This window comes from Alteromonas sp. 1_MG-2023, assembly GCF_030547075.1.
GTDB lineage: Bacteria > Pseudomonadota > Gammaproteobacteria > Enterobacterales > Alteromonadaceae > Alteromonas.
Genome location: NZ_JAUOQH010000015.1, coordinates 57,672 through 110,092 on the forward strand (window position 1 = coordinate 57,672; position 52,421 = coordinate 110,092).

General features: G+C 42.7%; 42 protein-coding genes (1 of these 42 only partly in view). 14 read left to right on the plus strand and 28 right to left on the minus strand.

The window, feature by feature from the left end; all coding sequences use genetic code 11:
• The 7 genes from pseG to pseC form a co-directional block, all read left to right on the plus strand.
• Nucleotides 1-785: the 3' portion of a UDP-2,4-diacetamido-2,4,6-trideoxy-beta-L-altropyranose hydrolase gene (pseG, locus tag Q4561_RS15335; protein WP_303461750.1), read on the plus strand. 295 nt of this gene lie to the left of the window's left edge; the window shows 785 of its 1,080 coding nt (coding positions 296-1,080); the start codon falls outside the window, past its left edge; it ends in the stop codon at nucleotides 783-785.
• Nucleotides 782-1,831, plus strand: a complete 1,050-nt coding sequence (gene pseI / locus Q4561_RS15340) for a pseudaminic acid synthase (RefSeq protein WP_303461751.1) — start codon at nucleotides 782-784, stop codon at nucleotides 1,829-1,831. The genes pseG and pseI overlap by 4 nt, the downstream gene beginning before the upstream one ends.
• A 1-nt stretch (nucleotide 1,832) precedes the next feature.
• Nucleotides 1,833-2,759: a LicD family protein gene (locus tag Q4561_RS15345; RefSeq protein WP_303461752.1), complete on the plus strand. Its 927-nt coding sequence runs from the start codon at nucleotides 1,833-1,835 to the stop codon at nucleotides 2,757-2,759.
• On the plus strand, nucleotides 2,756-3,685 hold the full coding sequence (locus tag Q4561_RS15350) for an ATP-grasp domain-containing protein (protein ID WP_303461753.1): 930 nt from the start codon (nucleotides 2,756-2,758) through the stop codon (nucleotides 3,683-3,685). Before Q4561_RS15345 ends, Q4561_RS15350 begins: the two co-directional genes overlap by 4 nt.
• A gap of 9 nt (nucleotides 3,686-3,694) precedes the next feature.
• Entirely contained in the window at nucleotides 3,695-4,351 is a 657-nt protein-coding gene (locus Q4561_RS15355) for an HAD family hydrolase (RefSeq protein ID WP_303461754.1), read from the plus strand.
• A gap of 173 nt (nucleotides 4,352-4,524) precedes the next feature.
• Entirely contained in the window at nucleotides 4,525-5,526 is a 1,002-nt protein-coding gene (pseB, locus tag Q4561_RS15360; protein ID WP_303461755.1) for a UDP-N-acetylglucosamine 4,6-dehydratase (inverting), read from the plus strand.
• Nucleotides 5,523-6,692, plus strand: a complete 1,170-nt coding sequence (gene pseC, locus Q4561_RS15365) for a UDP-4-amino-4,6-dideoxy-N-acetyl-beta-L-altrosamine transaminase (protein WP_303461756.1) — start codon at nucleotides 5,523-5,525, stop codon at nucleotides 6,690-6,692. Before pseB ends, pseC begins: the two co-directional genes overlap by 4 nt.
• 195 nt (nucleotides 6,693-6,887) lie before the next feature.
• Here pseC and Q4561_RS15370 read toward each other — a convergent pair whose 3' ends face one another.
• From Q4561_RS15370 to Q4561_RS15480, 23 genes are all read right to left on the minus strand, one after another.
• Nucleotides 6,888-7,916: a glycosyltransferase family 2 protein gene (locus tag Q4561_RS15370; protein ID WP_303461757.1), complete on the minus strand. Its 1,029-nt coding sequence runs from the start codon at nucleotides 7,914-7,916 to the stop codon at nucleotides 6,888-6,890.
• 30 nt (nucleotides 7,917-7,946) lie between these two features.
• Nucleotides 7,947-8,969, minus strand: a complete 1,023-nt coding sequence (locus Q4561_RS15375; protein WP_303461758.1) for a glycosyltransferase — start codon at nucleotides 8,967-8,969, stop codon at nucleotides 7,947-7,949.
• Nucleotides 8,970-8,977: 8 nt separating this feature from the next.
• Complete coding sequence (locus Q4561_RS15380) at nucleotides 8,978-12,355, minus strand: 6-hydroxymethylpterin diphosphokinase MptE-like protein (RefSeq protein WP_303461759.1); 3,378 nt, start codon at nucleotides 12,353-12,355, stop codon at nucleotides 8,978-8,980.
• 2 nt (nucleotides 12,356-12,357) lie between these two features.
• Complete coding sequence (locus tag Q4561_RS15385; protein ID WP_303461761.1) at nucleotides 12,358-12,672, minus strand: hypothetical protein; 315 nt, start codon at nucleotides 12,670-12,672, stop codon at nucleotides 12,358-12,360.
• Nucleotides 12,669-13,097 carry a flagellar export chaperone FliS gene (fliS, locus tag Q4561_RS15390; protein WP_303461763.1) on the minus strand — a complete coding sequence of 143 codons (429 nt, stop codon included), beginning with the start codon at nucleotides 13,095-13,097 and terminating at the stop codon, nucleotides 12,669-12,671. The genes Q4561_RS15385 and fliS overlap by 4 nt, the downstream gene beginning before the upstream one ends.
• Before the next feature lie 18 nt (nucleotides 13,098-13,115).
• Entirely contained in the window at nucleotides 13,116-14,549 is a 1,434-nt protein-coding gene (fliD, locus tag Q4561_RS15395; RefSeq protein WP_303461764.1) for a flagellar filament capping protein FliD, read from the minus strand.
• An 11-nt stretch (nucleotides 14,550-14,560) separates the two neighbouring features.
• Nucleotides 14,561-15,043 carry a flagellar protein FlaG gene (locus Q4561_RS15400; protein ID WP_303461766.1) on the minus strand — a complete coding sequence of 161 codons (483 nt, stop codon included), beginning with the start codon at nucleotides 15,041-15,043 and terminating at the stop codon, nucleotides 14,561-14,563.
• Between the two features lie 103 nt (nucleotides 15,044-15,146).
• Complete coding sequence (locus Q4561_RS15405) at nucleotides 15,147-15,986, minus strand: flagellin (protein WP_303461768.1); 840 nt, start codon at nucleotides 15,984-15,986, stop codon at nucleotides 15,147-15,149.
• A 755-nt stretch (nucleotides 15,987-16,741) separates the two neighbouring features.
• Complete coding sequence (locus Q4561_RS15410; protein ID WP_303461769.1) at nucleotides 16,742-17,587, minus strand: flagellin; 846 nt, start codon at nucleotides 17,585-17,587, stop codon at nucleotides 16,742-16,744.
• A 670-nt stretch (nucleotides 17,588-18,257) separates the two neighbouring features.
• Nucleotides 18,258-19,109, minus strand: coding sequence for a flagellin (locus Q4561_RS15415; protein WP_303461771.1), 852 nt, complete (start codon nucleotides 19,107-19,109; stop codon nucleotides 18,258-18,260).
• Between the two features lie 504 nt (nucleotides 19,110-19,613).
• Nucleotides 19,614-20,837 carry a flagellar hook-associated protein FlgL gene (flgL, locus tag Q4561_RS15420; RefSeq protein ID WP_303461773.1) on the minus strand — a complete coding sequence of 408 codons (1,224 nt, stop codon included), beginning with the start codon at nucleotides 20,835-20,837 and terminating at the stop codon, nucleotides 19,614-19,616.
• A gap of 6 nt (nucleotides 20,838-20,843) precedes the next feature.
• Nucleotides 20,844-22,973, minus strand: a complete 2,130-nt coding sequence (flgK, locus tag Q4561_RS15425) for a flagellar hook-associated protein FlgK (RefSeq protein WP_303461775.1) — start codon at nucleotides 22,971-22,973, stop codon at nucleotides 20,844-20,846.
• Nucleotides 22,974-22,992: 19 nt separating this feature from the next.
• Nucleotides 22,993-23,943: a flagellar assembly peptidoglycan hydrolase FlgJ gene (gene flgJ, locus Q4561_RS15430; RefSeq protein WP_303461777.1), complete on the minus strand. Its 951-nt coding sequence runs from the start codon at nucleotides 23,941-23,943 to the stop codon at nucleotides 22,993-22,995.
• Nucleotides 23,943-25,055, minus strand: a complete 1,113-nt coding sequence (locus Q4561_RS15435; RefSeq protein WP_303461778.1) for a flagellar basal body P-ring protein FlgI — start codon at nucleotides 25,053-25,055, stop codon at nucleotides 23,943-23,945. The genes flgJ and Q4561_RS15435 overlap by 1 nt, the downstream gene beginning before the upstream one ends.
• A 20-nt stretch (nucleotides 25,056-25,075) precedes the next feature.
• Nucleotides 25,076-25,756: a flagellar basal body L-ring protein FlgH gene (gene flgH / locus Q4561_RS15440; RefSeq protein ID WP_303461780.1), complete on the minus strand. Its 681-nt coding sequence runs from the start codon at nucleotides 25,754-25,756 to the stop codon at nucleotides 25,076-25,078.
• An 11-nt stretch (nucleotides 25,757-25,767) separates the two neighbouring features.
• Nucleotides 25,768-26,556 carry a flagellar basal-body rod protein FlgG gene (flgG, locus tag Q4561_RS15445; RefSeq protein WP_303461782.1) on the minus strand — a complete coding sequence of 263 codons (789 nt, stop codon included), beginning with the start codon at nucleotides 26,554-26,556 and terminating at the stop codon, nucleotides 25,768-25,770.
• Between the two features lie 48 nt (nucleotides 26,557-26,604).
• Nucleotides 26,605-27,348 (minus strand): flagellar basal body rod protein FlgF, encoded by a 744-nt coding sequence (locus tag Q4561_RS15450; RefSeq protein WP_303461784.1) that lies wholly within the window; start codon nucleotides 27,346-27,348, stop codon nucleotides 26,605-26,607.
• A gap of 125 nt (nucleotides 27,349-27,473) precedes the next feature.
• Nucleotides 27,474-28,850: a flagellar hook protein FlgE gene (gene flgE, locus Q4561_RS15455; protein WP_303461785.1), complete on the minus strand. Its 1,377-nt coding sequence runs from the start codon at nucleotides 28,848-28,850 to the stop codon at nucleotides 27,474-27,476.
• Between the two features lie 14 nt (nucleotides 28,851-28,864).
• Complete coding sequence (flgD, locus tag Q4561_RS15460; RefSeq protein ID WP_303461786.1) at nucleotides 28,865-29,554, minus strand: flagellar hook assembly protein FlgD; 690 nt, start codon at nucleotides 29,552-29,554, stop codon at nucleotides 28,865-28,867.
• A gap of 31 nt (nucleotides 29,555-29,585) precedes the next feature.
• Nucleotides 29,586-30,008 (minus strand): flagellar basal body rod protein FlgC, encoded by a 423-nt coding sequence (flgC, locus tag Q4561_RS15465; protein WP_303461788.1) that lies wholly within the window; start codon nucleotides 30,006-30,008, stop codon nucleotides 29,586-29,588.
• Between the two features lie 2 nt (nucleotides 30,009-30,010).
• Nucleotides 30,011-30,442, minus strand: a complete 432-nt coding sequence (flgB, locus tag Q4561_RS15470) for a flagellar basal body rod protein FlgB (RefSeq protein WP_303461790.1) — start codon at nucleotides 30,440-30,442, stop codon at nucleotides 30,011-30,013.
• 187 nt (nucleotides 30,443-30,629) lie between these two features.
• The gene (locus Q4561_RS15475) at nucleotides 30,630-31,460 is read right to left on the minus strand and encodes a protein-glutamate O-methyltransferase CheR (RefSeq protein ID WP_303461792.1); all 831 of its coding nucleotides are present in this window, start codon (nucleotides 31,458-31,460) and stop codon (nucleotides 30,630-30,632) included.
• Nucleotides 31,461-31,474: 14 nt separating this feature from the next.
• Entirely contained in the window at nucleotides 31,475-32,404 is a 930-nt protein-coding gene (locus Q4561_RS15480; RefSeq protein WP_303461794.1) for a chemotaxis protein CheV, read from the minus strand.
• A gap of 206 nt (nucleotides 32,405-32,610) precedes the next feature.
• Between Q4561_RS15480 and flgA the strand changes: the two genes are divergently transcribed.
• The 3 genes from flgA to flgN all read left to right on the plus strand — a co-directional run bounded on the left by flgA (nucleotide 32,611) and on the right by flgN (nucleotide 34,205).
• Complete coding sequence (flgA, locus tag Q4561_RS15485; protein WP_303461795.1) at nucleotides 32,611-33,330, plus strand: flagellar basal body P-ring formation chaperone FlgA; 720 nt, start codon at nucleotides 32,611-32,613, stop codon at nucleotides 33,328-33,330.
• Nucleotides 33,331-33,433: 103 nt separating this feature from the next.
• Nucleotides 33,434-33,766 carry a flagellar biosynthesis anti-sigma factor FlgM gene (gene flgM, locus Q4561_RS15490; protein ID WP_303461797.1) on the plus strand — a complete coding sequence of 111 codons (333 nt, stop codon included), beginning with the start codon at nucleotides 33,434-33,436 and terminating at the stop codon, nucleotides 33,764-33,766.
• A 10-nt stretch (nucleotides 33,767-33,776) separates the two neighbouring features.
• Nucleotides 33,777-34,205: a flagellar export chaperone FlgN gene (gene flgN / locus Q4561_RS15495; RefSeq protein WP_303461798.1), complete on the plus strand. Its 429-nt coding sequence runs from the start codon at nucleotides 33,777-33,779 to the stop codon at nucleotides 34,203-34,205.
• 236 nt (nucleotides 34,206-34,441) lie between these two features.
• Here flgN and Q4561_RS15500 read toward each other — a convergent pair whose 3' ends face one another.
• Nucleotides 34,442-34,933, minus strand: coding sequence for an LPP20 family lipoprotein (locus tag Q4561_RS15500; RefSeq protein ID WP_303461799.1), 492 nt, complete (start codon nucleotides 34,931-34,933; stop codon nucleotides 34,442-34,444).
• A gap of 237 nt (nucleotides 34,934-35,170) precedes the next feature.
• Here Q4561_RS15500 and Q4561_RS15505 point away from each other — a divergent pair, with 237 nt between their 5' ends.
• The 3 genes from Q4561_RS15505 (at nucleotide 35,171) to Q4561_RS15515 (ending at nucleotide 39,097) form a co-directional block, all read left to right on the plus strand.
• Nucleotides 35,171-36,328 carry a flagellar assembly protein T N-terminal domain-containing protein gene (locus Q4561_RS15505; RefSeq protein ID WP_303461801.1) on the plus strand — a complete coding sequence of 386 codons (1,158 nt, stop codon included), beginning with the start codon at nucleotides 35,171-35,173 and terminating at the stop codon, nucleotides 36,326-36,328.
• Nucleotides 36,329-36,537: 209 nt separating this feature from the next.
• The gene (locus Q4561_RS15510; RefSeq protein WP_303461803.1) at nucleotides 36,538-37,152 is read left to right on the plus strand and encodes a transglutaminase-like cysteine peptidase; all 615 of its coding nucleotides are present in this window, start codon (nucleotides 36,538-36,540) and stop codon (nucleotides 37,150-37,152) included.
• A 7-nt stretch (nucleotides 37,153-37,159) separates the two neighbouring features.
• Nucleotides 37,160-39,097 (plus strand): LapD/MoxY N-terminal periplasmic domain-containing protein, encoded by a 1,938-nt coding sequence (locus Q4561_RS15515; RefSeq protein ID WP_303461805.1) that lies wholly within the window; start codon nucleotides 37,160-37,162, stop codon nucleotides 39,095-39,097.
• Here Q4561_RS15515 and Q4561_RS15520 read toward each other — a convergent pair.
• Genes Q4561_RS15520 through Q4561_RS15535 form a run of 4 tightly spaced genes read right to left on the minus strand, consistent with a single transcriptional unit; the run spans nucleotide 39,072 to nucleotide 45,156 of the window.
• Entirely contained in the window at nucleotides 39,072-39,671 is a 600-nt protein-coding gene (locus Q4561_RS15520) for a helix-turn-helix transcriptional regulator (protein WP_303461808.1), read from the minus strand. The genes Q4561_RS15515 and Q4561_RS15520 overlap by 26 nt on opposite strands.
• Nucleotides 39,672-41,036, minus strand: coding sequence for an HlyD family type I secretion periplasmic adaptor subunit (locus tag Q4561_RS15525; RefSeq protein WP_303461810.1), 1,365 nt, complete (start codon nucleotides 41,034-41,036; stop codon nucleotides 39,672-39,674).
• Entirely contained in the window at nucleotides 41,033-43,195 is a 2,163-nt protein-coding gene (locus Q4561_RS15530) for a type I secretion system permease/ATPase (RefSeq protein WP_303461812.1), read from the minus strand. The genes Q4561_RS15525 and Q4561_RS15530 overlap by 4 nt, the downstream gene beginning before the upstream one ends.
• 23 nt (nucleotides 43,196-43,218) lie before the next feature.
• A complete protein-coding gene (locus Q4561_RS15535) occupies nucleotides 43,219-45,156 on the minus strand; it encodes a TolC family outer membrane protein (RefSeq protein WP_303461814.1) in 1,938 nt (645 codons plus the stop codon).
• Nucleotides 45,157-45,407: 251 nt separating this feature from the next.
• Between Q4561_RS15535 and Q4561_RS15540 the strand changes: the two genes are divergently transcribed.
• Nucleotides 45,408-52,421, plus strand: a 7,014-nt coding sequence (locus Q4561_RS15540) for an Ig-like domain-containing protein (RefSeq protein WP_303461816.1), incomplete at its 3' end; no start/stop codon positions are given.

A 52,421-nucleotide genomic window follows, 5' to 3' on the forward strand; every position in this document is an offset into this window, starting at 1 on the left:
TATTCGTCGACCATTATCAGTTATCAGCCCCCTTTAGCGATACAATGCGTTCGAAAGCAGAACAGATTGTCGTAATAGATGATTTGGCCAATCGCGTTCACGACTGCGACATACTTGTTGATACCAACTTCTATCACGATTATAAGACACGTTATAACGGATTAGTTCCAGCTCATTGCCAAACTCTACTTGGGCCAACATATGCTTTTTTACGCGGCGAATTTTTCTGCATAGACAATAAAATGCGCGCGAACAATCACTTTTTAGTCTGTTTTGGGGGAAGCGACCCTACTAATTTAACCGAGCGAGTGGTCGATATTTTAACAGCATTAAAGTCATCAACCTTCACTGCCGATATCATAGTAGGCCCTGGATATCAGTATATCCATAGTCTATTACCAAAGATTCAAGGCCTCAGTGGCTTAAACCTTCACCAAAATTGTACGTACATGGGTTCGTTAATGCAGGGCGCAAGTTTTATGATTGGTGCTGGTGGCAGTATGCATTGGGAAAGAGCAAAATCGGGTGTAGCTGGGCTTATAATAACCCTTGCTGAAAATCAGAAAGAAACGACTCGCGCATTACATGACCAATTGTGTTGTGTGTGGCTTGGCAACGAGAATGATATAGCAGATGAACAAATACAAAAAGCTATCAGCAACGCGCTACAGTCGCCTGACCAAATGCGCTATTTAGCATCCAACGCTGCTAAACTAGTTGAACAAAATCAATCTCCATCCTTTGTGATGGATACAATATCAGACATAGTTAAGAGGAATTCATGAAGCCAATCTCTATCGGTGACTTTCAAATAGGTCGAGGGCTAGCGCCTTTTATCATTGCGGAAATGTCGGGTAACCATGGACAATCTCTTGAAAAAGCTTATAAGTTAATAGACGCTGCCGCTGAAGCTGGCGCACACGCTATAAAATTTCAAACCTACACGCCAGACACCATCACACTAGACTGCCACGAAGGTGAGTTTTTCATCGAAGATCCTAATAGTTTATGGAAGGGAAATTCGCTATATAATCTATATAAAGAAGCTATGACACCGTGGGAATGGCATAAAGAGCTTTTTGACTATGCCAAAGAAAAAGGGTTGATGGCATTTAGTACTCCCTTCGATTTAACGGCCGTGGATTTTCTCGAAACATTAAATCCACCTTGCTATAAGGTAGCGTCGTTTGAAAATACTGACCATGCTATTTTGGCTGCTGTAGCAAAAACTGGTAAGCCCGTAATAGTTTCCACGGGTATGGCTAGCCAAGCAGAAATTGCTGAATCGGTAGATGTACTCAAAAATAATGGGTGTCGCGACCTCATACTACTTAAATGCACAAGTAACTACCCAGCCAACCCCGTTGACGCAAATCTTAAAACCATTCCCCACCTAAGTGAGCTTTTTGACTGCCAAGTTGGACTATCCGACCACACTCCTGGTGTTGGAGTTGCAGTTGCAGCAGTCGCACTCGGGGCTACTGTAGTTGAAAAGCACTTCGTTTTAGACCGAGCTGGAGGCGAAGTAGATGCCGAGTTTTCTTTAGAACCCCATGAATTAAAGCTTTTAGTAGACGAAACTGCTCGCGCTGCCGTGGCAATAGGAATGGTAAGTTATGGCGCAACAGAAAGAGAAAAAGCATCCTTGGTACATAGACGCTCTCTATACATAGCCGAAGATTTAAAATCAGGTGATACGCTAAACGAAGATAATCTTCGCTCTGTACGCCCTGGACTTGGCTTACCCCCAAAATACTTACCTTTATTATTAGGCAAAAAAATTAACCAAGATGCTGTAAAAGGTACACCAATGAGTTGGGAGCTTATTTAGCATGAAGGTTATTTTATTTGGCGCAGGAAAAGGTGGTGAAAACTTCATCTCACAGCATCCTGAAATGAATATTGTAGCCATCGCTGATAACGACGAAAGTAAGCATGGAAAAACCGTATTAGACATTCCGGTTATATCTCCTGCAGAAGTCAAAAATGAAAACGTTGAAAGTATTATTATAACTAGCCAATGGGTTGACCAAGTTCACCTACAACTCACTAAAGATTTGGGTTTAGATGAGTCTCTTATTACCATTCCAAACAAACAAGCAGTAAAGGCGGAACTTCCTTTTCAAGACAAACCGACTAAAGTGTTTGCCCAAAATTTACTGACGTTTATTAACCAATATTGCAGAGAAAAAGGGGCCCAAGTTTGTTTAGACTCGGGAACCCTATTAGGCGCAATGAGAGATGGTGACTTAATTTCTTGGGATGATGATATTGACCTTGCTATAGACCCCACTAGCTTCAATTCGCTAATCAATACTCTGCCTGAACTGGTTGAACAATTGAGCGACAAATTTGAGGTTGAATGGAAGGTGGTTGTCATTACCGTGAATGGAAAACAATCATGTATTAACGTAGAATTTTTAAATCGTGAGTGTACTGCATTCATCCCTTTCGATTTGAGCATTCAGTTACGAGAATCAATTAACGGCTCTTCTGAACTAGTTTCATCTGGTGGATTATTTTTCGCCCCAGCCCGTCATTTTGATAACCTTGATACTATTCACTTTCTTAACGAAAATTTCTTCGTTCCCCACGATCCGTCGTCATTTCTAACATTTATGTATGGAGACTGGCAGACACCTAAAAGAACGACTCAAATCACTGAGTATGAAAATAGACGCGCGTCTTTACCTAGCCCAAAAGGTGGTATTAAGGTAGAAAAACACACCTTTAGTCTGAATAGCGAACAACACCAGTGAATGTTTTGATAAGCAGCGCAAATAACAAAGTCCCTTTACTAAAGGCTTTGCAAGACGCTGTTAAACGAATTTCACCTGATGGCAAAGTTACAGCGGGAGATAGTAACGCAAAAGTTTTAACGCGTTATTTTAGTGATGCGTTTTGGCATATGCCAAATACCACTGATAGTAATGAATCTCTCATTATCTCTGAACTCATACGCTTAAACATTACCCATGTACTACCTACTCGTGATGGTGAGTTGTTATTTTGGGCCAAATTAAAGCCAGCACTTAGAACCTTAAATATCCTAGTTCTGGTATCGGACCCTAGCGTGGTCGAAATTTGTTTAGACAAACTAGCCTTTGGCCAACTCCCTATATCGTCAGTTATTCCCACTTACGATAAGCTACCAAAAGGCAACGACTCACAATGGGTTGTTAAAGAGCGATATGGTGCTGGTAGTCAAAGCCTGGGAATAAGGCTATCTTCCGACAATGCATTGGCCCACGCCAACGAATTAAATAATCCAGTTTTTCAGCCTTATTGTGAAGGGCAGGAAATAAGTGTTGATGGGTGGCTCACCCAAGACAGTAAGGTAAAAGCATTAGTGTGTCGTGTTCGAGACGTTGTGATCAATGGTGAGTCTCAGGTGACTTACACCCTACCCGACTGCCCATTTCAAGAATTATTTACTGAAATATTAGAAGCATTAAAGCTATCTGGCCCGGTAGTACTTCAAGCAATTATCAGTGAAAACACAGCTTGGATCATTGAATGTAACTCTCGATTTGGTGGAGCATCTACCTTAGGAATTCAGGCTGGAGTAGATAGCTTGTACTGGAGCCTATGTGAATCTTCTGGAATAAATATTAGAGATATTCAAGTTGAAATGTCTACCCAAAGCATCAGGCAAGTGAGAACTGCCGTAGATTATTATTATTGAATAAACTTTATGATTTATATTTTTGATTTGGATGACACCTTATACGACGAACGCCAATATGTAGAGTCTGGGCTTCGTGCTGTGGCAGCTTATGTCGAAGATAATTGGCAAGTCGATAAGGTATTGGGTTTAAAGCAACTTATCCGTTTGCTAGATAAAAATGGTAGAGGCCGTGTATTCAACGATTACTTAGCCTATAACAACATTCCTGTGACTAAAAAAAATGTAAAGAGATGCGTTGCAGCCTACCGTCTTCATAAACCTGTTTTATCCATGGAGAAGCAACACCTTCAATTGTTGCACGAACTTCCCAAGCCGCTTTATCTGGTTACTGATGGAAATAAAGTGGTGCAAGCGAATAAAGTTGAAGCCTTAAATATTAGTCACCTTTTCAAGCGTGTTTTTATTACTCATCGGTTTGGTGTAAAACATGCAAAACCTTCAACCTATTGTTTTGAAAAGATTAGGCATGCCGAGGGCTGTGATTGGAATGATATGGTTTATGTGGGGGATAATCCTGCGAAAGATTTCGTAAATCTAAATCGCTTAGGGATGCGAACGGTAAGAGTGCTCACTGGCGTGCATAAAAGCACCGTGGCAAAATCCCTTTTCGATGCACAGTTTACCATTAAACACATCAACGACCTCAAATCGCTAGAGCTCTAACAAATAGAACCTCAGTTAGATAAACTATCGCCTCAAATATCTACGATTTTGGCTGTGATATAGAACTTTAGACGGTTTATTACTCGTATAAGTCTATACTTCCTAATGCTTTATGGCATTCGTGCCGACAAGTGATATATTGTATTTATAACCATAAAAACAGCGAGCAAGCCATGTTCGACGGAAAATCGATTCTCATTACAGGTGGAACGGGTTCATTCGGCCATAAGTACACTGAAACCTTGTTAGCGAGACACAAACCAAAACGCCTAATCATATATTCTCGAGATGAATTAAAACAATTCGAGATGCAGCAAAAATTTAATGCACCATGTATGCGTTACTTTATCGGCGATGTGCGTGATAGAGAGCGACTTAACCGTGCGATGCAAGGTGTGGATTTTGTTATTCATGCTGCAGCCATGAAACAAGTTCCCGCTGCTGAATATAACCCAACCGAATGTATCCGTACCAATATTGATGGTGCTGAAAACGTTATAAACGCGGCTATTGATAATAACGTTGGCAAAGTCATTGCTCTGTCTACGGATAAAGCAGCTAACCCTGTTAACCTATACGGCGCAACAAAACTCGCATCAGACAAACTTTTTGTTGCCGCTAATAACATAGTGGGCGAAGGCTCTTCGCGGTTCTCAGTCGTTAGATACGGCAACGTAGTTGGTTCAAGAGGCTCGGTAGTACCGTTTTTCGACAAACTCATTGCAGAAGGTAGCGACCATATCCCTGTGACACACAAAGATATGACACGATTTTGGATAACTCTGCAACAAGGCGTCGATTTTGTACTTAAAAACTTTGAGCGAATGTTAGGAGGAGAAATCTTTGTTCCTAAAATTCCTTCTATTCGAATTGTTGATCTCGCTAAAGCGATGGCACCAGATACGCCGATAAAGTATGTTGGTATTCGCCCAGGGGAGAAACTTCACGAAATGATGTGCCCTGGAGATATGTCACTTCATACATTCGAGTTCAATGATCACTACGTTATCGCTCCAGCTATCAAGTTTTTCCATAGAAGTAACAACTTCACTAGTAACGCCCTAGATGAACAAGGAAAGCAGGTAGATTCGGGTTTTGAGTACGTTTCAGATACCAATCAACACTTTCTTAGTCTTGAAGAAGTAGCCCAATTCAATGAGGAAGCTAAGCTGTGATACCTTATGGCCGTCAGCATCTTGATGACGATGATATCAACGCAGTTTTAGATACACTTAAGTCTGATTGGCTAACACAAGGCCCTGCAATACCACGATTCGAAGAGGCGCTTGCACAATACTGTGGCGCTAGCTTTGGTATCGCTGTGAATAGCGCAACATCGGCACTGCATATTGCGTGTTTATCTCTTGGCGTTGGCGAAGGGGATATTGTTTGGACGTCCCCAAATTCGTTTGTTGCGTCATCCAACTGTGCACTTTATTGCGGCGCCAGTATCGACTTTGTCGACATTGACCTTGAAACAGGCAATATGAGTGTTAGCGCTTTAAAGGTAAAGCTCAAACAAGCAAAAATTGATGGTGCCGTTCCAAAAGTCCTCATTCCTGTGCATTTTGCGGGTCAGCCATGCGATATGGAACAAATTCATGCCCTATCTGAATCTTATGGCTTTCATATTATTGAAGACGCCTCACATGCTGTGGGAGCGAAATACAAAGATGATTATGTCGGGTGCGGCAAATATGCTGATATATGTGTATTTAGCTTTCATCCGGTAAAAATTATTACTACGATGGAAGGCGGAATGGCAATGACCAATAACGCCGAACTCGCTGAAAAAATGCGTATGTTACGCAGCCATGGCGTAACGAATGACCCAACTATGATGACTGAGGAAAGTCACGGCCCTTGGTATTACCAACAAGTGGACTTGGGCTTCAATTATCGTATGACCGATGTAGAAGCTGCGTTGGGGCTAAGTCAGTTGAAAAAGCTGCCTAGCTTTTTAGAAAAACGCAACACATTAGCGCAGCAATACGATGAACTTTTTTCTGCCCATGACAATATTGTGCCTTTATCGCAGCGCAGTGATGTTTACAGTAGTTATCATCTCTATGTGGTCCAAGTACTAGGCATCGACAATAATAAACATGCACAACTCGTATCTCAACTAAGGGCGAAAGGCGTTTTTGCACACGTGCATTATATTCCTATTCATTTGCAGCCCTATTATAAGACTCTCGGCTTTAGCGCTGGAGATTTTCCCAATGCAGAACGTTATTACGAGCAAGCTATCACGCTTCCATTGTTTCCTGATTTAACTTTCCAGCAAATTGACTACATAGTAACAACGCTTCACTTATGCATAAATAATTTGCAACAGTAGAATTAACAAACCATCTTTCAAATTTCCTTAACCGCATAAAAACATCACTAATGTTTTTATTTGAAAAGCCGAAATATGAGCTTTTCAGTTATGGTTTCGACAGATGGCGTAGGAAGTGCTACCGATAAAGATCGAGGTATCAAGAACCATCTTGACCTGTGATACCTATTACCAAGACTTTCTTTTTTACAGCCATTACATTTCTCTCCAACTTATCACATTCGTTCCTTTTAGCCTTTCTTTCAGCATTAAAGTAATACGTTCTTCATGCTCTCCTTCAACACCGTTAATAATAATATCTAACTGCACATCGCAGGCCTCTTTAATAGATTTCACAGGTACACCTGCGACTTCAGTTGCATCATTTCGAGCGGATTGAAGAAAGCAAACAATAATAACGTTCTGTTGAGTAAGCGCATTTGCAATAGTTAGTGACAATTGCCTTGTGCCGAAAATTCCTACTTTCATCCCCCTGTATTCTGCGAATGGATGGTCTGTATTAAGGACTTTGTTCAGTAATATTTTTAAATCTATAACGTTCTTATCAAGTTGTGCCTCTTGGCTCGTTGCTGTTTCACCAAGTAATTGAGCGACAGCTTCAGCTTCTCTTTTTAAAATTAACCGACTCGTATTCGCAGAACTTGCACCACCTTGACGAAAGTTAGCAGAAATAAGGTCAATATTAACGCCTTTAAAATTCGCAATTGCCGTTTTCATGAAAAAACTATCTGCGTACAATTTAAAGCACTCACTGAATGGCCCTATCCTCTTAAACAGCGAAGCCTTACAAAAAAAACCTTGATGACATGTATTTGATGCTATTGAATCACTCGTATTGACTAGCCATGCTTCATTTGTCTCTTCATCGAAGCACCTAACTTTTGTTAGCACATAGTCCGAATCATTGTTATCGAAAAATTTTAATATATTTTCGATAACATCATTATTATAAAGCGAGTCGTCGGCACCTAAAAAGTAAACAATATCACCAGAGGACATTGCTAAGCCACGGTTGAATGCGTGATATATTCCTCGATCAGGAGCTGAAAATACTTTTTTAACATGAGGGAACTTACAGATCGCGGAAAGCGTTTCATCGGTAGAGCCACCATCAACAATTATGTGCTCTATGTGCTCCATCACGCTCTGTTCTGCAACACTTTCTAAGCACTTTTTCAATAGATCAGCGCAATTATACGTGGCTGTTATTATTGATATTTTCATTTTATCCCACATTTTTATCGGATATGAACATTAAGCAAGAATAAAGAAATCTCGATTTTTTTGTAGCATCTTCCCTTCGAGAATTTCAATTAATTCTTCCCTTACGGGTTGCGCCGCGATAACGAGTACTGAATGAGAAAGCGCCAGGTAGTCTTCTAGCGAAATAATAGGGGCTATTATGCCGTCGCTGTTTAATACTTTTTTAGTGGTTGTCTTCTCAACGAACCCTTCTATGCCAATCTTTCGTTCAGTTATTAAACGTGCGAATGCTCTCGCGATTTGGCCAGTGCCAAAAATATAAAGGCTTTTATTGCTTAGGCATTGTGAGAGTCTGTTCCATTTTTCGTCGACGACAAAAGACAAACCTTGTTCTAAATCCCACTTACTTAAAGAAGCCGTCACAGAAAAGTCACTAATCCGCATATTTACTAATGGTTTCTCAACACAGCCAAAATTATATCCAGCGTTCAGTAAACGTAAAAAAAGTACATAATCTTCAAACATTCTCAAATGCGGATAACCAACTCGTTGCAGAGGTTCCGTTTTAGCAAAGTAAGTAGTATGAGGAAAACACGGCCAATCCAAAAGCGTTCGAGCAATATCATTGGGCTGAGATACGCTATTGATCAGCCTTTCCTTATGGCTTTTGAATTGTTTAAAACGAGCAGAGCTTTGTACGCATTCATCGTCGGCAAAGTAAGACAGAAAACACTTCACAATATCGAAGTCATGTTCTCGTAAGTAATTCAATTGTTCTTCAAAACGACAGGGGAGACTTATATCATCTGCATCCACTTTGGCTATATAAGGGGTATTTATGAGAGATAAAGCCTGGTCTAAACAGACGCCTACTCCTTTATTTCCACTATTAGATATTAGCCTTATACGTTTATCATTGAAGCTATTAATAATTTGTGTTGTTCGGTCATTAGAGCCATCGTCTATAATCAATAACTCAAAATCAATAAAGGTTTGAGACAGTATTGATGCTATAGATACTTCTACCCACCTAGACGCATTATAGGTAGTCATCAACGCAGTTATAGTCGCCATTAATCAACTCAATCTTTCTCACAGTGTAAATTACTAAATACTGTACCTTTTCGCTCTTTATATTCTTCATCACCAATAAATTCTCTGCGCATATCTATCGCTTTTAAACGTGGCATAAAAACTAGGCGGTCACCACTGTTTAGAACCAACTGCTCATTTGACAATGGCACGTCACTTATAACTAAGAAGTCTGGCCCTCCATAACAGTATCGGTCTTTCCCTAATTCTATGAACTGTTGGAAGAATCCAACATCCATGACTGGGTGCTGAGTATATTTTTGCAAAAAAATGACATTTTCAAGCTCAGAAACTAATGCAATTAAGGATAAATCAACGCGAGAAAGATCATTAGCCTGCATGGGGTGAAGACAGTTTTCATAGTCCCCCGGAGACACGACCGTAAGTCCCTTTATAGGTTCTCCCTTATTGATGTTGATTTGCTTAGAAATGTTACACGTAAAACTTCCAGAAAGTGGAAGTTCAGATTCACCTAACCAATTTATTGAGACCTCGTGATAGTTATTAATATTTATCGGCTGTTCAATTAAATTCATCAGGGGGGTTACAAACGACTTTTGAGCAGAAGAAAACCTTACGATCAATGGAGCATCTTTCCAACGGGACCCAAGTACTTTTTGTCGTCGCAAACCAGACAATGAAGAAACAGCGTCGAATCCGTTCCTATCATGGGTAATGACGCTCAGTATATCGTTCACATACTGTCCCCATATTTTGACCATTGCGTTTGCACTATCTACTCCAAATTGCTCATCAGTAATATTGAGCAATTTGCTGAACATACTGTTTATATAATTGAACGTGCCGTTTAGATAATAAAAAGCCAGAGATTTTTTACGTAATAAAGAGGAAACAATAAAGTCTCTCTGTTTTGCAATGAATTCATCAATATCTTCAAATGACTCAAACGAGGTATCTACTAAGTCAATTAGCGCATTTAGTTCTTCAATCAAACTGTCAGTACTATATTTAGTCGCAAACCCTTGCAAAAACCATTCATTGTGCTTTGATGTGAATGCGTGAGTTTCTAAAACGTCTTTAGCGTGTTCTTTCATTTCAGGAGTAGATATGAGTAAAACATTTTCCTGCTTTAATGGGTTGGCACCAAGTATTCTAGCTCCATCATTTAGGTTATATACTTCGCTACTATTTTTCGCAAACACCTGTTCTAGAACACTTTTCGAAACCTTAAATTCGTATTTAGTTTTCACCCAAGGCTTAAAGTTTCCTGGAATAGCGAGTGACATCGAATGATTAGCCCCGTAATCGTAAACCTCTTTACCTTTGCCATCATAATATCCCGATGACTTAGAGTGGTGGTAAGTATCACTCACGAATCCCATATCAGTTCCAAAGAGGTAGACCTGACTAAAACCTATTACATTTACGATGTCAGCAACAAAATTGGTAACGGTAGGATAAGAAAAATTTAATGTCGCGAAAGCGTGATCTTTTTTAAGTTCAGTAAACGCCACGGTAGAAGCTTCACCTTGTTTAAAAGCCAATAGCGTTTGACCAAATAAAGAGGCAGCATCGGGGTGAATTCCGTTGCAGCTTAATAGCGTTATTTGCCTAAGATAATCGTCATCATCTACTCTCGATAGCCAGTCAAATGTCGAACGATTAGTTTCAATCTCTGCATGGTAATCGGGGCAAATTCCATGTCTGTGTAAAGCTTGAATTGCCGTACCACATGAAATTACAATAGCTTTATTGCTTTCCTCTTTTAGGGTATCCATCAAATTATCTAACGAAGGCCCATTTCCTACGATAAAAACAGGCACGTCTAATACATCTATTGGTAAGGTGTTTTTTACACTCTTCTTTAAAAAAGGGACCTTGTCATTTAACGCCCATAATGTGTGAGATATACCATACTTAGCATTATCAAAATAATCGCCCATTGCGATAATTACCAATAACTGCTCTCTAAGCTGAGCAACTGCGTCAGTAAGCTTTCCATTCACATAGGCTTGGTAGAAAAAGGTATTTGCTAATACGTAGGGGCCTACCGATTGAAATTGCACTAATAAGTCGTTAGTAAGGTTAGAACCATCATCTCCAATATTTAAATAAAGACGCTTTTTACCTTCATCAAACGTTTCGATAATTTGGGACCAATCGATAGCATAGAGAGATGCATAGAAAAAGTCTTTGTTGGGTTCACATATGAAAAGCATCTCGACGTCATGAGCATCCATAAGCGCTTCAATACCATAACCGCTTGCAACACCGAACATGATTAGTGACTTAACTTTTTCAGGCAAAGTACTTTGCACTTCGTTAATGCCTTTTATAACCGACTCACACTCTTCTACCAATTGATAATGCAAGTAAGATTTAAGCTTTTTACCCGTGTAACTAAGTAATAAGCCATCTTTATTCGGCTTGTTTTTAAAAGCAGAAAAGCTTGTAATGGCCTCTTGTTTAGGAGAAATTGAAAACAAGGCTTCTGTGTTTTTATGATAAACACTTACCTCTCCTTTTTCGTCGGCGACGGGAACCCAAATTTTAGGCGTATAATCTGAATACTCTTCAAAAAGGTTAGGAAAATAGTGCTGTAAGGTCTTTAAGTTTTTTTCTTTTTTTTGTTCGTCTAAATAACCTGACTGCAATAAACTTTTATTTCTTAAAGGGGCCCATATAGGTAAGTAACTTTCATTCAGTGACTGCTTTTTTCGCCTAGGAACCCAATCACTCATATCTTTCCAGTTAGAAGAAAATAGTTTTTCTTCTAATTCATTGAAAACAGGTATATGAAAGTGTTTATAAAAAGATAATCGAGTTATACCAACATTGGCGATAAGTTCGTTCATATCACTAACAAAACTGGCTCCATCAGAGCCAATTTGTAAATATAGGGCTACATCATTTTGCTTAGCTATTTTAAGCAATTTTTGCCAATTGATGCTTGAAAGAGAGCAGACAAAATAGTCAACGTTAGGTTCGTATACCACTACGTGTTTATACTCTCCTGCAAGAACAATTTGCTCTAAGTGGTAACCTAAGCCCAAACCAAAATTAACAATCACAGAAGATGGATCAGCCACCTCATTGGTAAAATTTAGCGTTGAGGGTTTCGATAGATAGTCGTTGAAGTGTTCGATTATTTCGCGTTCAGGGTGCATTCCATAGAGCACCTGACCACTGTTGTAGTTCACTATATTCAGCTCACCAGATTTATTACATAAAAGTGTAGAAATCTTTGATTCATTTTCTCGAACAAGCTTTGTAAGACTTGGAATATAGCGATCTAATGCGCCGATACTCAAACGATAATTTTCTTTAATAGTAAAAGCTAGATCTTGCTCAACTTTTTGCTGTTTAGCCTCGTCTTTGTGAATGTGATATTGAATTTGCTGTAACATGATTATTTATATTTCTTCACTGCTGCGCGGCCTCTAGAGAATTTAAATGCCTCTTCCTTAGCATTATCAAGCAAACCTTGCGCCAGCTCTTCGAGCTTTTGATTTATAATCATTTCTTTTTGAGCAAAGACTTTTCTTTCAGCGTCATTTAAGCGTTTAAGTTCACGTATTACGACTTTATGGCGCAGAGCAATTAGGGATTGAAAATCGGAGGTCGAAAAATCACTGTTTTCGAGTAACAAGCAAGCAGACAACTTGGCATTGACTGCTTGAAGAAAAAGAGGTGTATTTGTATGGCTAAGTATCGAATTCTTCACACAGCTTGTCGTTTTTGACGCTGAGCTTCATAGGCTTCCTGTTTGGCCTCTTCAGGAATTTGCACCCAAGCGTCCCGAATGGGAGTTAATAGGCTAGACACTTCATCGAGTAACTTCAAGTCATTATTAACGTGTGCATCGTTTAACCTTTGCACCATGTAATCGTACAAAGCAAACATGTTTTCTGCAACTTCACCCCCAACCTCTAAATCTAAGGTATCTCTCAGGTGCATCAAAATGGCACTCGACTTAGAAATAAAGTCAGCTTTAGTAACAAGATCTTTTCGTTCCATTGCACCTTTGGCGTAGGCAATACGATCTAGTGCGCCTTGAAGTAGCATGAGCGTAAGCTTATGCGGATCTGCAGACGCTATGTCTTGCTTTAGATTACCTTTACGGTACGCGTTAATGCCTTTAAGTGCCATAATATCTCCAAAAACTTCTTAGCCTAGTGAAGCAAGTAATGCTGAACTAGTCTGGTTGAGCTGAGCCACGGTTTGGTCTAAGTTTAAATACTTATCACGTAATATTTCTTCGTAGTTAAGCATTCTTAATTCCAGCGTTTCTCGCTCGTCGTACAAATCATCTCTATCTTCTTTTGCTGCGGTCTCGCGCAAAGTAATCAAACCACTGTATGAAGTATACTGATTAGCAAATTCATACAGCCTTACGGCAATACCTTCTTCACTGTCGGTAAATAACGATGCAATTTCATCAAAATTATCTTCTAGGGCATCTTCTAAGCGGTCTTCACCTGAGCCTAAGCCGTAGTCATTTGTACCTATCTCTAGCTTACCATCATCATCGAATTCAATACCCAGCTGAAATAACCCGCCAAGAGCAGATGAGCTCACGCTGTCACCAACAATACTGGCTAAACCCGACTGAATTCCGCGAAGTAAAGAATCGCCAGCTAATGCGCCATCTTCTTCTAATTCTGATTCACCGTAACTAGTCAGCAAACCTATTTCATCAATAAGACTGTTGTAGTTGTCAACGAAATCACGAATCTTTTTATCTAGCCCTTCTTTGTCGTAACCAATATCAAGTGACGTAGCTAAAAATTCTCCTGCTGCGTCTTTAGGAGAAATTTCATTTACTTCAAAAGACACATTTTGAATTGTATTCTCAAACTCGTTTGATTCACTCTCGACACGAATACCATCAATGTACGCTATCGCGTTTCGCGCCGATTCTATATTGGCAGTATCAATGCTAGTTGTGCCTCCGGCTGTTGATAATCTATCTAACTCAGCATTTCCGGTATCGTTAGTTATTACTAAATCGTTTCCGTTGCCCGTTTCACTTGAACTAAACACTAAGCGCGGGCCGGCGGATGTACCTGTATCTATGATATTCGCGGTTACACCAAAGTTATCATCGGCGGCGTTTATTTGCTCTCGTAACGCAGTTAATGATGTTCCAGCTGTAATATCAATAGTAAAGCTATTCGTGCCACCAACATCAAAGGTTAACGACCCAGTACCTGATGTTAAAACTGCATCCGAGCTAGATGTAAAAGCGCCTTCATCGGTAGTAATTCGACTACCGGACGCGAGCTCTTCTACAACAATTTCGTATGAACCACGAAGGGCTGAGTTCGAAGCTTCGGCAGAAAGCACGTCGTCATCTTCTGTCGGATTATTTATCGTTGGTTCACGGCCGTTAATATCAACGTCGCTGCGTAAGTCATCAACCGTATCTTTAAAATCTGAGAACTTTGACTTTATCTGACCTAAACCAGAAATCTCCGCTTCAATTTGCTCTTCTTTTTCGTTCAAACGCTCTTCTTTGGGCGCTCGCTCAGCTTCAAGAAGTTGTTGTACGAGGTCATCCAGGGCTAACCCTGAACCTACACCTAGAGATTGAATTGTCATACGTTACCTCATTAGATACGATTGTTTACGAACAAACCGATACTATCACCAACATCTTGCTGCAAATCTTGAATACGCTCGGCAATTGCTAACACTTCTTCGGAAGGAATTTGCCGTATAACGTCACCTGATTGCGAATCTTTTACCGTAACCACAGAACGTTCTGTTTCTTCATCAATAGAAAAAGCTAAATTTCTATTTTGTACTTGCAAAAACGACTCTACTTCACTTAACGCTTCCGCTAATTGTCTTTGATCCGGCGAACTAGTATCAGTATCGGCCGCCGAATCAGTTTCTTGAGATATTATTTGTCCAGCCTGGTTCTGTTGAAGCGGCGTATTACTATTACTACCTTGGGTATTATCATTTGTATGATTCGCTACGATGCCTTCAGCATTATTAACGCTTACGGGTGACGGTTTACTTTCAGGCGTAGTAGATAAATAAGCTTGAGATGCAAAAGCTTGACCAACTTGATTATTTGCAATTTCCACGACGTTATTCTCCTTTTGAAACGACAAAACGGGCCCTTGCACAAAAAGCAAGCACCCGTTACATTCCAACTAAGGTATAGTTATTATAGTATAGCTTTAGAGCCTACCCAAGCAACGAAAGCGCGGTTTGAGGGCGCTGATTTGCTTGGCTTAGCACGGAAACAGATGCTTGCTGTAATATTTGATTACGAGTCAATTCGGCTGTTTCTGATGCAAAATCAGTATCACGAATTTGCGAGCGAGCAGAAGACAAGTTTTCACTAATATTACTCAAGTTTCTAATCGTAGACTGGAAACGGTTTTGAAGCGCACCTAGGTCGGCACGAACCGCACCGATACCTGAAATCGCTGCATCAATATCAGTTAGTAGAGCAGATGCTCCCGACGCTGTAGCAACACTATTCTCAGTGATCCCCAACCCGGTAGCGCTGAAGCCACTGATTGAACCTAGGTTTGTCGATGACAGATTAACAGAAATAGTCTGACCTGCATTTGCCCCAACGAGGAAAGATGCCGAAAAGCTACCGTTTAGAAGTGTTACATTACCGAATTGCGTATCGGTCGCGATTCGAGAAATCTCCGTTCTAAGCGCAGACACTTCTTTTTGAAGCGCCAATCTATCGGCTGATGAATTAATACCGTTTTGAGATTGAATCGAAAGAGTACGAATACGCTGTAAGCTGGTTGTTACCTCGCTTAATGCGCCTTCGGCAGTTTGCGATAATGAAATTGCATCATTTGCATTTCGCACCGCTTGGTTCAAGCCTTCAACTTGAGACGTTAGACGGTCTGAAATTTGAAGACCTGCCGCATCATCTGCAGCACTATTAATTCGAAAACCTGAAGACAATCTTTCATAAGATGTACTCAAGTTATTACCCACGTCAAAAAGCTGACGTTGAGCATTTAAAGAAGACACATTGGTGTTTACAAATAAAGACATTAGATAACCTCCTGCGGAATTAATGACAGCTGTGCTAACATCAATTCCTTCCAGTTCAAATTAGCTGGGTCACTACTCCCTGCTAATTTCCTCATATAAAGTAAATTACATTACCCCTCAACAATAGGTATCGGCCAAGTCTTTAGCTTCTTTAGTTTTTTTTGTGTTTATTTTTATTTCCATTCACCATCCGACAAAATATAAATCTAAATAACTGAAATAAAACAACTTTTAATAGGTGGCTTTATTTACAATGATTTGCAAGTTTTACCCAGATGTACGCGAAAAAAGGCATTCGTGAATAGGAAAATGGATCTCCACTTATAAATGGAACTTACAAATAGGATTGATTACTTGAAACGAAGAATAGAGATTAATTTAGTAATGCTGAGATATGGATTTCGATAATAGACTTTAGGTTTAGATACTTGGCATGAAAGGTGCTTTTATTAAATTGAACTATTGATGTTGCTCAAGTTAATAGTCTGAAATTTGGCGGGATGTGTCGGCATAAAATAAAAAAGGCCGAGACATTAAATCTCGGCCAATTTGCCCACGTTAGGAGATGAGCAAATTCAGTTCTAGTCGGCTGGCAGGGTTTTAGTAGAATAAACTGGCCTCTCAACCAACCCTTCTACACTCTCAGTCCTGTTAGTCGGCGCTTTCTCAAAGGGGGCGGCCTTTTTACAAGGCCGCCATTCCTTCTCTTCGGGGATGGCCTCTCAATTCCTTCCCAAATTAAACGCTTTTATAACTTACTGTAGTAATGATAATGCAGCTTGCGGACGCTGGTTAGCCTGGGCAAGTACGGTAGTGCTTGCTTGTTGTAAAATTTGATTCCGGCTTAGTTCTGCCGTTTCGGTGGCAAAATCTGTATCTTTGATTTGCGATCTTGCCGCTGATACATTTTCAGAAATGTTACTTAAATTTCTGATAGTAGATTGAAAGCGGTTTTGAAGCGCACCTAAATCTGCACGAAGACCACCCATTGCTGATATAGCAGTATCAACAGCAGTTAGAAGCCCTGAAGCTCCCTCAGGTGTTAATACATTATCATCTAAAATATTTAGACCTGTAGCGCTAAACCCATCAATTCCGGCTCTAGCTAACGCTGGCGTAGATAAGTTAACTGAAATAGTTTGTCCCGCGTTCGCACCCACCAAAAACTTGGCTGAGAAATCACCTGAAAGTACTTCAACACCAGCAAACTGCGTTGTAGTAGCAATACGAGAAATTTCGGCTCTTAATGCAGATACTTCTTTCTGCAACGCTAAACGGTCTGCAGAAGAGTTAATTCCGTTTTGAGATTGGATAGCAAGGGTTCGAATTCGCTGTAAAGCAGTAGTCGTTTCTTGCATAGCACCTTCTGCTGTTTGAGCAAGAGAAATACCGTCGTTTGCGTTTCGCACTGCTTGGTTCAAACCTTGAATTTGAGACGTCATACGGTCAGTAATCTGCAAGCCAGCTGCATCATCAGCTGCACTATTAATTCTAAAACCTGACGATAAACGTTCAAAAGCTGTGTTTAGGTTGTTACCTGTGTTGAACAGTTGACGCTGTGCGTTCAACGATGAAATATTTGTATTTACGAATAGACTCATGAGAGGTCTCCTAACTAGTTTAAGTTTGCGCTATTGCTTTTCTTATTTGCGCGAGTTAATTAATATTTTGGCATAGCTTGTGCTTCTTTAAATCGTTAGAGTGAAAACTCTGACGCTTTAACGGGTCACTCCCGATGAAGCATGTAATACACAGAGAAGGTATCTTCTCTTTTGCTGACTGACGGGTTTGATGTTCCAGACCTCAAACCTCTCACTACCTCCTGGCTTCATTCTCGCCAGTCAGCAGCTTTAAACACTCATTCAGCAAACTTAACTCTTTATCGACTTACCCCACCATTTCCTTTAGAACTTTTTGAAATGATTTTTAAAGCTTCAACTCACTGATTAAAATCAAATAAACTAAAACTGGCAAACAAATAAAACATCTTATCGAGCACATAAAACAACTTTCAACTGCAACTTTTAGGTGCTTAAGGAAAGGAATTAACATTTACCTCCCCTTTGTTATAGTTATCGTACGTGCCATTCATTTCCTTTAGCTTTATTTGCTATTAATTTGTATTTTATTTGTCAGTTGTACTCTCGAAAACAACAAAAAAAAGGCCGATTAAATAATCGGCCTTTTTATATATTGTTTTACAACACTTTTTTAAGACTTGAGGTTCACTACCCCCTAGCTTCAATCTCGCGTAAATAGCTTATTAAACTATTACCCTAGTAACTGAAGTGCAGCCTGTGGACGCTGGTTCGCTTGCGAAAGTACAGTAGTACTTGCTTGTTGTAAGATTTGATTACGCGTTAATTCAGCTGTTTCCGTAGCGAAATCTGTATCTTTGATTTGCGAACGTGCAGCTGCTACGTTTTCAGAAATGTTACTCAAGTTTCTAATAGTAGACTGGAAGCGGTTTTGAAGTGCACCTAAGTCGGCACGCAAACCACCCACAGCAGATATTGCAGTATCGATACTCGCCAACATGCTAGATGCATTCTCGCTAGTTAATACATTATTATCTGCACCAGTAATGTTTAAACCAGTCGCACTGAAACCATTAACACCCGCATTGCTTAACGGCGTAGTTGAAAGGTTCACTGAAATCGTCTGGCCAGCGTTAGCACCTACTAAGAATTTAGCAGAGAAATCGCCCGATAAAATCTCAACACCAGCAAATTCTGTCGTTGTTGCGATTCTCGAAATTTCAGTTCGAAGTGCTGAAACTTCTTTTTGAAGTGCCACACGGTCAGCTGAGCTGTTGATACCGTTTTGTGATTGTATTGCTAGTGTACGGATACGTTGAAGTGCAGTTGTTGTCTCAGACAACGCGCCTTCAGCGGTTTGCGACAGTGAAATCGCATCGTTTGCATTTCGAACAGCTTGGTTAAGACCTTGTACTTGTGAAGTCATTCGGTCAGTAATTTGTAGACCTGCCGCATCATCAGCTGCGCTGTTGATACGAAAACCGGAAGACAAACGTTCAAATGATGTGCTTAGCGCATTACCCGAATCGAATAATTGACGTTGGGCATTCAATGAGGAAACATTGGTATTGACGAACATAGACATAAAGTCTCTCCTACACTCTCAGTCCAGCGTGAGCTGGCTGCCGGGGATCCGGCTATTGCATTTTAATAGACACCAATACCTGAGGGGTAATTGATGAACTGGCTCTCTCAGTGCTTGTATCGACTAAACAGCATATGTCTTTAGAGAAAAATACAAAATTTGCCGTCACGCGGTATAAAGTTGCCGTTTAGCGGCGTGTAAGGATCAGTTTTTTATGAAGTATTTGGATTGAACAAAAAATTAGAAAATAAATACAACGCTGCGCATAACCGTAATAAAACGTTTATATCTTGGCTGTTTTAACTAGTAAGTACTTTCGATGCGGTATCCATGTTATATCTTGCGTAGAAACACCGAAAAATCGTATTGTAAATTTTTTAGGGAGAATGACTATTTCATTGCTGGAGTAGATTGGGGTGGGAATAACCTATCGACACAGGTTTGGTATTTATAGACAACCAAACCCGCGTTTACCTAGCGACTATTTCAGGAATGACTAATTTATTAAATAAAATTAAACAACGATAAATTAGAAACTTGGGGAAACGTAGTTAATGCAGCATTCAATGCTGTTTCTTGTTTAGCAAATTCAGCCGAGGCTTCCGCGTAATCTACATCTTGTATAGAAGACCGAGACGCTTTTGCGGCAATTTCCATATCTAAATTTGTTTCATAAGTAGATTCAGCAATATTCAAACGGCTACCGATTGAAGCTCTTTCCAATGAAATGATTTCTAATCCATTGTCTAGCCCCACCAAGGTATCAGAAATTGATTCTTGTAACGCGGTATTATCAATGGTGCTGTCCATGAGTATGGTTTGAATTTCATGAATAGATTGCGCCATACTTTTTTTCTCAGGTGCATCTAAACTAAAATTAATGGTATCGCCTACTGCGGCTTCGGCTTCAAACCTCATTCCCTTGATTGTAAAAGGGCTACCAGAAGTGAAATCGACGGTATCTACTACCGCGCCGGTACCAGTATTGGTGAGTTGCGCCTCACCTGAAGCTAAAAACTCTATCTGATAATCGTTATTTGCACTGGTTACTGGATCATAGTTTTTATCAAAAAAAGTATCGAACGTTCCTTGCTCACTAATAGTGGCGTGCTCTAAATCGGTAACGGAGCTTCCACTTACCGAAAAATTATATCGAGCGAGTACATTTTCAAATACTTCGTAACCATTGCTGGTAGATTGAATTTTCGAACTATTCGACAGTGAAATAAAACTAACGCCCGCATCACCAGAGAAACTAATCGCATTTCCCACTGCAGCAGGGTTGTAGGTATACGCTTGGTTTGCCGACTGATAACCTGCATAAATGAAGTTGCCGTTGGCGTCTTGCGTGTTCATCAAATCTACAAGCTCTAACTTTATTTGCTCTAACTCTGCGCCTATCGCTCTTTTATCAGGGTCGTCAAGAATCCCCGAACCCGCTTGAATCACGAGGGTACGTGCCCTATTAATGGAGTTCGTAATATTAGTCAGTACCGCTTCTTGCTGTTCTAACGACCCTGTAACTAAATCATTATTGCGCTGAAATTGGGTAAGACCATCAATTTCTTCCGTTAAGCGCAACACCTGTGCAGCACCCACGGGATCATCTTTTGGCGTAAGAATGCGTTTTCCGGTAGCAAGTTGCTCCTGAGTAGTCACTAAGCCATCTTGGTTTTCCATGATAGAGCGAATACTTTGATCGTAAACTTGACTGGTTGATATACGCATAATCTATTACCTCGCAGCACTTAATATGGTGTCGAACAACTCTTGTGCGGTAGTTAATATTCTCGCCGCAGCAGAATAAGATTGTTGAAATTTAATTAAATTAGACGCTTCTTCATCCAAACTTACACCCGAGATAGACTCGAACCAGTTTTCTGACTGTGCTTTCATTGCTTCAGCAGAAGCTAGCGAGATATCTGCCAGTGCAGCTTCTTCGCCCACACGTCCTACCATAGAGGCGTAAGCATCTTGAAACGTACGTGGTGCATTAGTAGATTCACTACTCACTTGTACTAAAGCTTCACTTTGCAATTCGGTCATCGACAGCGCATTGCTGTTGTCATTAAAGCCATCTGTGTTGAAGCTTATAGAGAAGCTATCGCCTGCTTTTGGTACGCCATCTAAACTCATGTCATAACCTGGATAATCGTCTAAAGCAGAAAACTCCGCAGGCCATGCTGGGCCCGTTCCATTTGTTTTTGCTTGCGCAAGCAAGTTACTTAAATCGGTTACACCGCTCACTGTAGTGATAACGTTAGGTGGCGACTCACCATCAAGCACCTCATAACTATCCGTAGCGGTAAACACTATTTGTGCTGGCGCGCCAAATGATGTACTTGGTGAACTTGCCAAATCATGTATTCCACCGGCACCATCAAAAGCAGATTGTTCAGCGCCACCACCCACCTCTGTATTGGATATAGTTACGCCGCTGACATTTGCACTGCCTAGATTGGTGGAGTCTGCTTGCGCCCTTACTGGTGCGGCAAATGCCAAATCTTCTGGTCTATTTGTCGCAAGCTCTATTGAAGAAGCAATCGTTTTTGTTGGCTGAATTAAGAATTCATTGCCTACTGTATAGGTAGACGTGCCGGAAAACTCTACTTCAATGCCGCCGGGTAGCTCATTAAAACCACTTGTTACCGCGTAATTCTCAATAACAAGATCATCGCCAGCACCGTCTTTTTTGATGCTGCCATCAGGGTTCAAAAAGCTTATCGTTATTTCACTGGGAACGCCGGCAGATACTGCAGTGACTTCAATTTTATAATCGGCATCGCTTAGTTCAGACCCTTTGCCCTCTATAAGCTGTCCTGTTATTTTATAATCGCCATCGGTACCTTCGTAAGCAAACCCTTGGAATTCTGGTATTTCGAAAATATTACCACCAAGTTGGCCATCTAAATCCATACCTAGCTTATTCTGAGAATTTACCGCATCGGCAAAAGCCACAGATATTTGCCCAACGTCGCGCATGGCAGGGCCAAGTACTTCATCTCTATACCGGAATAGACCACCTAAACTGCCGCCAATATCGCTTTCTATAACACGTAAAGAAGTATCTTGTTTGGTCGATGAACCAAAATCAGTTTCAAGGGTAATAACCTTGGTTGAAAAATCAGCTTCACTGTTAACTTCAAACAAGTTAAAGGCGCCATTTTCTAAAATAAGTGATTCACCGGACGTTAAATTTACGGTAACGGCACCGTTTTGGGTTTTACTGTCTTTAACATCAATGCTCATAATAGAAGCGAGTTCTTCAATCGCGTTATCACGCTCATTTAACAACGCACTCGGTTCATCACTCGTGCCATTACCTTTGGCAACAATAATACTTTTATTTAAATCGCCAATAGCGCCAATCAAGCTATTCGCTCTTTCCACCATTGAGGTAAATTCTAAATTTAGCTCTTCTTCTCTATCTAACATGTAATCAGATAATGTCTGCATGCGATGATAAAGCGACTCTGACTTACTTAAGACCTGCTCTCGAGAGGCTAAATTTGTTGGATCGTCGGCGGCGGTATGTAATGCAGCAAAATATTCACTAATACCTTGAGATAACGAATTCGATTCACTGGCTAAGATATTATCAATTGCAGAAGTTTTATTAGAGAACGTCGACAGTTCGCCAACTGAAGTTATATCTCTGCGCAATTGATTTTGAGCAAACACATCAATAACACGCTCGGTATTACCAATCTCTACGCCATAAACATCATTGTTGAGAATTTCGGTACGTTGTCTTACGTACCCTTCGGTATTCACATTCGCAATGTTGTTACTGGTGGTTTGCAGTAATTTGCTACTGGCGTTAACACCGCTAGTGGCAAGGGAGAATAAGTCTACTGTGCTCATAATTAATATTCCCTTTGCATTACGGCATTAAGCCGTTAAGCCTATCGCTGTTATACACCGCCATTATCTTACTGGCGTAATTTGGATCTGTTGCATACCCAGCACTTTGTAGCTCACGGGCATAACTATGGGCATCAGAGGCTTGTTCCACCGCTTGCTGATAGCGCGGCTGGGTTACAATAAAGCGACCATAATCATCCACCGCTTCTTCTAATGAACCATAGGCGCGGAATGCGGCTTTTTGCTTTTGTGGAATACCACCATTAAATTCGAGTGTATCGACAACCGCTTGTTCGCCCTTCCACTGTGAATTCGCTTTAATACCAAAAAGATTATGCGAACTTTCACCGTCGGCGTTGTGAATAACAAACTTACCCCAGCCGGTTTCAACTGCGGCTTGCGCAATAATGGCTTTTGCGTCCATCCCGTACTTTGCGGCCACTTGTTCAGCGTAAGGACGTAGGGTTTCAACAAAGTCTTCAGGGCTATCGAACATGCTATCTTTCGTGGCCGATTGAACCCCTTTAGATTCAGACGCGAGTACGGTTTCTTGGGCTTGCTCTGTGGCGATAACTCGGTCGCGGTTTAACGAACTTAAATTACCATCACTACGAATAACGCTGGCAGGTAAATAGCTGTCTTCAGATTGCCCCATTTGTTTAACGATAATATCGGCCAAGCCCATACCGCCACCTGAAGTTAAATCGGTAGCGAGTTGTTGGTCGTGCATGTCACGATAAAACTTAACTTGCTGGGAATTAAACGGGCTATCTTCATCGGCTAGCGCATCTTGTGCTTTACGCATCGACTTCAACATCATCTGCACGAATATGGCTTCAAATTGCTCTGCCGCTTCTTGCAGTACATCTTCATCGCCAGACGCTATGGCTTCGCGCATTTTATTAATGCTGCCAAGATCGTGGACGTTACGCGCCATATCGAGCTGATTTTTTGAGCTGAAAGCTTCCATTAGATGATCACCAATTCACCATGAAGCGCACCGGCTTGTCTTAAGGCCTCTAAGATAGCCATTAAATCGCCAGGGGCTGCCCCGACTTCATTCACCGCACGTACTAGCTGATCGAGTGTCACCCCAGGTTCAAATGAAAACATGCGACTGTCGGCTAAGTCCACATCCACAATAGATTGGGTGGTAACCACAGTTTCGCCATCTGCAAATGCATTGGGCTGAGTAACTTGTTGGTTTTCAGAAATAGTTACCGTTAAACCACCATGGGTAATAGCAGCCGGCAGTAAACGTACGTCTCGACCTATAACAATAGTGCCTGTGCGGCTATTAATGACTACCCGTGCTGGCGCATCTGCTGGAGTAAATTCAAAATTTTCCAGTGTGGCCAAAAAGCCCACTCGCTGACCAATATCTCTTGGCGCCGATACTCGCACTGATGCAGCATCGATAGGTGTGGCAATGGAGTAGCCTTTTTCTGGCTGTGCACCTAATCGCTCATTTATCACATCGGCTAACGCTTTTGCTGTGGAAAAATCAGGATAGTGCAGATTCAGTGTTAATGAGTCGCCGTTAGCAAAGCCGCTTGGTACGGCTTGCTCTACCATAGCGCCATTAGGAATACGGCCAACCGTTGGGGTATTCACCACAATACGAGAACCGTCGCCACCTTGTGCGCCGAAACCGCTCACAACTAAACTGCCTTGTGCCACCGCATAAACTTTGCCATCTACACCGCGAAGGAAGGTTTGCAAAAGAGTACCGCCTTGTAAGCTGCTCGCTTCGCCTACTGACGACACAGTAATATCGATGGTTTGGCCTGGCTTGGTAAAAGCGGGCAATTCTGCGTGAACCGCTACCGCGGCTACGTTTTTAATTTTGGGTTTGGTGTTAGAGTCTAAGCTAATGCCGAAGTTACTTAACATGGTACGGAAGCTTTGTTCGGTAAACGGACTTTGCTCACCTGTGCCTGGTAAGCCAACCACTAAACCGTAACCTACCAATTGGTTGCTTCTCACCCCTTGGATACTGGCCAAGTCTTTAATGCGCTGTGCATTAGTATTGCCAGACAACACTAATGATAATGCGATAAGTACCACTGAAAACAAACGCATAAATATTCTCCTAGCCCCGCTTAAAGCGGCCACCATGATGATGTGAAAAACTTGGTTAGCCAGCCTTTTTCTTGCGCGCTGGCAAAAGAGCCCGTGCCGCTATATTGAATTCGGGCGTTAGCTATTTTTGTAGAAAGCACTTCATTTTCGGGGCTAATGTCAGATAAACGAATGATGCCGGTTAAACGAATATATTCGTCGCCATGATTCAGCGTAAGCCATTTTTCACCGCGAATAACAAGATTGTCATTAGGCAAAACTTCCACCACAGTCACCGATATATTTCCCGATAAGCTGTTGCTTTGATTGGATTCCGCATCCCCTTCAAATTCGTTTGAAGAGCTCACACCGAGTTGAACAGATTGCCCACCGATATTCAGCGCCTGCCCACCTAGCCCAGTGATGGTGTCTAAATCTACCGTGGTATCTTTTGAAGTAGAGGTACCTGCAGATTTACTCGCATTTGTATTTTCACTTAGCGTGATAGTGATAATGTCACCAACACGCCTTGCCGTCATATCTGAATATAAGCTATTAGCCATATAAGAGCGAAACAGCGAACCATCTTCTACAATCTTCTCACGAGGATAATCGGGTACAACGGGGGCAAACGACGGGTCGTTTGCTTGTACCGGTGGCTGGTTAGTGCTTGCGCAACCTGCCAAAATGGCCACTGAGAGATAAAGTCCGATAATTCGCATAACATTACTCACTAAAGTTGCTGAATGACTTGTCCAAGCATCTGATCCACCGATGAAATCACTTTCGAGTTCATCTCGTACAAACGCTGACTCTCAATCAAATTGACCAGCTCTTCGGTCACGTTCACGTTAGAAGTTTCCAACGTCCCCTGAGCAATAGTGCCGATACCTTGAAGGCCTGGCACGCCTTGAATAGGTGCGCCGCTTGATGCGGTTTCAACGTAAAGGTTCTGACCAATAGGCTGTAGACCTGTTGGATTAATGAAATCTGATAGATTCATTTGTCCTAGCACCTGCGGCTCTGCTTGGCCTCGAATAGACACGCTAATCTCGCCATCTTGCGAAATGGTGATTTGCTGCGCATCTTCTGGAATAGCCACTTCAGGTTGCAGTAAAAAACCAGCGCCGGAGGTCACAATTTGACCTTGGTCATTCATTGAAAACTGTCCATTTCTTGAATAAGCAATGCTGCCGTCAGGCTGCAGTATCTCGAAGTAGCCGCGACCTTGAATAGACATATCAAGCGCGTTTTCCGTGGTCAGCAAGTTTCCTTGGGTATGGGCTTTTTGGGTTGAAACTACCTTTGAACCAGAACCTAACATAAGGCCTGATGGTAATTCGGTATCAGCTGATGAGCGGCCACCAGGTTGGTTTATATTCTGATAAAGCAAGTCTTCAAAAATTGCTCTGTCTTTTTTAAAGCCTACCGTTGATGCGTTAGCCAGGTTGTTCGATACCACCGCGACATCTGTTTGTGCGGCATCTAGACCTGTTTTACTTATCCACAATGCTGGGTGCATGGCGCCCTCCTAACCTTTAATGTTCGTACAGCGAAATTGTTAACTATTCTAAAGAATACGTAATAGCTGATTGCCGCGAGAATCTAGTTCGTCGGCTTGCTTCATCATTTTTACTTGAAGTTCGTAATGGCGCTGAAGGCTAATCATGTTAACCATTTCTTCAACGGCGTTTACGTTCGAGCCTTCAAGCATCCCCGACATCACTTTTACCCCCGCGTTCGCTGGGGCTATGGTGCCGTCTTCCATTCTGAATAAACCATCAGTGCCCCGTTCCATATCGGCATAGTTCGGGCTAACCAGCTTTAATCTTCCCACGTTTTCAATTACGTTCTCAGGCGCACCAAGCTGTCTCATAGACAGGGTGCCGTCCATTCCGATATCTAAATTATCTAGTGGTACAGGTAAAAAGATTGGGCCGTTGTCACCTAAAACTGGGCGGTTATGTACATCTGTCAAAATACCGTCGTCACCTAACTTGAAATTACCGTCTCGAGAATAAGCTTCTTGCCCATTATCGTCTTGCACGGCAAACCAACCATCGCCTTGAATAGCAACGTCTAAATCACGTCCTGTTTGCATCATAGGGCCGGATTCGTAATTATTTGACGGACTTTCGGTCATTGAAAAAACGCGAGACGGCAAACCTTCGCCGTAGGCAGGCATTGACCTTGCCTGTTCAAGCTGAGCTCTAAACCCAGTTGTTTGCGCGTTGGCCAAGTTATTGGCACGTAGCCCAGTACCTAAAAGGTCTTGAGAGGCACCGCTGGCAGCAATGTAGAGAAGTTTGTCCATGACTGACTTTTGACTCTGGTTAAACCATATACAGGTTTTGCAATCCCAGTGCCAACATGCACAAATAGAAGTGGATACAAAAAAACCGCAACAAGGTTGCGGCTTTATTAGTGAAGCATCGAAAGTTATCGGATGTTCAGGATAGTCTGGTTAAGTGAGTTATTCACTTCAAGCGCTCGAGAGTTAGCCTGGAAGTTCCGCTGTGCAATAATCATATCGATAAGCTCAGTGGTTAGGTTAACGTTAGCTTGCTCAAGTGCTGATGAATTAATTTCACCAAACGTACCAGTAGTCGCTTCACCCGCTAAGGCTTCACCTGAAAGAATACTTTCTTTCCACTCGGTGCTGCTTTGCTGCGTTAGGCCTTGCTCATTGGAGAATCTCACTAAGGCCACACGCACGATGGGTTCTGACGTACCGTTTGAGAACGTGGCTCGAACCAAACCATCTGGGCCAATATCAATACCTGTTAATCGACCTACTGGCAAACCATCTTGTTCCAGTGAAGTCACTTCAAACGCTGAGGCGTATTGCGTAGGCTCAATGGTAGTGGCATTGGAAGGGTCTAAGTTAAAATCAATACTGATTTGCTGAGTAGCATCAGCACCATTTGATAACGCCGAACCTAGTGCTTCAGTGGTTAACTTATAATCGGTAGTCTGAATGCCATCTGGTGATTCAATACCAACAAAGTCACCGCCTTGAGAAAACACTAATTTTGCCGCACTAACACCGTTACCCGTGTTGGTTCCCAGCGAGTTAACAGCAGTACCAGGGTCGGAATTTGAATCATCAGAATTCACTAAATCAGTAAGCTGGTCGTCTACCGCCGTTGCTACATACCATTCGTTATCAGCTGCTTGGTCTTTTACGAAGTAGTAAGTCATTATATGGCTATCGCCTAATGAATCATAAACCGTAACAGATGTCGCCGCGTTGTACGTTAACGGATCTTCAGGGTCAAAAGCGGCCGGATCTAGACCTGCATCTCCAGCAGGTAGATTCATTCGAAGGTCAACTTCTGACGTTTGCGCAGGCGAACCTGATGAGTCTGGTATTTGAACTGGTTCAGTGGTACTTAGTGCTACCGAAGAGCTGGTAGAGTCTGAGTTTACAGGGAAACCAAGTAACAAATCACCGTTACTATTAACCACGTAGTTGTCGTCATCTAGCTTAAACTGACCCGCTCGAGTAAATGAAAAATCTCGTGAGGTTTCATCTGGAACAGTGGCAAAGAAACCGTTTCCAGTAATGGCTAAATCAAGTGCAGTATTGGTGAACTGTAAGCTACCTTGAGAAAACTGCTGAGCGACGTCTTGTGTCAAAACACCGTCGCCCACCTTGGTTTTACTTCCCGCCAATAATGAAGTGGCATACACGTCGCCGAACTCAGCACGTGACTCTTTAAAACCAACGGTATTTACGTTTGCGATGTTATTCGCGGTTACATCTAAATCTTTCTGTGCGGCAGCTACGCCACTTAGTGCAATATTAAAAGACATGCTTTTCTCTCCTGCTAACTGCCGATTTGAATAACGTCGTCTAGACTAATGCTGACTTCGCCATCTAAATTTAAAATTACGCCTTGGCCGCTGCCGGCCAAGCTAACACTTCCTACATGACGATTAATGGCAGTATTCAATTGAACGCCTTCACCGTTTAATTCGCCTGTGGCACTGATTACGTAGTCGCCCGCTGGCATATCATTGCCTTGGGTATCTTTACCATCCCATTCAAATTGAATGTTACCGGCCGCTTGCGTGCCAGCGTCAATGGTTTTAATTACTTCACCGTATTGATTTTCAACGGTGATAGTCATGTTCTGTACACTTTGCTCGTTAACCACAACCCCAGAGACACCTGCAGCTTCACTGCCCATATGCCCGACATTGCCCTGAACCAATACGTTTTGCCCAATCAAACTTGATGCTTGTAACGCTTGGTTAGATGTCATTGATGCGGCAAATGATTCGAATTTATCATTTAGCTGAGATATACCATCAGCCATGGTAAATGAGGTCATTTGCGCAACCATCTGGTCGTTATCTACCGGTTTAGTAGGATCCTGATTTGCTAATTGCTCGGTTAGCATGGCAAAAAAGTCTTCTTGCGAAAGCTGTTGCTCTGTCCCATCGACAACCGGAACAGTCTCTTCCTGCCAATAAAGCTCGTTGTTCAGGCCAGTGGTGTTGTTAATTGTGGTCACAGTATTTTCCTCACATTACCTATGCGGCAACTTATTGCCCTTGCCCTAACTGCAGAACCCGACGGAATATCCGTTTAGTGGTGTCGGCAACCTGAACGTTGGTTTCATAGGCTTTTGACGCTGACATCATATTAGCCATCTCTTCAACGATATTAACGTTAGGCTTATAGATGTAGCCTTCTTCGTCAGCCATCGGATTATGTGGCGCATATTCCACTTGTAATGGCGCATCGCTTTCTACAATTCCTTTCACTTCAACACCCACACCTTGGGTTTGATTACCCATTGCACGCTGCAGTTCAGCGGCAAATACAGGGTGCCTTGCTCTGTAAGTTTCGTCATAACTGCTGCTAACCGAGTTGGCGTTAGCGATGTTACTTGCGGTGGTGTTTAAGCGAACATTTTCAGCTTCCATACCGGTGCTAGAAATTGACATCACATTAAATAAGCTCATGATTACTGGCCTCCAGAACTAAGGGCTTTTTTCATACCTTTAACTTTACCGTTTATAAACTCAAGGGTGGCTTGGTAACGTAACCCATTATCGAGAAAGCGGTTACGTTCCGACTGTACTTCAACCGTATTGCCGTCGCCGGTGTCAGGTTGAGTAGGTATGCGGTATTGCAATTCGAAATTAGATGCTACCGACGACATATCGCCACCCATGTGTTTTTCGTTTGTTCTCACTAAACTTCCACCACCTAATGTACGCTGCCCTTCTTGGGCGCTCATCGCCGATTCCATCGCTTTATTAAAGTCGATGTCTTTAGCTTTATAACCAGGGGTGTTGGCGTTTGCTAGGTTTCCAGAAATGACTTCCATTCTGTCTGTGCGAATTGCTAACGCCGACTGATGGAACCCGACTAACTTGTCGAGATTAATGGCCATATTGAAAACTCCTAGCTGCGAAATTCCGAAAATACGTGTGGAACATATGCCACGTATTCGCTGTTATAGTGAATTACTAGCAAGGCAGATGCCAATCTGAAGATTGGCGCGGTATAAAAAATGAAGGAACAACAGCGTGTTAAAAGAGATATGAAAATTAACCAAATATTTTCAATAAGTTAGGTGATTATTTTTTTTGGTAGTACAAACCAGGGTTACATTTAATCATAGCGTATGTATCGCTTGCCGCACTGATAGATTCAGACGCGCCAAGGAATAGGACACCGGCAGGTTGCAGTTGTCCGGCAATTTGTTGCAGTATCTTTTGTTTTACCTCTGCCGAAAAATAAATCAGCACATTGCGGCAAAAAACGATGTCGAAGCGGCCAAGTGCTGCATAGGAGGTTAACAAGTTTAAACTTCTAAACGAGACCATTTTGCGCACTTCTTCTTTGACCTGCATTTGCCCGCTTTCATGTTGTTGAAAAAACGTAGCCCGCCGCTGAGGTGACAACCCCCTAGCTAAGGAAAGCTCATCGTACAGACCTTGGCTACATTTATTAAGCATCTCTGACGACAGGTCTGTAGCAACAATTTCAACGCCTTGCCTTAACACGCCAGGTCGTTGTTTTTGATACTCCAATATCGACATGGCAATAGAATACGGTTCTTGCCCGGATGAACACGCCGCACTCCAAATTCTAAGCTTTCGGTTTGTGGTTGCTAACTGAGGAAGTAAATCACGTAGTAATAATTCAAAGGGGTAAGTATCCCTAAACCATAAGGTTTCGTTGGTGGTCATTGCGTCGATAACACTTTGTAAAAGGCTACGATCATAGCCCTTTACTACTACATCAATTAAAGCATCTGTATTGTCATAATTATGCTTATACAACAATGATGCAAGGCGACTTCTTACAAGGTATTGCTTGTTTTCGCCAAGCACAATCCCACACTGTTTCTCGAGGAAATGCCGAAATTTTTCATAACTTGCCGGCGAAACATTTTTATTATCCAACCCCTTTTGCTCCGTTATTCACAATCTGTCATGAGCCACTTCTGAACAGCGGTCGCGAGTTCATCAGGGTGAAATTTAGCAATAAAGTCGTCTGCGCCTACTTTCTGAACCATAGCTTGGTTGAATACCCCACTCAATGAAGTGTGTAGTACGACATGAAGCTTTTGTAGTTCAGGTGTATTTTTAATTTCTGCTGTTAAGGTATAGCCGTCCATTTCCGGCATTTCAATGTCGGACACTAGTACCCCAATTCGCTTAGTAATATCGCCGTACTCTTCAGCAATTTCCTTTAAGCGGTTTAACGCTTCTAAGCCATTCTTTGCCAGCTCAATTTCTAACCCAAGTGAGGTTAGCGCTTTTTTGACTTGGTTTCTTGCCACCGCAGAGTCATCAGCAATGAAGATAATTTTGTCTTCTTTACCTTCTGTCGAAAGCGTTTCAGCAACATCCGCACTCACCTCAGCATTAAGAGGCGATATTTCGTTGAGGATCTTCTCAACGTCTAGAATTTCGATTAATTCATTTTCGACTTCAGTAACCGCGGTCAAGTAGCTGGCACGGCCTGTGCCTTTTGGGGGAGGCATAATGGCATCCCAATTGGTGTTGATAATTCGCTCAACAGCACCAACCAAAAAGCCTTGTACAGAACGATTGTATTCAGCAATAACAATGAAAGCGCTCGATAAATCCTCGATGCGCTTGCCGCCCGTAGCCATGCTCAAATCGATAACAGAAATAGTTTGCCCTCGAATATGCGCTATACCACGAACTAATGAGTTTAATTTAGGCATAGAAGTAAGCGGTGGACACTGGAGTACTTCACGGACTTTAAAAACATTGATACCGAAACGCTGACGGCCGTTGAGTCTGAACAACAACAATTCAAGACGGTTCTGACCAACAAGTTGGGTACGCTGATTAACCGAATCTAAAATTCCCGACATATCTCACCTTTTTAAATACTGGGCATGATCATTGCCTTATCAAAGAGAATAGACAATATCACTAAATGTATGCAGGTCAAACGACAGAAAAATGACGGTTTCGCTGCATGAACGATACAATTACAGAATTACCTAACTTATTGTCTCGAACAATTTTATCTATTAAGCATAGACAATAACTTGGTAACTGAACATGAAAAGTGACTATGAAAAATTCAAAATTTATTAAATCTTGGTTTACAGGTAATCGTCTGCCACTTTTTATCTCTTTAATAGCGGTGGTTTTAGCCCCACATAGCTACGCTGAGACGATGCATAATGCTGTGGGTAAAGGCGCTCAAAAATACTTAATGTCGGTGCTGAATATACATGATGATACTGATATCGCCGTTACCATTGCTGATGTAGATGAAAGAATAAACATTCCACAATGCCCTACAGGGTTCCAATACCACGCATCTGATGAGTCGCTCACTCAATCTTATATTTCGGTGCGCGTGAGTTGTGGCAATAATGATTGGTATTTATTCACCAGTGCGCAGGTAACTCGAACGAAAGAAATTGTGGTCACCTCAGGGGCAGTTAGCCCCGGCACGGTGCTAACTGCATCTAATCTTACGCTAGCCGCTGTAGATATTAAGCGACTTAGATACAGCGCGTTTACTGACGTAGATGCGTTAATTGGCGCTAGGATGAAGCGCCGTATCGTAGATGGTCAAGCTGTGCAATCAAATATGCTATGCTTTGTTTGTAAGGGCGACAGAATTACTATTCGCGCATCGCTTGGCGGTATGGCAGTAAAAACATCTGGTATAGCGCAGCAAGACGGGGTTATTGGGGATACGATTAAAGTAATCAATGCCAGCAGTCAGAAGCCTGTCATAGCAGAAGTCGCCAGTGCTCAAGAAGTCGTGGTACACTTGTAATTCTAAGTGCTAAAAAACTATGTTTTCGTTGTATAAAAGTCTAAAGAAAAGAAGGCTTGTGCCGATAACTTATACAGAGGCGAAAAGGTAGTGGAGAAATATTATGGCAATTAACAATGTAAACAATGGGTTACCTAAAACACCTGTTGATAATACGAAAATTTCGCAACAGAATCAGTCACAGCAAGCACAGCAGCAACAAGCGACTGCCAATAATGCATCTGTTGCTCAGGCACCACGACAAGATTCAGTGTCTTTGACTCAGTCTGCACAGCAGTTGAATCAAGTACAGAAAAAAGGTTCTGAAGCGCCTGTTAATCAGGAAAAGGTTGACCGTTTGAAAAAAGCGATCTCAAGTGGTGAGTATAAAGTTAACCCTGAAGTGCTAGCGAATAAAATTGCGAAGCTTGAGGGCGAAATTTTTGGACAAAAATAAATAGGTTCTCATGACTAGTAATCTTCATTCAGCATTATCACAACAGGTCGCTAATTTAGAGGGTCTGGGTTTACTGCTTGAAAAAGAATTACATTTAATCAGTTCAAGAGATCCGGAAACATTAATCAATTTGTTAGAAGAAAAATCTGAATTATTAGAATTAATTCAGGCTACAGACCAACAAGTTGAAGGGTTTTATCGCCAAACCTCAGCCGACGCTGTCAGCGCGGATGAGCAAGGGTTAATGGACAAAGCGAAAAGTCTTTTAGACGACTGCAAGTACAGAACACAAATTAATCAGAAAGCCGTAGAGCAAGGACAGCTTCGCCTCACACACTTACGAAATCTGATGTTAGAAGTACGCGCTAAAGAGTCATTAACCTACGATAAAAAAGGTAAGCCAAACGCAGGCCGATTGGGTTCTGGCGTTAGCGCCTAGTTAAGGTGTTTAAGCATGTAAGTTCTGCGCTTAAACTTGTCTTTGACTCAATGCTTAAGTAACACCTAATCCTTCCCCGCAATACCAAGAACAATCATTATTCGAATACAAAAAAGCGCGTTTAATACGCGCTTTTTTGTATCTTTACTATTTGTATACGAGCTATTTGTATCTATGGCTATTTGTAAACATGCCTCTTTATATATGCAGCTAGCTGTAAGTAAATTGCACTTTAACTAGTAATACTTAATATCTTTAATTCGTTGCGGCTTTGCCGTCGTCAAATAAATGTCGTAAACGCGATGCATATCAAGCTCAAGTTCTGTTGCGTAAGTATCTTCACCTACTGGGTAACTCTTTATTACCCTAGCCCCTCGAATTACGCCTTCCACCGAGGCCCTTAAGGTTTCATTATCGACCACTAGGCTCGACACTGATTGATTACCCTCAATGCGCTGACCATAAACCTGCTCTGCAAGCTCTCTATATGCTTCCAGCTTCGATGCTTTAATAGCCATTAAGGTTTTTACCGTTTCACTTTCGCCTCGTTGCGATGTGATAGGGGCATAGCCAACTGCGCTAAGCACAGGGTAATTTTCTGGCTCAACGGTCTCCCACTCTACATGCTTATCGACAAACAAACTGCATCCTGAAAGGCCGGTAAAACCCACTAATACAGCCGCTGTGGCCCATGTGCGCCCTCGTACCCATTTACTTAAAAATACCATAGAGAAACCTCATTCTCATTCTTTCTGCTATAGGAGTAAGCAATCTTTGCGCCTAAATTTAAATTTTGAAACATTGGCACTCATTTCGCTTACTTACCGAAGAAGCAGGTATATATTCACTGACGCAATGCACATGTAATCGCACTGCAATGATAGGACAAGACTGTGCTAGGCAAACAAATCATCGCTTATACATTTTTAGCTGTAACTTATTCTATTAGTAGAAGGCGTCAAGCTATGAGCTTCAACGTCGCTTCAATAATGGCGCTGTTTTGCCTTACTTTCGTAATATCAGGGCAAAGCCATGCCGCATGGTATGAGGCAAAAGGCCAAGCTATTATCGTAAATGGCAATAAAGAGAAAGCACGAAGGGATGCCACTGAAGAAGCCCTTAAACAAGCCTTGCTGTTTGCCGGTGCCTCTATTAGCAGTGTTCAACAACTAACAAACGGTTTGCTTGAAAGTGAGGACATCACGATAAGCAGCTCAGGCGAAGTTGATCATCTCGAACTTACCGATGAGGTGTGGCACAGCAACTATGTAACGGTTAGTGTTCGCGCTGATATTTTTCCCGCCACCAAACAATGCAGCGCAGTAGATTACGACAAGAATATTGCCACTAGCTACTTTATGGTAGAAAACAGGCAACATCTGGTTGAAGGAAAAATTCCTAACTTTTCAGAAGCCGTCACTCGGAAACTCGCTACGGAAATGTCTGCACAGGCGCAACATTTGAACCTATCCTTTATAGCTCCTCACACTACTCGTTGGGGAATAAATGGGCTTGAAGAAAATGTACGTGCACTTTCAGAAAAATCAAATGCGCAGTTTGTTCTGGTGGGCAGTATTAGTGATGTAAGTGTACAAAGAGACCGCCCTTCTTCACTCGCATTTTGGAAAGAAGAAAAGGCCACTCGCTATTTTTCACTCAGCATTAAAGTGTTTGACGGTATTAATAGCGGACTATTGATGCAACGAGATTACCTCACCGAAGCCGACTGGCCTTTCGATAGGTTTACTGATGTAGATGAGTTTTCTGCTGTATTTTGGCGAAGCGAATTCGGCGATGCAATTAAAAAGCAAATGCATCAACTCACCACCGACATTAGCGAAACCATAGCTTGTCAGCCTTTAACAGGACGCGTACTTGATGTGACAGGTTCTCACCTTTCTGTGTCGTTAGGTCGTGATAATGGCATTCAAACTGGTGATACACTTTTTGTTTACCAAACCAGCGAAATCGTTGATAGGCAGGGGAAAGCTTATTTGCAGTACCATATTTATCCAGGGGAATTTGTTGTAGAAAATGCTTATGGTAACTCTGCTAAAATTATTCATAAAGGCAGTGGAATAATCGCCAATATTCAAGAAAGTGACTTCGTCATCAAGCGATAGAATAGTTTTTATATTAAGCGTAGTACTTGGTTTAGCTATTCTGCCATGCTATACCTATACCATAGTATACATCTGTATATATGAATTCAGAGGTGCCGACTATAAGGTGCTTATACTTTAGTATAATAAAAAATAAATAAATCATGACCCTTTCGATATTTGCGTCCAACTGCTTTTTAGTTTTCGCTCTGATGTTGGCAGGACAGCAAGTGAAGGATCATCTGTCAATTGACTTCTCCATACTCGAACAACAAGTAAAACTTCGTTTTGGGGAAAGTAAAGCCAACAATGTCAGACAGTTAGAAGAAACACTAAGCCACTTAAACAATCTTCCAGTTACCGAGCAACTTGAAGGCGTAAACCGCTTTTTTGATGACCATATTCAGTACGCTACAGACGACATTGTATTCAAACAAAAGGACTATTGGGCGACCCCCGCAGAGCTTTTCGGGCATTCTCGTGGAGATTGCGAAGATTATGCCATTGCAAAATATGTAGCTCTGCTACACTTAGGCATTGATAGCACTAAACTTCGCTTAATTTATGTTAAAGCGAAAATTGGTAGAAGCCGAGTGACACAGGCACATATGGTTTTAGGGTATTATGAAAATCCGTCTTCAGATCCTTTGGTCTTAGACAGCTTAGTCTCTAACGTATTGCCAGGTTCACAGCGAACCGACCTTACCCCTGTATTTAGTTTTAATGACTCAGGAATTTGGTCCCCCGGCGCCACCAAGCAAGTTTCCGCTTCTACCAGTAGGCTATCAAGATGGCGCAATGTTATTGAGCGCATGAAAAAAGAGGGAATAAAAAGAGAATCCTGAGGAGTCTATGTCAATAACAAGAGAGTTGTGGCTAGCGATAATAGCCGTTGTTCTTGTTGCCATCGTAGGAAGTGTATCTATACACGGTGCAACTACAAAGCGATACGTAGAAGAACAACTTTATTCGAAAAATATCGATAACGCGAACATGCTAGCCCTTACGTTGAGCAGCTTAGAGAAAGATACTGACACCCTTGATTTGTTTATCATGTCTCAGTTCGACGTTGGCCACTATGCGTCAATTATGCTGCAAAAACCTAATGGCGAGATTGTCTCTAGCCATACTCATACTGTTCAGTTAGATGAAAAAACCCCTGTTTGGTTCGCCTCCCTTTTCAGTCCTGACGTCGCTCCAGGGATAGCACAGGTTACTGAAGGCTGGGGGCAATTTGGTGTGGTAACGGTAGAAACTGACACAACATTTGCCGTTGCCTCTATGTGGAAAGCTACACTACGATTAATACTTGGCTTGTCTCTTGTTGGCACAGTTGCCGGCCTTATTGGCGCTTGGTTTCTACGAATGATTATGCGCCCCCTTGATCAAGTAGTAGAGCAAGCTGAATCATTTAGCCAGATGCAATTCATACAAGTCAAAGAACCTAGAACTCTTGAATTAAAACGTGTGGTGCGGGCAATGAATTTTCTCGCAAGTAATTCTCAGCGAATTATGGATGATGAAAACACCCGCCTTGATATACTGCGCCACAAAACCCAGTTTGATGATGAATCAGGGCTCGCAAATCGAGACTATTTCATTTCAATTTTAAAAGGCCAATTAGCATTTAGAGATACCGAAGGTGTTAATTGCATCTTTTTATTAAGAGTTGTGGGAGGAAAAGAAGCATTCCTTCGCAACGGCCCAGAAGGTAGAAGAAAAAGGCTGATACAATTCACTGATAGCATTAACGAATGCCTTGCTATGCACCATCATCATTATACGGACTGCAGAGTAGCACGGATGCAAAAAAATGAGATTGGCATTTTGCTCACTGAAACTCACGATATTGTTTCATTAGCAGAAGCAATTCATGGTGCATGTTTAGCTGAGTTGTCTGAACAAGGCGACCCCAAACTATTTCAATCTGTAGTAAGGTTGCGCCCTGATGATAATGTGGCCTCAACCTTAATGCGTTTAGACACTATGTTAGACGATGCCATTGATAGAAAGATGAGCGAGCCCTATATCGAAGGTACACTAGACAACCCTATCTCCTTGGTTGAAGAAAATCGTTGGAAAAAAGTGCTTACCGAAGGCATTACTAACCAAGCGGTAGAGACATTTAATTTCCCAGTTTTAGATAGCAATAGGCAGCTTGTGCATTATCAAAGCTGGGCTGGAATTGAGATAGATAACGACTTAAGAAAAAGTGGTTATTATACCCACTGGGCAAGATACCTAGGTTTGCTACCCTCTTTAGAGCTCGCGACTATTTCTCATCTTTTTTCTTATATTAAAAAGTCGGGAACCAACGCCACATTTGCCTTTTTGTGCTCAGAGCAGTTTATCCTCAATCAAGAAATTTTGGCGCAGCTGTATTTTCAAATCAAAATGAATGAAGATGTTGCTTCTCAGCTTAACTTTGAAGTGAGAGAGTCAACCGCTGCTCGCTTCCCTCGAGAATTTGAGCTTTTTTGCACAACACTGAAAGCCAAGGGTTGCGGTATTGGGCTAAAGCGGGTTGGCGAGTCTTTTTCTCAATTGATGAACGTACAAGAACTTGGACTAGATTATGTGGTTATCGATTCAGCCTTCATGGCTGATATAAACTATAATCCAGCGAATCATGCGTTTATTAGGGGCTTTTGTTCTCTTGCTCACACCTTCGGCATTCGGGTATACGCCGATGGCGTGAAAGGAAATAGTACTCAAAATCTATTTGTGGAATTAGGAATAGATGGCGTAGTCTCAAATATTGAAGTTATAGAGCATCTTTTAAATGACTAAACTCCCCCAAAGACAGTAATAATCCTATTCTGTCTTTAGCGTTTAGTTTTTTTAATAAAGTGCCCACATGCTCTTTAATTGTTCGTTCAGTCAGTTTAAGATTTCTTGCTATTTCTTTATTACTTAACCCTTCAAGGATACCGGTTAGCACGTCTTTTTCTCGCGCTGTTAACGTGCCTATCTCTGGCGTTTTTGCCTTTAAATTTAGCGTAGTCGCCACCGCAGACGTTGTGCTTGCATAAAGCTCACTGGGTACCCAAATCCCCCCCTCTTTCAAAACACGGCTTACTGAATTAAGCAAAGAATATTGGCCTAGTGCATGGCAATATGCTCGTGCCCCTAACATCAAGGCTGTTTGCATTTCTGGCCTGTTGTATTGATAGGTTAACAACACGATATTAGGGCACTTGCTACGAGCTGCGATAATATTATCACGCCAGTTTTTATGAAAGGTCGATACCCAAATACTATCTTCTTTCGTACAGTTGATATCTTCTAACGTAGAAAACTCAACCCAGTCCTGTGAGTCGAAATCAACAGAAGATTGAGATGTAGCCATTAAATAATGTTTCATCTATCGCTCCCTTAATGCAGATGAGGTAACGGTGAAAAGCGGAGATAAAAGATAATTCAGCACAGTCTTCTTACCGGTCAAAATATCCACCTGAACAATCATGCCTGGCTTAATATCTAAAGGCGTATCAGCAATGGTTCTTTTCGTTTCAAGACGAACTAAGAAATAAGTTTCATCTTTTTCATTGGTAATGGCATCCGCGCTAATATGCTTAACTTCGGCATCCATCCCTCCATAAATAGTGAAATCATAGGCGCTAAATTTTAGAATGGCTTTTTGGCCTCCGCGAATAAACGCAATGTCTTTTGGAGACACTTTGGCTTCTACAATTAGCTGGTCGTCTTGGGGAATGAGTTCGATAACCGCACTACCGGGAGTAATAACACCACCTACTGTGTTGATAAGTAATCGCTGAACCGTGCCATTAATAGGCGACTTTAATTCAGCTTGAGATACTACATCTTCCAACGTGGTTTGAGATTGCTGCAATGTGGCCATTTCACCAACCGCATCCGTAAGTTCTTGGTTCCATCGATTGATTAATTTAAGCCTGCTTTCTTCTTTACTAATAACTTCTTCTTCAATCGTAGACAACCCACGCTCGATAGCCACTTTAGACATAGCAATATTTCCTTCGAGCTCCACTATCTGTCGTTCTAATCGTAAAATTTCTATTTCAGATACTGCGCCAGATGCCAATAAGGGCCTAGTTACCGCCAATTCTTTCTGCGACAAAGTCAGTACACTTTTGTATTGAAAAAGGTTAGCTCTTTCTTCTTCTACATCTTGCTTGCGCTGTTGAATACGACTATCTGAACCTGCAGCTACTTCATTCAACTCAGCAAGGTTGGACGTATAAAGTTTTCTTTCGTTTTCAACTATTTTAGGGGCTTGTTCTATTAACTCAGGTGAAAAGCTCAAGTTGGTTTTATGGGTTAAGGCTGACAAACGCTGCACCTTCGCGGCAAGGGCTGCGAACTGAGTTGTGTTTTCCTCTAAGCTAGAAATGAACCGTGTGGGATCAACCCGCAGCAATACATCACCTTTTTGAACCTGTTGGCCTTCTCGCGCCAAAATTTCTTGGACAATACCGCCATCATAGGATTGTAGTATTTGTAATTGCTGCGAAGGAATAACCTTACCTTCTCCCTTGGCAACTTCATCAATTTCAGCAAAGTACGCCCAGATCAGCATCATAAATAAAACACCGGCTACGCTATATAGAAGTCTTTTCGCTTTCGCGGGGGTTTGCATAATTCTCGCCCACTCAGCTTCAAGTACCCAGTCGTGGCCTGCAGGCGGTGCTAACCAACCTCTAACCAACTTATGTAAAATGCTATTGTCGTCGCTGCTTTTAATAATCACTGTGCCGTCCCTTGCCTTGAGGGCACTGATTTAAACTGGGGAAGTACATCCTCTTTACGGCCATCGGCTATCACTTTGCCATTTTCAATTACAATCACTCTATCGACTAAGTCGAGTAGCGTTGTACGATGTGTATTAAGGATAAACGTTTTGCCTTTTATGGCCTCTCGAATGGTTTCTTTCATCATGACTTCATTGGCTGAATCCATAGCGGAAGTAGGTTCATCCATGATAAATATTGATGGGTTGTAAATTAATGCTCTTGCCATAGACACAGCTTGACGCTGCCCTCCAGATAGCTGTTTACCACCCTCTCCAACTTGCTGCTCGAAGCCATTGCCATGATTATTAACTATTTTAGCGAGGCCACATCGCTTAGCCACATCCCAGAGTCTTTCGTCATCAACACCGAAGTGGGCAGGTAAAATATTATCTCTTAACGTGCCTGAAAAAAGATGCACATCTTGTGGTACATAACCTATGTTTTGCCTAAGTAATACTGGGTCGTATTGCTTCATATCAATTTCATCTAATAGAACTTGCCCCGACTCTGCTTTATAAAAACCCATCAGCAGTCGGTTAAGGGTAGATTTACCACAACCGTTTTTCCCAAGGATGGCAACGTGCTCTCCTTGTTTAATCGTAAGATTAATGTCTTTTAGCGCTAAAACATTTTCATTTGGGTAGCGGAAACAAAGTTGCTTAACCTGAATATTTCCGTTGAGATGACAGGCGCTTTTTATTTGCTGGCCGCTTCCCCCTTCAGAAGGAAGAGACATAATTTCATCTAACGCGCTTTTTGCGGCTTCTGCTTGATGGTATTGGGCTAACAAGGCCGCAGCTTGGGAAACCGGCCCCATGGCTCTACTCGACAGTAAATAGGCCGCAATTAACCCACCTTGAGTAATACTCCCTTCAATAATGAGGTATACCCCTGTCAGAATGATCACCACACCCACCGATTGTTGAATCCATAATGCCGAGTTATTAACCGACATAGATATTAAGCGTAATTTAGCATTCACTTTGGCTAAAAATATGGTCTGCTTTTCCCACGCACTCTGCGTTCGGCTTTGATAACCAAACGCTTTTAGATCTTCAAGGGCAGTGACACTTTCTGTGACTAGCGAGCTTTTGCGAGAACTAATCTCCATCGATTCTTCAGACAATGAGCGCATCACCCGCTGCGCTTTCAGGGCATAAAGGAACAGAAGTACAGTACCTAGTAAAATTGGAATAACTAAGTAGATGTCTATCATGGCGATGATAAACACAAAGAGTAAACCGAAAGGTAAATCCACCAACGCCACTAAGGTCAGTGAACCAAAGAAATGTCGTATGCTTTCAAAGGACTGCAAGCTATTAATAAAAGCACCACTCTTGGCGGGCTTATTAACTAAATCAATAGAGAGTACTTTTTCCATAATTTTAGCCGACATAGTCACATCTAAACGACTCGCGGCAAGTTCTACAAAATACTGCCGAAGCACCCGTAGCAGAAAATCCGCAGCGAGAACTAAAAGTACCCCAATGGCTAATGCCCACAAGGTTTCCATGGCTGCATTAGGCACCACACGGTCATACACATTCATCACAAACAAAGGTAACGCGATAGATAATAAACTGATGAATACTGACGCAAGTAACACGTCGCGATACAAGTCATAGGCCGACTTAACCGATGACCATAGCCAATGCCCTACGGAGTTTTTTTCCACTTTCCCAGGCTGCGACTCAGTCTGAGACATAGGCCGAGCAAATATAACGTACCCCGTAAACTGAGCATCGAGCTGCTCCCGTTCCGTTGATACGATTGCAGAGTCTAATTCTGGGTAGGATACCTTCGCAATATCATCGCCTAATTCATGTAAAACACAGGCTTGCTTACCTTCCATAATTAACACTGCTGGTAACAAAGCGGCATTAATGTGGGCCATGTCTCGTTTTGCAGTACGACTTGCTAAGCCAGCTCGCTGCGCGGCCCGTTCGAATCCGGTAGGAGATAGCTCACCGTTATCAAGGGGTAAGCCACTCAGTAGGCTCACCCTAGAAACCGACAAATTGTGCGCTTGACAGATAATCATCAAGCAATCCATTAGCACGCCGCCCTGATTTTCTAAATCAAACAGAGCACCTTGTTTTCCCTGACTCTCAGGCATTAATCTCCCCTACTCCCAGCCTATCAGAGCTGTATAAGCGTCGCTTCAATTCGACGGTTTTGTTCGTTTGCGGATTGTGATTCCTCATTAACAATAGGTCGGGTTTCACCGTAACCCACAGAGGTGATACGTCGGCTATCAACGCCTGCAGTTTCTATCAACATAGCGGCTACTGCACTGGCTCTGCGCTCAGATAAACGTTGGTTGTAAGCAGCGTCTCCGTCTAGCGAAGCGTGACCGTGAATAATCACGCCTGTAGTATCGCTACTGGTAAGTGCATCAATGACTTTATTAAGCGAAGATGCATACTCTTTTGAAACTTTAGACGAATTTGATGCAAAGGAGATATCGATACTAAAAGAGGTAATGACATCTGCATCATCTAACGTGTAATCAGCGGCATTCGCTGGCATCGTCATGGTTTGAGGATCAGGAGCTTTTGCCTCACACCCAAAATCATCAACCTTGGCACCAATGGTTGAATTGACACAATCGTCCCAAATATCAATGATGCCATCTGCGTCAGAATCTCTTTTTAGAATGTTACTTGCGTCATCTAACGATGTACGAACTGCCGGGCATATATGGTTAGGATCGTAACCCAGCTCTTTTTCAGCGAGTTCACTCACACTAGCGACTCCTTCACGGCTTACACCTAGTGCTTTAATCAGCACACCTGATGCAGCCAATAGTCGGGCTCTTGCGTTCTCTAACGTGAAGGTTGCCTGAATATAAGCTCTACTTGATTCGTAAAACTCATTTTCTGAATCTAGCAAGTCGAGCAAAGAACGCTCGCCAATAGTAAACTGATCCATGTACGCCGATTTCACTCTGTCGGAAGACAATCGATGCGCATTTAATGAAGGAATTTGTTCGGTGAGGTTGGAAATATCATTGTGCGCAATTTGAATCGTTTGGCGCATATCAACACAGGCTTTATCTCTTAAGTCTTTGGCTAAATCAACTTGAGATAATGCTTGCCTAATAGCTGCTCTATCTGCACCGCCGTTGTAAATATTATACGAAAAATTGACCCCAACACTTGCCTCAGAAATAGTGTTATTAAGCGCTGCTTCATCTCGAGTTTGCGCCCCGTAACTTGCGGTTAAATCAATTTGGGGCTGATAGCGACTTCTTGCGCTATCAATAGCAAAACGTTGCGCATCAATATTATAGATAGTTGCGTTAAACGAGGGGCTTGTCTCATATGCGGCCAATAAAACTGACTGTATATCCATTTCTACTGACTGTGGCATCGCACTTGCGAGCGAAACATCAGTCAAGTTTGCAGCCGGCTTTTCACCCACTAATCTCAAAAATCGTGCTGTTACATCATGTAAATTAGACAACTCAGTGAGTACATTAGATTCTGATAAAGATAGGCGACCACTCACTTGCTCTAAGTCAGCGCGTCTACCTACGCCCGCGATAACGCTTTCTTCAATTTGTTTAAATACATCTACATGAGTAATTAAGTTATTTTCGGCTAAAGAAAGTAACTCCCGGTAAAGCTGAACATCCAAATAAGCTTGAGTGGTCTCTAGTGATTTCTGCTCTATCTCTCCCAATAGTTCGTAATAACGAACCACCTGAGCTTGCTTAAATCTGCTGATCTCACTGGACGTGAAAAAACCATCGTAGAGTAGCTGAGTCAACCTAATTTCAGCGGTATGACCTGCGTATTCTTGATCTAACCCATAATTGCGATCGGTATACGCACTTGTTGCAAGCACATCAACCGTAGGACGATAGCCAGATTTTGCAATATCAACATCTTCCATCGCAATTTTAAGTTGCCGCCAACTTGCCTGAACTTCAGGGTTTGAATTGATGGCTTTACTAACATATTGCTCCAGCGAAGCGCTACCCATTCCGGGTGAATACTCTTGCGCAAACAACGATAAAGACACTAATCCAAGTAAACAAACCGTCAGTATTTTCTTCATACTTACATTACTCACATCCATTCTTGAAAGACCGTCAGATGAATTTCACAACATGCACAAAGCCTAGTAGTAAATTTGAAATCCTGCCAAGCAACAAAAGTCTAATTTTGTCTTTAAATGAATAAATTAGGGGTAAATACCCAGAAGCTCGACCTATAGATACGACGAAGGTATATCCTCACCCGTACTACGGTCCGGTAACCAATTTCGAAATAGCGACTAAACTTTGCCTTAAGATTTTCAGTGATAGTGAAAAAGGGTTAAACATGGCCGACGTAATTATTCTAGAAGTTAACGGTGAAGCAGTAATTGAACGTTTCGAAACAGGCGAGCAAACATCTGCGAGTGAAAATGTTCGTTTATCAGAAGGCGATAGCCTGAACATTCCCGATGGTAGTACAGTGTTGGTCAGTGTGGACGGGGTTGTCAGAGAACTACCTTCTGGACAAACCGTAACATTCCCTTTGCAACTAGATTTTACTGACGATAACAGTGACGACCAATTTGCAGTTTTTGATGACAGCGTTGAAGACCTTAATGCCCTGCTAGACCAAACTGGTGACGGTCAACAACTTGACCAAGACTTTCTTGATGTACTCGCGGGCGATGAAGATATTTTAGAATCGTTAGAAGCAACGGCTACTGGTTTAGACGGTGGCGGCGCCGCAGGCGGTAGTAATTTTGTTCGAGTAGACAGAGTAAACGAAAGTGTAGATCCAGTCTCTTTCGAATATGAGCAGGAAACTAACGATAACGAAACTCTCACATCTGAGCAATCTACTGACAGTGGCGATGAAGCTTTTGATATTGAATTGTCATTGGATGCATTGCCCTTAGATAATGATGCTACACCTACACTATCTGGTACCACCGACGCGACGGCAGGTTCAACAGTTACGTTAACCGTTACGGACAATGCCGGTAACGTTCAAACCTTAACGACCACCGTTCAAGCTGACGGTACGTTTACCATCGATGTACCTGCTGAATTAGCAGAAGGTGATTACACCGTTGAAGCATCTGTTACCGACGCTGCTGGGAATACGGCGACTGATACTAATACAGGTGAAATTGATACCACTGCACCTGACATTTCGTTAGATGCGCAAGGTACCGGTAACGACACTACCCCAACACTATCAGGCACCAGTGATGCCGCGCCAGGCTCTACGGTTACATTAACCGTAACGGACAGTGCAGGTAATGTTCAAACCTTAACCACTACTGTGCAAGCTGACGGTACGTTTACTATTGATGTACCTGCTGAACTAGCAGAAGGTGATTACACCGTTGAAGCATCTGTTACCGACGCTGCTGGGAATACTGCGACTGATATTAACACAGGTGAAATTGATACCACGGCACCTGACATTTCGTTAGATGCGCAAGGTACCGGTAACGACACTACCCCAACACTATCAGGTACCAGTGATGCGACGGCAGGTTCAACAGTTACGTTAACTGTTACGGACAGTGCCGGTAATGTTCAAACCTTAACCACTACTGTACAAGCTGACGGTACGTTTACCATCGATGTACCTGCTGAACTAGCAGAAGGTGATTACACCGTTGAAGCATCTGTTACCGATGCCGCGGGCAATACTGCGACTGATACCAACACGGGTGAAATTGATACCACTGCACCTGACATTTCGTTAGATGCGCAAGGTACCGGTAACGACACTACCCCAACACTATCAGGCACCAGTGATGCCGCGCCAGGCTCTACGGTTACGTTAACCGTTACGGACAGTGCAGGTAATGTTCAAACCTTAACGACTACTGTGCAAGCTGACGGTACGTTTACCATCGATATACCTGCTGAACTAGCAGAAGGTGATTACACCGTTGAAGCATCTGTTACCGATGCCGCGGGCAATACAGCGACTGATACTAATACAGGTGAAATTGATACCACGGCACCTGATATTTTTTTAGATGCGCAAGGTACCGGTAACGACACTACCCCAACACTATCAGGTACCAGTGATGCCGCGCCAGGCTCTACAGTTACGTTAACCGTTACGGACAGTGCAGGTAATGTTCAAACCTTAACGACTACTGTGCAAGCTGACGGTACGTTTACCATCGATGTACCTGCTGAATTAGCAGAAGGAGATTACACCGTTGAAGCATCTGTTACCGATGCCGCGGGCAATACTGCGACTGATACCAACACAGGTGAAATTGATACCACGGCACCTAACATTTCGTTAGATGCGCAAGATACCGGTAACAACACTACCCCAACTCTGTCAGGCACCAGTGATGCGACGGCAGGTTCAACAGTTACGTTAACCGTTACGGACAGTGCAGGTAATGTTCAAACCTTAACGACTACTGTGCAAGCTGACGGTACGTTTACCATCGATGTACCTGCTGAATTAGCAGAAGGTGATTACACCGTTGAAGCATCTGTTACCGATGCCGCGGGCAATACTGCGACTGATACCAACACAGGTGAAATTGATACCACGGCACCTAACATTTCGTTAGAAGCGCAAGATGCCGGTAACGACACTACCCCAACACTATCAGGCACCAGTGATGCCGCTCCAGGCTCTACGGTTACATTAACCGTAACGGACAGTGCAGGTAATGTTCAAACCTTAACGACTACTGTGCAAGCTGACGGTACGTTTACTCTCGATATACCTGCTGAATTAGCAGAAGGTAATTACACCGTTGAAGCATCTGTTACCGACACTGCTGGGAATACGGCGACCGATTCATTCAGTGCTGAAATCGATGTTACAGGGCCAACAATAACGCTAGACAACCCAGGTGTTAATGGCGATCCTACCCCTACACTTTCGGGTTTAACTAATGCGTTACTAGGTACAAGTATTACTTTTACAGTGACCGACAGCGCTGGCAATACACAGACTTTCACCACTGTGGTTGAAGCAAACGGCACATTCAGTGTGGAAATGCCGGACGAACTAGCTGAAGGTACATTTGAGGTTTCAGCGTCTATTGCTGATGAACTAGGTAATACAACTGAAACAACTACCTCGGGAGAGTACAACGCCACGAGTCCTGCCATCGTTGTTGATCAACCCGATCCCACCAATCAGACCACGCCAACGATAACTGGCGATACCAATGCTCCCGAAGGCAGTGAAGTGGTGATTGTGGTTACTGACAGTGAGGGTAATGAACAAACGATCACGACTACCGTAGGCGCTGATGGTAGTTTCAGCGACGATGTTACCGATGAGTTAAGTGAGGGAGAGTTTACCGTCGATGTTACTGTAACCACACCTGACGGTAATAGCTCAACATCCACCGTGACCGGCGAGGTGAATACTACCGCCCCTGTCATTTCTCTAGATGCTATTAGTACCACTAACGATGACATTCCCGTGATTAGTGGTAATTCGGATGCTGACGCAGGCTCTGAAGTCACTCTTGAGATTGTTCTTAGTGACGGTAGCACCCAAATAATCACTGCGATTGTGCAAGAAGATGGTAGCTTCAGCGCAGAAGTACCGGCAGCAATAGCTGACGGAGATGTTACCGTAAACGCAACCGTAACAGACAATGCTGGAAATACATCTTCTACCTCAGTCAATGCGGCTATCAATGCAAATGGCCCCAACGTCATTACCGAACCAAACACATTAACCAATGGCAGTCAGGGGGTATCGGGCAGTTCAGACACACCAAACTCAGATGTAGCTGTCGTCATCACCGACGGCGCCGGAAACAGTCAAACCGTTTCAGGCAGCACTGACGAAAATGGTAACTTCACTGTCGACTTGCCGGAAGGCATTGATGATGGTGAATACACCGTTGATATAACCGTAACTGATAGTGACGGCAATAGTTCAACAACAACTTCTACCACGGTAATTGATACTACGCCCCCCGTTATTACCATTGATCCTCAAGCAGACACCAATAATACATCTCCTATTATTTCGGGAAGTAGTGATTTGCCTGAAGGCAGCGAAGTCACCATCACAGTGACTGATAGCGAAGGTAATGAGCAAAACATAAATACAGTAGTGGACGAAAACGGTAACTTCACCGCTGATCTGACCGATGCATTACCCGAAGGTGAGTATACCGTTTCTGTGGGTGCTACTGACGAGGCTGGAAACACCACAACCACTACTGATACGAGCGGAAATGTAGATACTACCCAACCTTCATTAACGATTGACCCACTAAGCACAAGCAATGACGGCACCCCATTAGTATCAGGAAGTACTGACCAAGCACCAGGATCAACGGTTACGTTAATCGTGACAGACAGTGCCGGCAATGAACAAACCATCACGGCAACTGTTGATGAAGACGGGAATTTCAGTGTAGAGACCAGTACTGCTTTAACAGAAGGTGAGTTTTCGGTTGAAGCGTCTGTAACTGACGATGCAGGAAATACAACTACCGTAACTGAAACCGGTGGCGTGGTTGATACACAAGCCCCCACTATTACGTTAAACCCAACGGGTACGGGAAATGATACGACGCCAACTGTTTCTGGTGCTACCGATTTACCCGCTGGTAGCGAAGTCACCCTTACCGCAACTGATAGTGCTGGCAATATACAAACTTTTACAGCAGTTGTAGACACCGATGGAACCTTCGCAGCCGACGTACCTTCTGAATTACTTGATGGTGAGTTCACCATTGAAGCAACGGCAACCGACAGTGCTGGAAACAGTTCAACGGCAACTGAAACGGGCACAGTTGATACGAGTGCACCGTCACTAGCGTTAAACACATTAGGTAACGACAACGATACCACTCCCACCATTTCTGGTAACACAGACTTACCTGCTGGTAGCACAGTGACTCTCACTGTGACTGATGCATTAGGCAATTCACAGACATTCACCGCAGCCGTTGATGCAAATGGAAACTTTAGCACTGATGTACCTTCTCCTCTTGCTGAAGGTGACTATGACGTAACTGCTACAGCAACAGATTCTAGTGGTAACACCGCTACCGCATCTGAAACTGGCGGCAATATAGATATAACGTCACCGCGAGTAAATTTAGAAACCCAAGGAAGCACTAACGACGCCTCTCCGACTATTTTTGGCACAACAGATCAAGCGCCAGGTAGCACAGTGGCGATATCGGTGACAGATAGCGAAGGCGATACACAATCATTCACCGCAACCGTTGATGAAAATGGGGCATTTTCTGCAGAGGTACCAGTCGAACTTGCTGATGGTGAATACACGGTGACTGCTACCATAAGCGATGATGCAGGCAATCAGGATACAGCCTCAACAGACGGTACAATAGATACCGCCGCCCCCACATTAAGCCTTGACCCACTTAGCAACGATAATGACAGCACCCCGGCTATTAGTGGAACCTCAGATTTACCAGAAGGTAGTACGGTTACCTTGGTAATAACTGATGGGTTAGGAAACCAACAAACAATAGAAGTGAGCGTGGATGAGAACGGTGGGTTTAATGCTGAAGTCCCGTCGCCACTTGCAGAAGGTGATTACAGTGTTACAGCTACCGCTACCGACACTAGTGGCAATACAGCAAGTACTACCGAAAGTGGCGGAACCGTGGATACGACTGCGCCACAAATTACCCTTGATGAACAAGGTACTGGCAATGATGCGACGCCAACACTTTCTGGCACCAGTGATTTACCTCAAGGCAGTATAATTACATTAACAGTCACAGACAGCGCTGGCGATATACAAACAATAAACGCCCTTGTTAATGCTGATGGCAGTTTTTCTATTGATGCTCCTGAAGCCCTGGCTGAAGGGGATTATTCAGTAACGGCTACCGCTCAAGATGAAGCAGGTAACCAGGCTAGCGCAACTGAAAATGGCAGTATAGACACCAATGCGCCTGCGCTCAGCTTAAACCCTCTCACTGAAAGCAACGATAACTCGCCTGTTATTTCGGGTGCTACAAGTTTACCCGAAGGAAGTACGGTAACTATTTCCGTTGTCGATAATGCGGGCAATACACAAACATTTACTGCTGATGTCGACGCGCAAGGTAACTTTAGTGCTGAAGTTCCAGATTCGTTACCCGATGGGGATTACTCGGTTACCGTTAACGCAACCGACCCGCAAGGTAATACTGCTAGCGTGACCGAGACTGGCGGCGTGGTGGATACCACCCCACCCACACTTAATTTAAATAATTTAGGCAGCACAAACGATACCACACCTACGATTTCAGGCAGTACAGACCTTCCAGAAGGTAGTTTAGTATCACTGCAAGTCACTGATAGTGCAGATAACGTACAAACGATTAATGTACTTGTTGATTCTGACGGCAATTTTAATGTTGATGTGCCCACTGAGTTAGCCGACGGCGACTACACCGTTGAAGCGAGCGCAACAGATGCAAATGGCAATAGCGAAACTGCAGATACGACAGGAACCGTAGACGCAACGGCACCTGAACTTACGTTAGACCCACAAGCTCTAACAACCGATACTACTCCAACCATATCGGGTAACACTGATGTAGAAGCGGGTTCTTTAATTACTATTACCGTGGTTGATTCTGCTGGGAATTCCCAGACATTCCAAGCTAGCGTTCAAGGTGACGGGAGCTTTGAAGCTGATGTGCCAAATGTGCTAGCTGAAGGTGATTACACGGTAACTGCCACCGTGTCTGATACTAATGGAAATCAGGCTATTGAAACTGCAGCTGGCGGTAGTGTTGATTCGCAAGCGCCAACTGTAAACCTTAACCCTCTATCAACAGACAACGATACAACCCCTACTATTTCTGGTAATACCAACTTGCCAGAAGGTGCTGTGGTAGTCATTACCGTGACCGATAGCAATGGTGATAGCCAAACCATTAACGCTTTGGTAGATGATAGCGGTAACTTTATTACGGATGTACTAACTCCATTAGCAGAAGGTGACTACAGCGTTACCGCTACCGCCACTGATAATGCCGGCAACAGTGCAGCAGATACAGAAACCGGTGGCACCATTGATACTAGCGCACCTACTGCACCAGTGGTGAATGCTGGCAACGGCACCGAGATCACCGGTACTGCCGAAGCCGGTGCGTTAGTTAGTATTGATATAGACGGTGACGGCACACCCGATTACACGGTGACTGCCGATGGCGCTGGCAACTGGAGTGTGACACCTGATACCCCGTTAGCCGATGGTGTTGAGGTGACGGCCACTGCCACCGATGAAGCGGGTAATGAAAGTGCGCCAACTGCAGATACCGTCGATGCCGCAGCGCCTGTGGTAACTATTAATGATGTCACCACGAATGACACTACCCCTGAATTAACAGGCACGGTAAACGACCCA

Coding starts and splice junctions, on each gene's coding strand:
- Q4561_RS15530 (WP_303461812.1), bottom strand. CDS start 43,195: ATGCCTGAGAGTCAGGGAAAACAAGGTGCTCTGTTTGATTTAGAAAAT.
- Q4561_RS15380 (WP_303461759.1), bottom strand. CDS start 12,355: ATGTTACAGCAAATTCAATATCACATTCACAAAGACGAGGCTAAACAG.
- flgB (WP_303461790.1), bottom strand. CDS start 30,442: ATGGCCATTAATCTCGACAAGTTAGTCGGGTTCCATCAGTCGGCGTTA.
- flgK (WP_303461775.1), bottom strand. CDS start 22,973: ATGAGCACAGTAGACTTATTCTCCCTTGCCACTAGCGGTGTTAACGCC.
- Q4561_RS15515 (WP_303461805.1), top strand. CDS start 37,160: ATGTCAATAACAAGAGAGTTGTGGCTAGCGATAATAGCCGTTGTTCTT.
- pseI (WP_303461751.1), top strand. CDS start 782: ATGAAGCCAATCTCTATCGGTGACTTTCAAATAGGTCGAGGGCTAGCG.
- flgC (WP_303461788.1), bottom strand. CDS start 30,008: ATGAGCTTATTTAATGTGATGTCAATTTCTAGCACCGGTATGGAAGCT.
- flgE (WP_303461785.1), bottom strand. CDS start 28,850: ATGTCTTTTAATATTGCACTAAGTGGCGTAGCTGCCGCACAGAAAGAT.
- Q4561_RS15355 (WP_303461754.1), top strand. CDS start 3,695: ATGATTTATATTTTTGATTTGGATGACACCTTATACGACGAACGCCAA.
- Q4561_RS15410 (WP_303461769.1), bottom strand. CDS start 17,587: ATGAGTCTATTCGTAAATACAAATATTTCATCGTTGAACGCACAGCGT.
- flgM (WP_303461797.1), top strand. CDS start 33,434: ATGGCAATTAACAATGTAAACAATGGGTTACCTAAAACACCTGTTGAT.
- flgG (WP_303461782.1), bottom strand. CDS start 26,556: ATGCACCCAGCATTGTGGATAAGTAAAACAGGTCTAGATGCCGCACAA.
- flgJ (WP_303461777.1), bottom strand. CDS start 23,943: ATGGAAGCTTTCAGCTCAAAAAATCAGCTCGATATGGCGCGTAACGTC.
- flgH (WP_303461780.1), bottom strand. CDS start 25,756: ATGCGAATTATCGGACTTTATCTCTCAGTGGCCATTTTGGCAGGTTGC.
- Q4561_RS15370 (WP_303461757.1), bottom strand. CDS start 7,916: ATGAAAATATCAATAATAACAGCCACGTATAATTGCGCTGATCTATTG.
- Q4561_RS15480 (WP_303461794.1), bottom strand. CDS start 32,404: ATGTCGGGAATTTTAGATTCGGTTAATCAGCGTACCCAACTTGTTGGT.
- Q4561_RS15505 (WP_303461801.1), top strand. CDS start 35,171: ATGAGCTTCAACGTCGCTTCAATAATGGCGCTGTTTTGCCTTACTTTC.
- Q4561_RS15405 (WP_303461768.1), bottom strand. CDS start 15,986: ATGTCTTTATTTGTAAACACCAATGTGTCTTCTTTAAATGCTCAACGT.
- Q4561_RS15520 (WP_303461808.1), bottom strand. CDS start 39,671: ATGAAACATTATTTAATGGCTACATCTCAATCTTCTGTTGATTTCGAC.
- Q4561_RS15435 (WP_303461778.1), bottom strand. CDS start 25,055: ATGCGTTTGTTTTCAGTGGTACTTATCGCATTATCATTAGTGTTGTCT.
- Q4561_RS15375 (WP_303461758.1), bottom strand. CDS start 8,969: ATGGCGACTATAACTGCGTTGATGACTACCTATAATGCGTCTAGGTGG.
- flgL (WP_303461773.1), bottom strand. CDS start 20,837: ATGCGTATATCAACCAGTCAAGTTTACGATCAAAGTATTCGCTCTATC.
- Q4561_RS15500 (WP_303461799.1), bottom strand. CDS start 34,933: ATGGTATTTTTAAGTAAATGGGTACGAGGGCGCACATGGGCCACAGCG.
- Q4561_RS15415 (WP_303461771.1), bottom strand. CDS start 19,109: ATGTCTATGTTCGTCAATACCAATGTTTCCTCATTGAATGCCCAACGT.
- Q4561_RS15345 (WP_303461752.1), top strand. CDS start 1,833: ATGAAGGTTATTTTATTTGGCGCAGGAAAAGGTGGTGAAAACTTCATC.
- fliS (WP_303461763.1), bottom strand. CDS start 13,097: ATGGCACTTAAAGGCATTAACGCGTACCGTAAAGGTAATCTAAAGCAA.
- fliD (WP_303461764.1), bottom strand. CDS start 14,549: ATGACAATTCAATCTCTAGGTGTAGGTTCAGGGTTAGCCCTGGATGAC.
- pseB (WP_303461755.1), top strand. CDS start 4,525: ATGTTCGACGGAAAATCGATTCTCATTACAGGTGGAACGGGTTCATTC.
- flgN (WP_303461798.1), top strand. CDS start 33,777: ATGACTAGTAATCTTCATTCAGCATTATCACAACAGGTCGCTAATTTA.
- Q4561_RS15450 (WP_303461784.1), bottom strand. CDS start 27,348: ATGGACAAACTTCTCTACATTGCTGCCAGCGGTGCCTCTCAAGACCTT.
- flgA (WP_303461795.1), top strand. CDS start 32,611: ATGAAAAATTCAAAATTTATTAAATCTTGGTTTACAGGTAATCGTCTG.